The 50,565-nt window shown below is 70.5% G+C and carries 37 protein-coding genes and 1 rRNA gene; 17 read left to right on the top strand and 21 right to left on the bottom strand.

All coding sequences use genetic code 11. The annotated features are described in order from the left end of the window. Window positions 1-84: ribosomal RNA gene (gene rrf, locus ACFVKT_RS39935) — 5S ribosomal RNA — on the top strand; the annotation flags it as partial. 140 nt (window positions 85-224) lie between these two features. Here the strand turns inward: rrf and ACFVKT_RS39930 are convergent. The 5 genes from ACFVKT_RS39930 to ACFVKT_RS39910 are packed head-to-tail and all read right to left on the bottom strand — an operon-like array spanning window position 225 to window position 5,922. Further along, entirely contained in the window at window positions 225-1,535 is a 1,311-nt protein-coding gene (locus ACFVKT_RS39930; RefSeq protein WP_385741849.1) for a DUF58 domain-containing protein, read from the bottom strand. Beyond that, complete coding sequence (locus ACFVKT_RS39925) at window positions 1,535-2,524, bottom strand: AAA family ATPase (protein ID WP_385741861.1); 990 nt, start codon at window positions 2,522-2,524, stop codon at window positions 1,535-1,537. The genes ACFVKT_RS39930 and ACFVKT_RS39925 overlap by 1 nt, the downstream gene beginning before the upstream one ends. Continuing rightward, window positions 2,524-3,744, bottom strand: a complete 1,221-nt coding sequence (locus ACFVKT_RS39920) for a DUF4350 domain-containing protein (RefSeq protein WP_385741846.1) — start codon at window positions 3,742-3,744, stop codon at window positions 2,524-2,526. The genes ACFVKT_RS39925 and ACFVKT_RS39920 overlap by 1 nt, the downstream gene beginning before the upstream one ends. Next, window positions 3,741-4,559, bottom strand: coding sequence for a DUF4129 domain-containing protein (locus tag ACFVKT_RS39915; protein ID WP_385741844.1), 819 nt, complete (start codon window positions 4,557-4,559; stop codon window positions 3,741-3,743). Before ACFVKT_RS39915 ends, ACFVKT_RS39920 begins: the two co-directional genes overlap by 4 nt. A 4-nt stretch (window positions 4,560-4,563) precedes the next feature. Next, entirely contained in the window at window positions 4,564-5,922 is a 1,359-nt protein-coding gene (locus ACFVKT_RS39910; protein ID WP_385741841.1) for a hypothetical protein, read from the bottom strand. Window positions 5,923-6,062: 140 nt separating this feature from the next. On the opposite strand from ACFVKT_RS39910, the gene mtnA reads away from it, so the two are divergent. The 7 genes from mtnA (at window position 6,063) to ACFVKT_RS39875 (ending at window position 15,099) form a co-directional block, all read left to right on the top strand. Then, on the top strand, window positions 6,063-7,208 hold the full coding sequence (gene mtnA, locus ACFVKT_RS39905; protein ID WP_385741838.1) for an S-methyl-5-thioribose-1-phosphate isomerase: 1,146 nt from the start codon (window positions 6,063-6,065) through the stop codon (window positions 7,206-7,208). Between the two features lie 8 nt (window positions 7,209-7,216). Further along, window positions 7,217-7,906: a two-component system response regulator MtrA gene (gene mtrA, locus ACFVKT_RS39900; RefSeq protein ID WP_199820881.1), complete on the top strand. Its 690-nt coding sequence runs from the start codon at window positions 7,217-7,219 to the stop codon at window positions 7,904-7,906. A gap of 1 nt (window position 7,907) precedes the next feature. After that, entirely contained in the window at window positions 7,908-10,001 is a 2,094-nt protein-coding gene (gene mtrB / locus ACFVKT_RS39895) for an MtrAB system histidine kinase MtrB (RefSeq protein ID WP_385741834.1), read from the top strand. Continuing rightward, the gene (locus ACFVKT_RS39890) at window positions 9,991-11,835 is read left to right on the top strand and encodes an LpqB family beta-propeller domain-containing protein (protein WP_385741831.1); all 1,845 of its coding nucleotides are present in this window, start codon (window positions 9,991-9,993) and stop codon (window positions 11,833-11,835) included. The genes mtrB and ACFVKT_RS39890 overlap by 11 nt, the downstream gene beginning before the upstream one ends. Window positions 11,836-12,017: 182 nt before the next feature. After that, the gene (locus ACFVKT_RS39885) at window positions 12,018-13,139 is read left to right on the top strand and encodes a ComF family protein (protein ID WP_385741828.1); all 1,122 of its coding nucleotides are present in this window, start codon (window positions 12,018-12,020) and stop codon (window positions 13,137-13,139) included. A gap of 316 nt (window positions 13,140-13,455) precedes the next feature. Beyond that, a complete protein-coding gene (hpf, locus tag ACFVKT_RS39880) occupies window positions 13,456-14,148 on the top strand; it encodes a ribosome hibernation-promoting factor, HPF/YfiA family (protein WP_385741825.1) in 693 nt (230 codons plus the stop codon). 204 nt (window positions 14,149-14,352) lie between these two features. Then, a complete protein-coding gene (locus ACFVKT_RS39875; RefSeq protein WP_385741822.1) occupies window positions 14,353-15,099 on the top strand; it encodes a response regulator in 747 nt (248 codons plus the stop codon). A gap of 85 nt (window positions 15,100-15,184) precedes the next feature. Here the strand turns inward: ACFVKT_RS39875 and ACFVKT_RS39870 are convergent, their stop codons facing one another. Both ACFVKT_RS39870 and ACFVKT_RS39865 read right to left on the bottom strand, forming a co-directional pair. Then, a complete protein-coding gene (locus ACFVKT_RS39870; protein WP_385741819.1) occupies window positions 15,185-16,429 on the bottom strand; it encodes a winged helix-turn-helix domain-containing protein in 1,245 nt (414 codons plus the stop codon). A gap of 185 nt (window positions 16,430-16,614) precedes the next feature. Next, a complete protein-coding gene (locus ACFVKT_RS39865) occupies window positions 16,615-17,205 on the bottom strand; it encodes a GNAT family N-acetyltransferase (protein WP_385741816.1) in 591 nt (196 codons plus the stop codon). 244 nt (window positions 17,206-17,449) lie between these two features. Here ACFVKT_RS39865 and secA point away from each other — a divergent pair, with 244 nt between their 5' ends. Continuing rightward, on the top strand, window positions 17,450-20,263 hold the full coding sequence (secA, locus tag ACFVKT_RS39860) for a preprotein translocase subunit SecA (RefSeq protein WP_385741813.1): 2,814 nt from the start codon (window positions 17,450-17,452) through the stop codon (window positions 20,261-20,263). 75 nt (window positions 20,264-20,338) lie between these two features. On the opposite strand, the gene ACFVKT_RS39855 is transcribed toward secA, so the two are convergent. After that, window positions 20,339-20,977: an Rv3235 family protein gene (locus tag ACFVKT_RS39855; protein ID WP_385741810.1), complete on the bottom strand. Its 639-nt coding sequence runs from the start codon at window positions 20,975-20,977 to the stop codon at window positions 20,339-20,341. Window positions 20,978-21,299: 322 nt separating this feature from the next. Here ACFVKT_RS39855 and ACFVKT_RS39850 point away from each other — a divergent pair, with 322 nt between their 5' ends. The 4 genes from ACFVKT_RS39850 (at window position 21,300) to ACFVKT_RS39835 (ending at window position 31,158) form a co-directional block, all read left to right on the top strand. Continuing rightward, window positions 21,300-21,815, top strand: coding sequence for a DUF6912 family protein (locus ACFVKT_RS39850; protein ID WP_385741807.1), 516 nt, complete (start codon window positions 21,300-21,302; stop codon window positions 21,813-21,815). 77 nt (window positions 21,816-21,892) lie between these two features. After that, window positions 21,893-22,558 carry an HAD family hydrolase gene (locus ACFVKT_RS39845; protein WP_385741805.1) on the top strand — a complete coding sequence of 222 codons (666 nt, stop codon included), beginning with the start codon at window positions 21,893-21,895 and terminating at the stop codon, window positions 22,556-22,558. 224 nt (window positions 22,559-22,782) lie between these two features. Next, the gene (locus ACFVKT_RS39840; RefSeq protein ID WP_385741858.1) at window positions 22,783-25,089 is read left to right on the top strand and encodes a LuxR C-terminal-related transcriptional regulator; all 2,307 of its coding nucleotides are present in this window, start codon (window positions 22,783-22,785) and stop codon (window positions 25,087-25,089) included. Window positions 25,090-26,220: 1,131 nt separating this feature from the next. Then, window positions 26,221-31,158: an NAD-glutamate dehydrogenase gene (locus tag ACFVKT_RS39835; RefSeq protein ID WP_385741802.1), complete on the top strand. Its 4,938-nt coding sequence runs from the start codon at window positions 26,221-26,223 to the stop codon at window positions 31,156-31,158. Between the two features lie 68 nt (window positions 31,159-31,226). Here the strand turns inward: ACFVKT_RS39835 and ACFVKT_RS39830 are convergent, their stop codons facing one another. Together ACFVKT_RS39830 and ACFVKT_RS39825 are read right to left on the bottom strand one after the other, a co-directional pair. Then, window positions 31,227-32,054, bottom strand: coding sequence for an ABC transporter ATP-binding protein (locus tag ACFVKT_RS39830; protein WP_385741855.1), 828 nt, complete (start codon window positions 32,052-32,054; stop codon window positions 31,227-31,229). A gap of 1 nt (window position 32,055) precedes the next feature. Then, a complete protein-coding gene (locus ACFVKT_RS39825) occupies window positions 32,056-32,997 on the bottom strand; it encodes an ABC transporter permease (RefSeq protein WP_385741800.1) in 942 nt (313 codons plus the stop codon). A gap of 168 nt (window positions 32,998-33,165) precedes the next feature. On the opposite strand from ACFVKT_RS39825, the gene ACFVKT_RS39820 reads away from it, so the two are divergent. Then, window positions 33,166-33,894: a TetR/AcrR family transcriptional regulator gene (locus tag ACFVKT_RS39820; protein ID WP_385741797.1), complete on the top strand. Its 729-nt coding sequence runs from the start codon at window positions 33,166-33,168 to the stop codon at window positions 33,892-33,894. Window positions 33,895-34,053: 159 nt separating this feature from the next. Here ACFVKT_RS39820 and ACFVKT_RS39815 read toward each other — a convergent pair whose 3' ends face one another. The 3 genes from ACFVKT_RS39815 to ACFVKT_RS39805 are packed head-to-tail and all read right to left on the bottom strand — an operon-like array spanning window position 34,054 to window position 36,354. Further along, window positions 34,054-34,752: a class I SAM-dependent methyltransferase gene (locus ACFVKT_RS39815; RefSeq protein ID WP_385741794.1), complete on the bottom strand. Its 699-nt coding sequence runs from the start codon at window positions 34,750-34,752 to the stop codon at window positions 34,054-34,056. A 55-nt stretch (window positions 34,753-34,807) separates the two neighbouring features. Next, window positions 34,808-35,734 carry an ADP-ribosylglycohydrolase family protein gene (locus ACFVKT_RS39810; protein ID WP_385741791.1) on the bottom strand — a complete coding sequence of 309 codons (927 nt, stop codon included), beginning with the start codon at window positions 35,732-35,734 and terminating at the stop codon, window positions 34,808-34,810. Further along, window positions 35,731-36,354, bottom strand: a complete 624-nt coding sequence (locus ACFVKT_RS39805; RefSeq protein WP_385741788.1) for a TetR/AcrR family transcriptional regulator — start codon at window positions 36,352-36,354, stop codon at window positions 35,731-35,733. The genes ACFVKT_RS39810 and ACFVKT_RS39805 overlap by 4 nt, the downstream gene beginning before the upstream one ends. Window positions 36,355-36,472: 118 nt before the next feature. On the opposite strand from ACFVKT_RS39805, the gene ACFVKT_RS39800 reads away from it, so the two are divergent. Beyond that, on the top strand, window positions 36,473-37,399 hold the full coding sequence (locus tag ACFVKT_RS39800; RefSeq protein ID WP_385741785.1) for an oxidoreductase: 927 nt from the start codon (window positions 36,473-36,475) through the stop codon (window positions 37,397-37,399). Here the strand turns inward: ACFVKT_RS39800 and galE are convergent. Together galE and ACFVKT_RS39790 are read right to left on the bottom strand one after the other, a co-directional pair. Beyond that, window positions 37,396-38,376, bottom strand: coding sequence for a UDP-glucose 4-epimerase GalE (gene galE, locus ACFVKT_RS39795; protein WP_385741782.1), 981 nt, complete (start codon window positions 38,374-38,376; stop codon window positions 37,396-37,398). The two genes, ACFVKT_RS39800 and galE, sit on opposite strands and share 4 nt — an antisense overlap. A gap of 80 nt (window positions 38,377-38,456) precedes the next feature. Beyond that, entirely contained in the window at window positions 38,457-39,734 is a 1,278-nt protein-coding gene (locus ACFVKT_RS39790) for a glycosyltransferase 87 family protein (RefSeq protein ID WP_385741852.1), read from the bottom strand. A 93-nt stretch (window positions 39,735-39,827) separates the two neighbouring features. On the opposite strand from ACFVKT_RS39790, the gene ACFVKT_RS39785 reads away from it, so the two are divergent. Further along, entirely contained in the window at window positions 39,828-41,333 is a 1,506-nt protein-coding gene (locus ACFVKT_RS39785) for a hypothetical protein (protein ID WP_385741776.1), read from the top strand. Here ACFVKT_RS39785 and ACFVKT_RS39780 read toward each other — a convergent pair. Beyond that, window positions 41,330-41,851, bottom strand: coding sequence for a MarR family winged helix-turn-helix transcriptional regulator (locus tag ACFVKT_RS39780; RefSeq protein ID WP_385741773.1), 522 nt, complete (start codon window positions 41,849-41,851; stop codon window positions 41,330-41,332). The two genes, ACFVKT_RS39785 and ACFVKT_RS39780, sit on opposite strands and share 4 nt — an antisense overlap. 125 nt (window positions 41,852-41,976) lie before the next feature. On the opposite strand from ACFVKT_RS39780, the gene ACFVKT_RS39775 reads away from it, so the two are divergent. Continuing rightward, window positions 41,977-42,390 (top strand): organic hydroperoxide resistance protein, encoded by a 414-nt coding sequence (locus tag ACFVKT_RS39775; protein ID WP_385741770.1) that lies wholly within the window; start codon window positions 41,977-41,979, stop codon window positions 42,388-42,390. Window positions 42,391-42,429: 39 nt separating this feature from the next. Here ACFVKT_RS39775 and ACFVKT_RS39770 read toward each other — a convergent pair whose 3' ends face one another. The 5 genes from ACFVKT_RS39770 to ACFVKT_RS39750 form a co-directional block, all read right to left on the bottom strand. Next, window positions 42,430-43,989 carry a hypothetical protein gene (locus ACFVKT_RS39770; protein WP_385741767.1) on the bottom strand — a complete coding sequence of 520 codons (1,560 nt, stop codon included), beginning with the start codon at window positions 43,987-43,989 and terminating at the stop codon, window positions 42,430-42,432. Window positions 43,990-44,188: 199 nt separating this feature from the next. Continuing rightward, window positions 44,189-46,474, bottom strand: a complete 2,286-nt coding sequence (locus ACFVKT_RS39765) for a CDP-glycerol glycerophosphotransferase family protein (RefSeq protein ID WP_385741764.1) — start codon at window positions 46,472-46,474, stop codon at window positions 44,189-44,191. A 133-nt stretch (window positions 46,475-46,607) separates the two neighbouring features. After that, window positions 46,608-47,489: a carbohydrate ABC transporter permease gene (locus ACFVKT_RS39760; RefSeq protein ID WP_385741761.1), complete on the bottom strand. Its 882-nt coding sequence runs from the start codon at window positions 47,487-47,489 to the stop codon at window positions 46,608-46,610. Then, complete coding sequence (locus tag ACFVKT_RS39755; RefSeq protein WP_385741759.1) at window positions 47,486-48,844, bottom strand: carbohydrate ABC transporter permease; 1,359 nt, start codon at window positions 48,842-48,844, stop codon at window positions 47,486-47,488. Before ACFVKT_RS39755 ends, ACFVKT_RS39760 begins: the two co-directional genes overlap by 4 nt. Window positions 48,845-48,854: 10 nt before the next feature. After that, window positions 48,855-50,267, bottom strand: coding sequence for an ABC transporter substrate-binding protein (locus ACFVKT_RS39750; protein WP_385741756.1), 1,413 nt, complete (start codon window positions 50,265-50,267; stop codon window positions 48,855-48,857). Between the last annotated feature and the right edge of the window lie 298 nt (window positions 50,268-50,565).

Genomic DNA, 50,565 nt, shown 5'->3' with positions numbered 1-50,565 from the left:
TACATTCCGAACCCGGAAGCTAAGCCTCACAGCGCCGATGGTACTGCAGGGGGGACCCTGTGGGAGAGTAGGACGCCGCCGAACTATCTTTAGAGAGAATGCTCCCGTACCGGGAAAACGGTACGGGGGCATTCTGCGTTCAAGGGGCTACTGCGTTTAAGGGTCTTGTGCGTTTAAGGGGGGTCACCTGGAAAAAGAGACCCCCCTTCTCCTTTTGTGCCTGCTTATAGTCGGCCGGCTGCCTTCAGCGCCAGATACGCATCCGCGAGGGCCGGTGCCAGGTTCTCCGGTGTCGCGTCGACGACGGTGACACCGTGGCGTTGCAGCTTTTCGGCTGTGCGATGGCGTTCTGCCTGGGCCTGGGCCGCGGCTGCCGCCTCGTACACCGCTTCGGTGTTGGCGCGAGACGCCGCCATGCGCGCGATGTGCGGGTCCGCCACTGATGCCAGGAGAACTGTGTGGCGTTGCGTCAGGCTGGAGAGCACCGGGAGCAGGCCTTCCTCGATGGGGGCTGCGTCCAGGCTCGTCAGCAGCACGATCAGGGAGCGACGTGGGGCCGTACGGAGTGCTGTGGCGGTGAGGCCGCGTGCGTCCAGCTCGATGAGTTCCGGTTCCAGGGGTGCCATCGCGTTGACCAGGGACGGGAGGAGTTCGCCTGCTGCCCGGCCCTGGACGAGGGCGCGTACCCGGCGGTCGTACGCGAGGAGGTCCACGCGGTCGCCGGCTCGGGAGGCGAGGGCGGCGAGGAGCAGGGCCGCGTCCATGGAGGCGTCGAGGCGCGGGGCGTTGTCGACGCGGCCTGCTGACGTGCGGCCCGTATCGAGGACGAGAAGGATGTGGCGGTCGCGTTCGGGGCGCCAGGTGCGTACGGCGACTGTGGTGTGGCGGGCTGTGGCGCGCCAGTCGATGGAGCGGGTGTCGTCGCCGGGGACGTACTCGCGGAGACTGTCGAATTCCGTGCCTTCGCCGCGGGTGAGCACGCTGGTGCGGCCGTCGAGTTCGCGGAGCCGGGCCAGCCTGGAGGGGAGGTGCTTGCGGCTGGTGAAGGGTGGCAGGACTCGTACCGTCCAGGAGACCTTGTGGTTGCCCTGACGGGAGAAGAGGCCGAGTGGCCCGTATGAGCGGATGGTGACGCGGTCGGACTGGCGGTCGCCACGCCGGGTGGGGCGTAGGCGGGTGATCAGGCGTCGGCGTTCGCCGGCCGGGATCGTCAGGCGGTGGCGGGAAGCGGCTCCTTCGGTGCCGGGTTCCCAGCTGCTTGGTGGCCAGGCGTCGCGGAGTTGGGCGCGCAGGGGGCGGCCCGAGGGGTTGGTGACGGTCAGGGTGACGTCGGCGGTTTCGCCGAGGCGTACCGAGGTGTCGCCGGAGCGGGTCAGGCCGAGACGGCGTACGGGTGCTGCCAGGGCGGCGTCGCAGGCGCAGGCCAGGGCCAGTGGGCCGTTGACGGCGAGGATGCCTGCCCAGCTCGGCTCCCAGATGCCGATGGGGAGTGCGCCCAGGGCTGCCAGGAGGGCAGCGCGTCCGGTGAGTGGCATCAGCGGGGGACGGGGACGTGGGCGAGGATCGCGGTGATGACGGAGTCGGCGGTGACGCCTTCCATCTCGGCCTCGGGACGGAGTTGGATCCGGTGGCGGAGCGTGGGGAGGGCGAGGGCCTTCACGTCGTCGGGGATGACGTAGTCGCGGCCCGTCAGCCAGGCCCAGGCTCGGGCGGTGGCGAGGAGGGCCGTCGCGCCGCGCGGGGAGACGCCGAGGGCGAGGGACGGTGACTCGCGGGTGGCGCGGCAGATGTCCACTACGTAGCCGGTGATTTCAGGGGAGACCGATGTCTTCGCCACGGCGGCGCGGGCGGCTTCCAGGTCTGCGGGGCCCGCTACGGGGCGTACGCCGGCGGCGCGCAGGTCGCGCGGGTTGAAGCCCTCGGCGTGGCGGGTGAGGACGCTGATCTCGTCCTGGCGGGACGGCAGAGGGATCGTCAGTTTGAGGAGGAAGCGGTCCAGTTGGGCTTCGGGCAGGGGGTACGTGCCCTCGTACTCGACCGGGTTCTGGGTCGCTGCGACCAGGAACGGATCGGGGAGCGGGCGCGCGGTGCCGTCGACGGTGACCTGGCGTTCCTCCATGGCTTCGAGGAGGGAGGACTGGGTCTTGGGCGGGGTGCGGTTGATCTCGTCGGCCAGCAGGAGGTTGGTGAAGACCGGGCCCGGCTGAAAGGAGAACTCTGCGGTGCGGGCGTCATAGACGAGGGAGCCGGTGATGTCGCTCGGCATCAGGTCGGGGGTGAACTGGACGCGTTTGGTGTCGAGTTCCAGTGCGGACGCCAGAGCGCGCACGAGCAGCGTCTTCGCGACTCCGGGGACTCCTTCGAGGAGGACGTGTCCGCGGCAGAGGAGGGCGACGACGAGACCGGTCACGGCGGGGTCCTGGCCGACCACGGCTTTGGCGATCTCGGCGCGCAGGGCCTCCAGGGAGGCGCGGGCGGTGCCCTGGTCCCCGGTGTTCCCGGCGTTGTCAGTGGTCGGGTCCATCATGAATGGCGTACCTCTCTTTCGAGGGCGTCGAGTTGGTCGGCGAGGGAGATGAGGGCCGCGTCGTCGTGGGGTGGCGGCCCGAAGAGGAGGGAGTGCAGGGCCTGTCCGTCGCGTTGGCCGCGGAGTTGGGCGGACAGGGCGGGGAGCAAGGACTCGGGCGTGTGCGCCTGGGTGACGGGGACGCCGATGAGGGGGGCGAGGCGGGTGCGGGTGGTGGAGCGCAGGGCGTTGGCCGCGCGGTCGCGGGCGTTGGCCTTGCGGTAGAGACGGGCGCGGCCCTCGACGGTTTCGGAGGCGCGGATCGCTACGGGGAGGCGTTCGGGTACGAGGGGGCCCAGTCGGCGTGCCCTCCAGAAGGCGGCCAGGCCTGCTGCGATGAAGAGCTGCAGCGTGCCCCAGAGCCAGCCCGAGGGCAGCAGGTCCAAGAAGCTCTGGTCGCCCGCGTCGGTGGCCGAGGGATCGGAGAGCGAGGGGAGATACCAGACCAAGTGGGGGCGGGAACCGAGCAGTTGGAGGGCGAGCGAGGCGTTGCCGTGTTCGTCGAGGCTGGAGTTGAGGAGGATGTCGGGGGCGCCGAGTACGACGGTGTCGCCGTCCCCTTCGAGTGCCGGGATGCGCAGCAGGGTCGGCAGGCCTTCGCTGGGGTAGCAGGCGTCGGCGGTGGGATCGGTGGTGGTGTAGCGGATGCCGCCGGTGTCGGCGCTGCCCGCCCGTTCGGCGGCGGGCAGGTCGCACCTCGGGGAGAGCTCCGAGTCGAAGCTGGTCACCGGGTCGGCGGTGACTCCCGGGGCGAGGGTGCCGAGGGAGGGCGACGTCGGGGAGATCAGGACCGTACGGCCGCCGGAGTTCTCCGTTGCCGTACGGAGGAGGGTCTGCTGTCGGTCGGTCAGCAGGTCCGGGGCGGCGATCAGGAGTGTGGTGTCGGGGCCGGCCGCGGCGCGGGCCTCGGCCAGGGTGCTGACCACGCGTGTGGAGACGCCCTGGTCGGCGAGGAGTTCGGCGACGGCTCGGCTGCCGGAGGGGTCGGCGGAGCGGGGGTCGAGTTGGCCGTGCTGGGCGTTGGAGCGGACGGCGGCGATCGCGATGGCGGCTGTCAGGAGGAGCACGACCGCGAGGACGACTCCGCGGGCGCGCGTCCACCGCTGGCGGACGGTGGGCGAGACCGAGGTGGAGGCCGGGGTCGAGTCCGAGGTCGGCTGGAGGGTGGCCTCGGTCATTGGGCGGCCCCCTGGCGGGTGTTGTGGGCCGGGCTCTGGGGGCTGCTGCTCGCGAGTACGGGTTTGGTGCGCTCCAGGTCGCGGTCGAGCTCGGTGAGGCGCTGGTATGTGCGCGGGTCCGCGGTTCGCCCGCCGTACGTCACGTCGTCGAAGTCCCGTGCCGCGGCGCGCAGTCGGTCCGCGTGGGAGGGCAGGGTGCGGGCAGCCTCGGCGGCTGCCTCGTCCGCGGTGCGGCCGGGGCGCGGATCGAGCAGGGCGCGTTCCTCCAGAGACCGGACCATGGCGCGCATGCGTTCCTGGACGGCCTGGTTCCAGTGGCCCTGGGCGGCGTGTGCTTCGGCCGAGGCGCGGTGTTCTGCGGCGCTGCGGGGGCGGTCGTCGAAGAGCGCCGGGGCCGATGTGGGGGCGCGGTGCGGGGTCCCCAGGCGCCACCACAGAGCGGCAATGACCGCCAGCACGGCCAGCACGATGACGACAAGTCCGAGCGCTCCCCCGGGCGCCGCGGTCGAGGCGGCGCCGAACAGCTTGTCGACCCAGTCCCAGAAGGCGTCCAGGGCGCGCTGGGCCAGGCTGGGGTCGTTCTCGTGGTACATCGGCTTGGACAGCTCGCGTTCGGCCGCCTCCCGCGCGGGGTCGCGTGGGAGGGTCACCGGCGGTTCGTCGCCGGTGAGCGGTCGTGCCAGGACGGCTGTGACGCTGTTGCGCGGTAGTGCCAGTGCGGCTGTGATGCCGGTGTCCGGTAGTGCCCCTACCGCTGAGACGCCGTTGCGCGGTAGTGCCAGTACCGCTGTGAGAACTCCCCCCGCCAGGCTCACCCCATCAGCTCCCCGGGGTGGGGCCGGTGGCGGCGGAGCCGTAGTCCTCGACGCCGGCGGCGCGGGCCAGGTCGAGGTCGAGGGCCTCGCGGCGGATGCGCTGGTCGATGTAGAGGAGCACCGTGACGCCCGCGGTGATGGGGAAGGTGAGCATGGACCCGATCACCGAGCCGATCCCGCTGATGATGAGGAACGTCCAGCCGAGGGAGCCGCTCTCGCTGTCGAGGAAGCCGGTGATGCCGTCGCCGCTCAGAGCAGCGGCGAGGAAGGTGAACGGGATGACGATGATCGAGGCCATGATGTTGGCGATGATCGTGGCGAGCAGCTGGATGCCGAAAACCCGCCACCAGGAACCGCGCACGAGCTTCGCGGAGCGGCTCATCGACTTGAAGACGCCCTGCTTCTCCAGCATCAGGGCGGGCGAGGCGAGCGAGAAGCGGGTCATCAGCCAGACGGCGACGACGCCCGCGCCGAGTCCGCCGATGACGGCGAGTGCGACGCCCGCGTCGCTCGAGGCGGTCACCCCGACGATCACTCCGGGCAGGATGCCGACCGTGACGATCGCGACGGCGATGAGCGGCAGCAGGATCGTCAGACCGAACAGCTTCGGAAGCTGAGGACGGGCGTCCCGCCAGGCCTCGGGGGTGGTCACCGGCTTGCCGAGCACGGCGCGGCTGGTCACGGTCGTGAGCAGAGCCGTCGCGACGATGGTGCCAAGCAGGGTGATGAGCAGGACGGCACCGGAGCCCAGCAGCGTGCTCCCCAGGGCGCTGCTCACCTCACTGACGGTGGCGGTCGAGTCGTTGAGGGTGTCCGTGGTGGAGCTGTCGTCCAGGACGAGGCCCTGGAACAGGATGATCGCGATCTCGGTGACGACCGCGACGGTCAGCGAGATGCCGAGGACGGTGCGCCAGTACGTGCGCATCGTGGAGACCGCGCCGTCGAGGATCTCTCCGATACCGAGCGGACGGAGCGGGATCACGCCGGGCTTGGCCGCGGGCGGCGGGCCGCCCCAGTTGCCTCCCCAGCCGCCGGGACCTGCCGGGCCGCCGTAGCCGGGGCCGCCCCAGCCGCCGCCTCCGTATCCCCCCTGGGCTCCGTGGCCGCCCGGGTACTGGCCGCCCCAGCCCGGGCCGGGCGGAGGTGGTGGCGGGGTCTGGCCGGGGAGGGCGTCCTGCGGACCGGGGGCGGACCACTGACCGGGCGGGGGCTGCTCTTTGGTCCACTGCGAAGGGGCATGCGGCTGGTCCGTGCTGCCCTGGTCCGTGGGCTGCTCCGTAGGCTGCGCGGCGCCGGAGGTGTCCGGCTCCTGCCCGTCGGAGGGGGCAGATCCGGGCGAGGCCCAGCCCGGAGTGTCGTTCATCGTCGCTCCTTCACGGTGCCCGTCCGCGGGCGCGGCGGCAGGTTGGCAGCCATCGTGCCACGGTGTGCGCGGCTGGGGACCTGCGGTCGTATGAGCTGCACACCTTCAATTGTCTGCCGGGTACGGGGCAGACTGGGCGGATGGCTGATCAGTACGTGCAATCCCGCGAGGACAGCGGGCCGACGGAGATACCCGCGATCCGCTGGGACGAGCCCCCCGAAGGCCCGGTACTGGTCCTTCTCGACCAGACGAGACTGCCGGCCGAGGAAGTCGAGCTGGTGTGCACGGACGCGCCCGCGCTGGTGGAGGCGATCCGCACGCTCGCCGTGCGCGGGGCGCCGCTGCTCGGTATCGCCGGGGCGTACGGCGTCGCGCTCGCCGCCGTACGCGGCTTCGACGTGGACGATGCCGCCCGGGCGCTGGCCGGGGCCCGGCCCACCGCCGTGAACCTCGCTGTCGGCGTACGCAGGGCGCAGGCGGCGTACCGGGCCGCGCTCTCCGGCGGTGGTGATCCGGAGCGGGCGGCCGGGGCGGCGCTCGCCGAGGCGCGGGCGCTGCACCGGGAAGACGCCGAGGCCAGCGCGCGGATGGCCGTGCACGGGCTGGCCCTGCTCGACGAGTTGCTGCCGGGCGGCGGGCACCGGATCCTGACGCACTGCAACACCGGGGCGCTGGTGTCCGGTGGGGAGGGCACGGCGTTCGCGGTGGCCCTCGCGGCGCACCGGGCGGGGCAGCTGCGCAGGCTGTGGGTGGACGAAACGCGGCCTTTGCTGCAAGGTGCTCGCCTGACGGCGTACGAGGCGGCGCGCAACGGAATGGCGTACACCTTGCTCACGGACAACGCGGCGGGCTCGCTGTTCTCGGCGGGAGAGGTGGACGCGGTACTGATCGGGGCCGACCGGATCGCGGCCGACGGTTCGGTGGCGAACAAGGTGGGGAGCTATCCGCTCGCGGTGCTGGCCCGTTACCACCACGTGCCGTTCATCGTGGTGGCGCCGCTGACGACGGTGGACCTGGACACCCCTAACGGGGCGTCCATCGAGGTCGAGCAGCGCCCCGGTCATGAAGTGACGGAGATCACAGCACCGCAGGTGCCGGTGGTGGGAGTGGAAGCGGGAGGCGGGATAGCGGTGGCACCCCTGGGGACCCAGGCATACAACCCCGCGTTCGATGTGACGCCGCCCGAGTTGGTGACGGCGATCGTGACCGAAGAGGGCGCCGTGTCGCCCGTGACAGCTGAGGCGCTTGCCGAGCTGTGTGACAGGTCACGCCAGGTAACGATTTAGTTAATGGGATGATGTCGTTTATGAAGGGACGAGTCCTTGTCGTCGATGACGACACCGCACTGGCCGAGATGCTCGGCATTGTGTTGCGTGGTGAAGGTTTTGAGCCGTCTTTCGTAGCCGACGGCGACAAGGCGCTGGCCGCTTTCCGAGAGAGCAAGCCCGACCTGGTGCTCCTGGACCTGATGCTTCCCGGCCGGGACGGCATCGAGGTGTGCCGCCTGATCAGGGCGGAGTCCGGGGTGCCGATCGTGATGCTCACGGCGAAGAGCGACACCGTCGATGTCGTGGTGGGCCTGGAGTCGGGCGCGGACGACTACATCGTGAAGCCGTTCAAGCCAAAGGAGCTGGTCGCGCGGATCAGGGCGCGGCTGCGGCGTTCCGAGGAGCCGGCGCCGGAGCAACTGGCCATAGGTGACCTAGTCATCGACGTGGCCGGTCACTCTGTGAAGCGGGACGGGCTGTCCATCGCGCTGACGCCGCTGGAGTTCGACCTGCTGGTGGCGCTGGCCCGCAAGCCGTGGCAGGTGTTCACGCGCGAGGTGCTCCTCGAGCAGGTGTGGGGCTACCGGCACGCGGCCGACACCCGCCTGGTCAACGTCCATGTCCAGCGGCTGCGCTCCAAGGTCGAGAAGGACCCGGAGCGGCCGGAGATCGTGGTGACCGTCCGTGGCGTCGGTTACAAGGCCGGACCGAGCTGACATGTCCCGGGACAGTGCCGCTTCGGCGCCCGGTGAGCCGGGGGTCCGCTCGGGGCGGCCTGTGGGCCAGAAGGTGACGGGCCCCCTGGGCTCCCGCTGGATGCAGTTCGTCGAGGGCGGGCTGCTTCAGGGCGGGGTCCAGGGCAGCCCGGTCCTTCGGCTGTTCATGCGCTGGGTGCGCCGCCCGCTGCTGCCGGTGATCCGGCTGTGGCGGCGCAACATCCAGCTCAAGATCGTCGTCACCACGCTGCTGATGTCCCTCGGCGTGGTGCTGCTGCTCGGCTTCGTCGTCATCGGGCAGGTACGCAACGGCCTGCTGGACGCCAAGGTCAAGGCGTCGCAGAGCCAGGCCACCGGCGGATTCTCGGTGGCCAAGCAGAACGCGGACTCGGCGGCGACGGCGAACGGCGCCGACACGTCGAGCCCGGACGGCCGCCCCGCCAAGAACGTCAGCCAGTGGATGAGCGACCTCGTGGTGTCCCTCTCCAGCGGCGGCCAGGGCGCCTTCGACGTGGTGACGCTCAGCTCCACCGCGCCCGGTGACGGCGGCGGCGGACTCGGGCCGCGCTCCTCCGGCAACGTCGACCCGACGCTGAGCGTGCCGGAGGACCTGCGCGACCGTATCGAGGGCAGCACCGTGGCGGCCCAGAGCTACACGCAGGTCGTCTACAAGGACGCCAAGGATCCCCAGCCGGCGCTGGTCATCGGTAAGCAGGTCAACGACCCCAACGGCGACTCGTACCAGCTCTACTACCTCTTCCCGCTGACGCAGGAGGAGAAGTCGCTGAGCCTGGTCAAGGGGACGCTCGCGACGGCGGGGCTGTTCGTCGTGGTGCTGCTGGGAGCCATCGCCTGGCTCGTGGTGCGCCAGGTCGTCACGCCCGTACGGATGGCGGCGGGCATCGCCGAGCGGCTGTCCGCCGGGCGCCTCCAGGAACGTATGAAGGTCACCGGCGAGGACGACATCGCGCGGCTCGGCGAGGCCTTCAACAAGATGGCGCAGAACCTGCAGCTCAAGATCCAGCAGCTGGAGGAACTGTCGCGGATGCAGCGGCGGTTCGTCTCCGACGTCTCGCACGAGCTGCGTACGCCGCTGACGACCGTCCGGATGGCGGCCGACGTCATCCATGACGCGCGCGTGGACTTCGATCCGATGACCGCGCGGTCGGCCGAGTTGCTCGCCGACCAGCTGGACCGGTTCGAGACGCTGCTCGCGGACCTGCTGGAGATCAGCCGCTTCGACGCGGGCGCGGCCGCGCTGGAGGCCGAGCCCATAGACCTCCGTGTGGTCGTACGACGGGTGGTCAGCGGGGCCGAGCCGCTCGCCGACCGCAAGGGCACGCGCATACGGGTCCTCGGCGACCAGCAGCCGGTGATCGCCGAGGCGGATGCCCGGCGCGTGGAGCGGGTGCTGCGCAATCTCGTCGTCAACGCCGTGGAGCACGGTGAGGGCAAGGACGTGCTGGTCAAGCTGGCCGCGGCGGGCGGGGCGGTCGCGGTCGCGGTGCGCGACTACGGGGTGGGCCTCAAGCCCGGCGAGGCGACCCGGGTCTTCAGCCGCTTCTGGCGGGCGGATCCGGCACGCGCGCGTACGACGGGCGGAACGGGACTCGGGCTGTCCATCGCCCTGGAGGACGCGCGGCTGCACGGCGGCTGGCTGCAGGCGTGGGGCGAGCCGGGTGGCGGTTCGCAGTTCCGGCTCACGCTGCCCCGGACGGCGGACGAACCGCTGCGGGGGTCACCGATACCGCTGGAGCCCAAGGACTCGCGGCGAAACCGTGGACTCAATGACGCCGGTCTGCCGTCCGGTGGCGGTGGCAAGCTCGCGACGGTGCCGGTGCAGCAGCCGGTCGGCGGGAGTGCGCCGCCTCGGACGACCATGGGACCGCGACTGGCCGGGGTGTCGCCCACGGCCGACCCGACGGCGCTGCCGGGCAACGGCGCGCGCGTGGTGCCGCGGCCCACCGGGGCCGCACGACGGCCGGACGACACACCTGCCGCGGGCGGGGAGCGGGCCGTGCCGGAGCGCGGAGCAGCCGACGGAGAGTCCGAGGGGCTCGGACAAGGGCAAGGGGAGGCATTTCGTGGGCGCTGACCGCGAGGGAAGCGGCGGTCGACGGCGTCCGGTGCGGCTGGCCGCGTATGTCGGCTGCGGCGCGCTGCTGCTGGCGGGTTGCGCCTCGATGCCGGACAGCGGGGACCTGCGTGATGTCGAGTCCACGCCACGGGCGGACTCCCAGGTCCGGGTCTTCGCGATGCCGCCGCGGGAGGACGCCCAGCCCGCGGAGATCGTGCGGGGCTTCCTGGAGGCGCTGACCAGCGACGACCCGGAGTACGCGACGGCACGCCTGTACCTGTCCGCGAGCGCCCGCAAGACGTGGGACCCCTACGAGTCCACGAACGTCCTCGCGGACGGGCCCAACACCGAGTTGGTGCACTCGGGGACCAGAGAGGGCACCGACGACGATTTCCTGTACCAGCTGAGCGGCAACAAGGTCGCCACGGTGGACACACAGCATGCGTACGCGCCGGAGTCCGGCTCGTACACCGAGGCCGTACATCTCACTCAGCAGCCGGACAAGCAGTGGCGCATCGACGGGCTGCCCCAGGGCGTGGTGATGGGCAAGTCCGACTTCGAGCGCAACTACGACTCCGTCAACAAGTACTACTTCGCCTCCAACGGGTCCTCAGGGACGGACGGACAGCTCCTGACCGTCGCCGACCCGGTCTACGTACGCGGGGAGGTGGACCCGATGACGGAGATGGTCCGCACCCTTCTGCAGGGGCCCACCAGCTGGCTGGACCCGGTGGTGACGTCGAGTTTCCCCTCCGGTACGACGCTGAAGAAGGGCGTCAAGTCCCTGTCGCCCGATGACCGCAACAGGGTCACCGTTCCGCTGAACAGCAAGGCCGACCGGGTCGGACAGGCCCAGTGCACCAAGATGGCAACCCAGCTTCTCTTCACGCTGCAGGACCTGACGCCCACCGGGGTGGACGAGGTGGAACTGCAGAAGTCGGACGGTTCGCAGCTGTGTGTGCTGACCGAGGACCGGGCGGAGAGCGTCGCCTCGCACGGCACGGGACAGCCTCCCGAGTACCAGTACTTCATCGACGGCAAGCAGCGTCTCGTACGGATGCCCAGCGGCAACGGGGACAAGCAGCCCGAGCCCGTGCCCGGTGCGCTGGGTGAGGGCGAGACGAAGCTCCGGTCGGCCGCGGTGTCGCGGAACGAGGACGTCGCGGCCGGTGTCTCGACCGACGGGAGTTCGCTGTACGTCGGGTCGCTGGTGTCGGGCAGTTCGCTCGGCGAAGCGGTCCTGCACAGCGAGGGCAAGACCGTGGACGACCGGCTGACGACGCCCAGTTGGGACGGGCGAGGCGACCTCTGGGTGGCCGACCGCGATCCGGAGAACCCCCGGCTGCTGCTGCTGGAGAAGGGCGCGGGCGAACCGCTGGTGGTCTCGGCGCCGGGCCTCGACGGGCGCATCGAGGCGGTGCGGGTCTCCGCCGACGGGGTGCGGATCGCGCTGATCATCGAGAAGGACGGCAAGAGCTCGCTGCAGATCGGCCGTATCGAGCGGGACACCGAGTCCGCCGAGCGACCCGTCGTCTCCGTCCTCGAACTGCGTGCCGCGGCACCGCAGCTGGAGGACGTCACGGCCATGTCGTGGGCCGGGGACAGCCGACTGGTGGTGGTCGGGCGCGAGGAGGGCGGCGTCCAGCAGATGGCGTACGTCCAGGTCGACGGCTCCACTCCGGTGGGTACGGCGCCCTCCGCGCTCACGGGCGTGAAGGAGATCGCCGCGTCCGAGGACGAGCGGCTGCCGCTGGTGGCGCACTCGGAGGAGGACGGGATCGTGCGGCTGTCGTCCGGGGAGCAGTGGCAGACGGTGGTCAAGGACGGGACGGCGCCGGTCTATCCCGGGTAGCGCGCCGGTCCGCGGGTGACGTCGGGCGGGCGGCGAGAGCACCCGTTCGACGGGGCCGGCCGGGCGGCGGGAGCAGCCCGCCCGACCGGGTCGGCCGGGCTGTCCGACGGCTGCGCGGGTTGTCCACAGGGAGTTATCCACAGGGGTGGCCGGTCTGCCCGTGGCTTGGCACAGTGGTGGGCATGCGGGGGTGGTGGCAGGACCTCACCGATCTGGTGCTGCCGGCCGAGTGCGGAGGCTGCGGGAGGCCTCGCACGGTGCTCTGCCCGGAGTGCCGTGCCGCCCTGACAGGGGCCGTACCGAGCCGGGTGCGACCGGTGCCGGAGCCGGCTGGGCTGCCGGTGGTGCACGCGGCGGCTCCCTACGAGGACGAGGTGCGGGCGGCGCTCCTCGCCCACAAGGAAAGGGGTGCGCTGCCGCTCGCGGGACCCCTCGGCGCGGCGCTGGCCGGGGCTGTGCGGGCAGGTCTGGGGTACGCGCGCCTCCCTGTGCCGGACGGGCGGCTCATGGCCGTGGAGGGGTCGCTGAGAGCCGGGAACGGGCAGCTTTGGGCCGAGGGCCGGTCGGGAGTGGGTGGCGGGTTGCCGGGGGCCGCGGTCGGTCGGCCGGGAGTGAGTGGATCGCCAGGGGAGCAGGGGGGTTGGCCAGGGGTTCCGGACGGCGGTCCAGGAGGCGGTGGCGGGCAGCCGTTGTCGGGGCGGGAGCGGGTCGGTCCGGGGGATCCCGGGGGAGCCGGGCGTGGGGCCGTGCTGCTTGTTCCTGTGCCGTCGTCGCGGTGGGCGGTACGGGCGCGTGGTCATGATCCGGCGCGGCGGATCGCGCTCGCCGCGGCGGGTGAGCTGCGGCGCGCGGGCACGCCGGCCCGGGTGCTTGCCGTGCTGCGGCAGCGGCGTGCCGTGGCCGACCAGTCGGGGCTCAACTCCCGGCAGCGGCTGGACAATCTCGCGGGCGCGCTGGAGGTGGCTGCCGGGGGCGAACGGCTGCTGGCGGCCGGCAGTCGCATCGTGCTGGTGGACGACCTGATGACGACGGGCGCCTCGTTGACGGAGGCGGCGCGCGCCGTACGGGCGGGGGTAGCTCGGGCGACGTCGGTGGAGAGGGAGGCCGGGTTGCAGATGGACCGGGGAATCGAGGGTAGGTGCCAGGCCGGAGGTGCGACGGGTATGGGCGGAGCGGGAGACATGACGACGACGGCGGCGATGCCGATGTCGATGCCGATGTCGGGTGCGGGCGGCTCGGGAGCCATGATCTGTGCGGCCGTGGTCGCGGCGCCTCCGGACTCGTTCGAAATAAACCGGAACTGACTGGAAACTTGCATCGTTGCAGGTAATGAGTCAGCCAATTCACCTGAACGGAGGTACGCCGCAGTAGAGGGTGACGTCATCCGTCCGGGCGAGATATGTTCGGTTGTGAGGCAATGGCGCGGGCCGTACCTCGCTTATCCGAATGCCGTGCCGCGGGTTTTCTGCAATCACCCGCCTCGGTTGGGGTGTAGATCTTGCCCATGGGGGAGGAGGAGGTGAAAGTCACCGAGTCCGAGGTTCCGGGACTCACCGGAGCCTGGTGCAAAAGGGAGATGCTCCGCCAGTGGAGCGGGGCTATCCGGGAACGGAGTTCTGCGTGGACATCGTCGTCAAGGGCCGCAAGACCGAGGTGCCCGAGAGGTTCCGCAAGCACGTGGCCGAGAAGCTGAAACTGGAGAAGATCCAGAAGCTCGATGGCAAGGTGATCAGCCTCGACGTCGAGGTGTCCAAGGAGCCCAACCCCCGGCAGGCCGACCGTTGTGACCGAGTGGAGATCACGCTTCGCTCCCGCGGTCCGGTGATCCGGGCGGAGGCGTCGGCGAGCGATCCGTATGCGGCACTCGACCTGGCGGCGGACAAACTCGAAGCCCGGCTGCGCAAGCAGCACGACAAGCGCTACACCCGCCGTGGTACCGGCAGGATCTCGGCCGCGGAGGTCGCCGACCGCGTCCCGGACGCCGCGACGCTGAACGGAGACGGCAGCATCGTCCACGACGAGGAACCCGACAGCGTGCCGACCAAGAAGGTCGGCCCTCTCGAGGTCATGGGCGAAGGCCCCCTCGTCGTCCGCGAGAAGTCCCATGTGGCCGCACCGATGTCGCTCGACCAGGCTCTCTACGAGATGGAACTGGTCGGGCACGACTTCTATCTGTTCGTCGACTCCGAGACCAAGGAACCGAGTGTCGTCTACCGGCGGCACGCGTACGACTACGGCGTCATCCACCTCAACACGGACCCGATGGTCGCCCAAGCCGGGTCGGCCGCGCCCGGCGGAGCGCTCGGCGGCTGACCCACCCCGGTGACAGTTGAGCCGGTGCCCCTGGAGCGCTCATGCGCCCCCAGGGGCACCGGTGTGCGACCTCTCGCGCCCCGCTCTGTCACCGCATTGGCGCCCGGGCATGGAATCATGGCCGGACCGGCCCAACCCGTGGGCCGCTGCCTTGGGTTGGCGATGGCACAGAAACACAGGCCACGGCCTTCAGGGGGAGGAACGATGGCGGACAGCTTCGGACCGATGCGTGACGGGGATGCCGAGGACGGCGTCACCGGCATGGGCCCGGACGCGGGGTCTCCGCGCAAGGAGCCCATCCGGGTCCTGGTGGTGGACGACCACGCCCTCTTCCGCCGCGGTCTGGAGATCGTGCTCGCGGCCGAGGAGGACATCCAGGTCGTCGGTGAGGCGGGTGACGGGGCCGAGGCGGTGGACAAGGCGGCCGACCTGCTGCCCGACATCGTGCTGATGGACGTACGCATGCCTAAACGCGGCGGTATCGAGGCGTGCACCTCCATCAAGGAGGTGGCCCCCAGCGCGAAGATCATCATGCTGACGATCAGCGATGAGGAGGCCGATCTCTACGACGCGATCAAGGCGGGCGCGACCGGTTATCTCCTCAAGGAGATTTCCACGGACGAAGTGGCCACTGCCATTCGCGCGGTCGCCGACGGGCAGTCGCAGATCAGCCCCTCCATGGCGTCGAAACTGCTCACCGAGTTCAAGTCGATGATCCAGCGCACCGACGAGCGGCGACTGGTGCCCGCGCCGCGGCTGACGGAGCGCGAGCTGGAAGTTCTCAAGCTCGTCGCCACGGGGATGAACAACCGGGATATCGCCAAGGAGTTGTTCATCTCCGAGAACACCGTGAAGAACCACGTGCGCAACATCCTGGAGAAGCTGCAACTGCACTCCAGGATGGAGGCCGTGGTGTACGCGATGCGGGAGAAGATCCTCGAGATTCGCTAGCCACTCCGTGAGTTGGGTCCTGGGTGGGCCGGTTGGGCCGGCTCTCAGGGGGCCGGTTGAGTCGGGTCTTGGGTGAGCCGGGTTGTCACGCGAGGGCGTGGGACAGCTCTCGGGTGAGTGGGGCGCGCAGCTCCGGGGTGTCCATCCGTTCCACCCTTACGTCCGTGCAGTCCACCCAGCTCGCGGCCTCCACCAGGGCCTGGGCCACCGCGGGGACCGCCTTGGGGCCGTCCAGGGTGACCTGCTTGGCGACCAGGGTGCGGCCCTCGCGGGCGGGGTCCACGCGGCCGACCAGCCGGCCGCCGGCGAGAACCGGCATCGCGAAGTAGCCGTGCACCCGCTTCGGCTTGGGGGTGTACGCCTCCAGGCGGTGGGTGAAGCCGAAGATCCGCTCCGTGCGGGCCCGCTCCCAGATGAGCGAGTCGAACGGCGACAGCAGGGTCGTACGGTGGCGGCCGCGCGGGGTGGACTCCAGGGCCGCCGGGTCCGCCCACGCGTCTCCCGCCGCCACCCTTCCAGCGAGGCGCTTCGCGCCGCCCCTCCCGTTTGCGAGCTTGCCCCAGCCCTCCACCGTCACCGGGACCAGGCCCGATTCCGCGATCACGGCGTCGACCTGCTCGCCCCTGAGGCGGTGGTAGTCGGCGATGTCCGCGCGCGTGCCGACGCCCAGGGACTGGCCCGCGAGGCGGACGAGGCGGCGCAGGCACTCCCTGTCGTCCAGCTCGTCATGGAGCAGCGTGTCCGGGATGGCTCGCTCGGCGAGGTCGTACACCCGCTTCCAGCCTCGGCGTTGGGTGCACACCACCTCGCCGTACATCAGCGCGCGCTCCACGGCGACCTTGGTGCCCGACCAGTCCCACCACTCGCTGGTCTTCTTCGCGCCGCCCAGATCCGTGGCGGTGAGGGGGCCTTCGGCGCGGAGCTGCTTGATGACCTGGCCGTAGGTGCCGTCCGGCAGGTCGTGGTTCCAGTGCGGGCGGGCGCGGTAGGCGCGGCGGCGGAAGGCGAAGTGGGGCCACTCCTCCACCGGGAGGATGCAGGCCGCGTGGGACCAGTACTCGAAGGCGTGGGGTGCGCCGTCGGAACCCGGCGTCCAGTACGCCGCGTCCACCGTCTTGCGGCCCACCGCGCCGAGGCGGGCGTACGGGATGAGTTCGTGGGAGCGGGCGAGGACGGAGATCGTGTCGAGTTGGACCGCGCCGAGGTGGCGCAGGACTCCGCGTACGCCGGTTCTGCGGTCCGGGGCGCCCAGGAAGCCCTGTGCCCGTAGGGCGATTCGGCGGGCTTCGTCCGCGGAGAGTTCGGTGGTGGGGGGCGGGAGGGTGGTCATGTCCTCACGGTAGGCGGTGCCACTGACAGTGGGGGCCTTGGCCGCTTGCCGGGGTGCGGGCCGGCTTCATGGAGTCCGGTGTGGGGGCTGGGGTTGGGGGTTTTCGCCCCCTCCGCCCCTGCCCGTCCCTTGGTTCTGGGGGCTGCCGCTCCCAGAACCCAGCTTCGGCCTGGACGGCCTCGTCCTCAAACGCCGGACGGGCTGGAGGGTGTCGGTGTCGGCAGGTACGGCGCTGTCGAGGGGAGGCCCAAGTCTGAGGGGAGCAAGGAGGCTACCCAGCAGTCTCGGCGTACGCCCTTGTTGTTGATGGCGGAGCGGAGGGTGCCTTCGAAGGTGAAGCCGGCGTGTTCTGCGACGGCGCGGGAGGCTGTGTTGCCGACCTCGGCGCGCCATTCCACTCGGTCGAGGGAGATGTCGGTGAAGGCCCAGCGGGTGGCGGCGAGTGAGGCCTCGGTGATGTAGCCGTTGCCGCGGTGTTCCTTCTTCGCCCAGAAGCCGATCTCACCGACGCCCAGGAAACGCATCGTGATGGCGAGCATGCCCACCAGCTCCTCGGAGGGGAGAAAGACACCGAAGGTGAACATGGAGCCGTCCGCCCAGCCCTCGGGCACCATCTGGTCCGTGAAGCCCACCGCGTGCTCGTGGAGATAGGGCGACGGGATCGTGGTCCAGCGCTGGATGTCGGGGTCTTGGACGGCGTCGTACACGGCGTCCGTATCGTGCGGGCCGACGGTATGCAGCAGGAGACGGTCCGTGGTCAGTGTGACGGGGTCCATCGGCCGATTCTGCTCGGACGGGCGCGAGGACGCCATTCCTTTGCCGAGAGTGAGTCCGTGATTACTTTTCGCGACGCCGACGCGGCACCTTCCGCAACCCCTGGCCGTTGTCCTAGTGGCTGTCACGAGCAGGCCTCCCGGCGCGGTGGGGTCCTCGCTTACGATGGCCGTTGCTCAAGCTGCTAATTGAAACTGTCATTGCAACCGACCGTCCCAGGCCCGACCGGCAAGGAGACATAGCCCAGTGTCCGTCCTCTCAAAGATCATGCGTGCAGGCGAAGGCAAGATCCTGCGCAAACTGCACCGCATCGCGGACCAGGTCACCTCCATCGAAGAGGACTTCGTCGACCTCTCCGACGCCGAGCTGCGGGCCCTCACCGATGAGTACAAGCAGCGTTACGCCGACGGCGAGAGCCTCGACGACCTGCTGCCCGAGGCCTTCGCGACCGTCCGTGAGGCTGCCAAGCGCGTCCTTGGCCAGCGTCACTACGACGTGCAGATGATGGGTGGCGCCGCGCTCCACCTCGGCTATGTCGCGGAGATGAAGACCGGTGAGGGCAAGACCCTGGTCGGCACGCTGCCCGCGTATCTGAACGCGCTCACCGGAGACGGCGTTCACCTCATCACGGTCAACGACTATCTGGCCGAGCGCGACTCCGAAATGATGGGCCGCGTCCACAAGTTCCTGGGTCTGAGCGTCGGCTGCATCCTCGCCAACATGACGCCGGCCCAGCGCCGCGAGCAGTACGCGTGCGACATCACCTACGGCACGAACAACGAGTTCGGCTTCGACTACCTGCGCGACAACATGGCGTGGTCGCAGGACGAACTGGTGCAGCGCGGCCACAACTTCGCGATCGTCGACGAGGTCGACTCCATCCTCGTCGACGAGGCCCGTACGCCGCTGATCATCTCCGGCCCCGCCGACCAGGCCACCAAGTGGTACGGCGACTTCGCCAAGCTGGTCACGCGGCTGAAGAAGGGCGAGGCGGGCAACACCCTCAAGGGCATCGAGGAGACCGGGGACTACGAGGTCGACGAGAAGAAGCGCACCGTCGCCATTCACGAGTCCGGCGTCGCCAAGGTCGAGGACTGGCTGGGTATCGACAACCTGTACGAGTCGGTGAACACCCCGCTCGTCGGTTACCTGAACAACGCCATCAAGGCCAAGGAGCTCTTCAAGAAGGACAAGGACTACGTCGTCATCGACGGCGAAGTCATGATCGTCGACGAGCACACCGGCCGTATCCTCGCGGGCCGCCGCTACAACGAGGGCATGCACCAGGCGATCGAGGCGAAGGAAGGGGTGGACATCAAGGACGAGAACCAGACCCTCGCCACGATCACCCTGCAGAACTTCTTCCGCCTCTACAGCAAGCTCTCCGGCATGACCGGTACGGCGATGACCGAGGCCGCCGAGTTCCACCAGATCTACAAGCTCGGCGTCGTCCCGATCCCGACCAACAAGCCCATGGTCCGCAAGGACCAGTCGGACCTGATCTACCGCACCGAGGTCGCCAAGTTCGACGCGGTGGTCGACGACATCGCCGAGAAGCACGAGAAGGGCCAGCCGATCCTCGTCGGTACGACGTCGGTCGAGAAGTCCGAGTACCTCTCGCAGCAGCTCTCCAAGCGCGGTATCCAGCACGAAGTGCTGAACGCCAAGCAGCACGACCGTGAGGCGCCGATCATCGCCCAGGCCGGCCGCAAGGGCGCCGTCACCGTGGCCACGAACATGGCCGGCCGTGGTACGGACATCAAGCTCGGCGGCAACCCCGACGACCTCGCGGACGCGGAGCTGCGCCAGCGCGGCCTCGACCCCGAGGAGCACATCGAGGAGTGGGCCGCGGCGCTCCCCGCCGCCCTGGAGAGGGCCGCGAAGGCGGTGGAGGCCGAGTTCGAGGAGGTCAAGGACCTCGGCGGGCTGTATGTGCTGGGCACCGAGCGGCACGAGTCGCGGCGTATCGACAACCAGCTCCGCGGTCGTAGCGGCCGTCAGGGCGACCCGGGCGAGTCCCGCTTCTACCTGTCGCTGGGTGACGACCTGATGCGCCTCTTCAAGGCCCAGATGGTCGAGCGGGTCATGTCGATGGCCAACGTTCCCGACGACGTACCGATCGAGAACAAGATGGTCACGCGCGCGATCGCGTCCGCCCAGTCGCAGGTCGAGCAGCAGAACTTCGAGACCCGTAAGAACGTCCTGAAGTACGACGAGGTCCTCAACCGGCAGCGCGAGGTCATCTACGGCGAGCGCCGCCGCGTCCTGGAGGGCGAGGACCTCCAGGAGCAGATCCAGCACTTCACGGACGACACGATCGACGCGTACATCGAGGCCGAGACCGCCGAGGGCTTCGCCGAGGAGTGGGACCTCGACCGGCTGTGGGGCGCCTTCAAGCAGCTCTACCCGGTGAAGGTCACCGTCGATGAGCTGGAGGAGGCCGCCGGCGACCGTGCCGGTCTGACCGCCGACTTCATCTCCGAGTCCATCAAGGACGACGTCCACGAGCAGTACGCGGCCCGCGAGGAGCAGCTCGGCTCCGAGATCATGCGTGAGCTGGAGCGCCGGGTCGTGCTGTCGGTCCTGGACCGCAAGTGGCGCGAGCACCTCTACGAAATGGACTACCTCCAGGAGGGCATCGGTCTGCGCGCCATGGCGCAGAAGGACCCCCTGGTCGAGTACCAGCGCGAGGGCTTCGACATGTTCACCGCCATGATGGACGGCATCAAGGAGGAGTCCGTCGGCTACCTGTTCAACCTGGAGGTCCAGGTCGAGCAGCAGGTCGAGGAGGTCCCGGTCGCGGACTCCGCGCCTTCGCTGGACAAGAAGTCGGACACCGTCCCCGCGGGTGCGCGTCCCGAGATCCGTGCCAAGGGGCTCGACGCCCCGCAGCGGCCGGACCGGCTGCACTTCTCCGCGCCCACCGTGGACGGCGAGGGCGGCATCGTCGAGGGCGACTTCGCCAGCGACGACGACGAGCCGGTGCGCTCCGAGTCGGACGGCCTCACGCGCGCGGAGCGTCGTAAGCAGCAGAAGGGCGCGCGTCGCCGCAAGAAGTGACCGCTGCTTGAGCGGTTCAGCAGTCGGCCGAGGGCCGGGCACCATCGGGTGTCCGGCCCTCGCGCTGTCCCCGGCTCAGTCGTCGTTGGTGTGCGGCATACGGGGGCCGCCCAGTTCGACCGCGGTGCAGCGCCAGCGCAGGTCGGGGGCCTGTTCCAGGCGGAAGGCCATGGCGCGGAGCTGTTCGCCGGCACCGATGCGGGCGAAGGCCTCGATCGCGCCGGGTCGCGGGACGTAGTAGCCGATGTCGCGGACGACCGGACGGGTTCCGCGGGTGCGCAGGAGGCCGCGTTCGGCGAGCCAGGCCAGTTCGTCGTAGGCGCGGCCCGCGGTGTGGCGCAGCATGCAGTGCACGGGGCGCTGACCGCTCAGGACGGCGAGGAGGAGGTCGGCGAAGAGGTCGGTGGGGCGGGGGCGGGGAGCGGGCCTGTGGGGGGTCTCATGGGGCCGCCTGGTCCTGGTGAGCGTCGTGGCTCCGGCCTGCGCCGTGGACGGGCGGTTTGCGGGCTCTGTGGTTCGAGGCGCGGGTGCCGCCGTGGTTGGGGATGTTCCTCCGCCGGGTGGCGTCGGCGGCCGGCTGCCTCCCGGGGGCGTACGAGGGGTGGTGCCTCCGCCCGGTGTGCGCGGTGAGGTGTTGCCCGGGCGGCGGGGGTCCTGGCGGCCCGGCGGGCGGGTGCCCGGGTGGCGCGTCGTCCTGGTCATCACCTTGTTCATCCGTGGTCCCCGCTCGCTGGGCCCGGCTAGATACCGGGCGGTAACTTTTGCGTTGGGGATCTTGTACGAGGCCGGTGCGGGCCTCCGCAAGGACGTGGCGCCCGCGTCGGGGTGGCCGGAAGGTTCACTCATCAGAGTGGCCGGGAGGTGCGGGAGGCTTGGCGGGGCCGGGGTGTACCGGGTGAATCGCGAGCCGGAGGTGGACGCTCCGGAGGGTCCGGCCGGGGACTCGAAAGGGGACGCCCGCACGTATCCTGAAGGCCCTCCAGGGAGGCGCCGGACCGTCCTTCCCGGAGCTCTCCGACTACGAAAGCGGCCAGCCATGCGCGTCTACGTCCCCCTGACCCTCTCCGGTCTCGCCGAGGCGTACAAGACGGGGGAGCTGGGGTCGGGACCGTTCGTCGCCTACGCCGTCACGCCCGCCTTGCGCGAGTGGTACCTCTCGGACGACATCGAGGAGCTCGAGTACGCGGCTCTGAACCGCGCCGCGCTGGCCTCGCTTCGGCTGCTCGCGGTAGATCCGGAGGCCGTGCGGCGCCGGGTGGTCGTCGCCGTCGATGTGGCCGACCGGGACGCGGTCGCCGACCCCGACCGGGGACTGGAACCTGCGGCGCTCGGTGAGGTACGGGTTTCCCGGGCCGTGTCCCTGGCCAAGGCGGCTGCCGTGCACGTCGACCTGGCGGACGCGGAGGCGGACATCGCCGCCGCGGTGGAGGCGATGGGGGCGGCCGACCACGGGGACGACGACGCCCAGTTCATCGTCGACGGGGCCGAGGACCACGAGCTGCTGTGGTTCGCCACGCAGGAGATCCCCAAGCTGGTGGGCCTGGGGGACTGAGGCTTCGCCGCTCCTGGCGCGGCGGCCGCGGACGGGCTGTCTGGAGCGTTGTCAGTGGCGGCGGGTATTTTCTTGGTATGGGGAAGTACGGAGCAGCGCACATCGTGTGGGACTGGAACGGCACTCTGTTCCACGACAATGCCGCGATCATCGGGGCGACGAACGCCGCGTTCGCCGAGCTGGGTCTTGAGCCGATCACGCTGGAGCGGTACAGGGCGCTGTACTGCGTTCCGGTGCCGAAGTTCTATGAGCGGCTCATGGGGCGACTGCCGACCGACGCGGAGTGGCAGGTCATGGACGAGACCTTCCATCGGTACTACGCCGAGCAGCGGGCGGTGTGCGAGCTCACCGCGGGTGTGCCGACGCTCCTCACGGAGTGGGGGTCGGCGGGACACAGCCAGTCGCTCCTCAGCATGTATGTGCATGACGAACTGGTCCCGCTGGTGCGGGAGTTCGGGATCGAGCCGCACTTCGTGCGGGTCGACGGACGGACCGGGCCCTCCGGCGGCAGCAAGGCCGAGCACATGGTGCGGCACCTGGGCGCGCTCGCCGGTGTGGAGCCGGCCCGCGTGGTGGTGATCGGTGACGCCGCCGACGACGCGATAGCCGCCCGCCATGTGGGAGCGCAGGCGGTCCTCTACACCGGCGGTTCGCACGGCCGCGCCAGCCTGGAGGAGGTGGGCGTGCCCGTGGTGGACAGCCTGGAGGAAGCGGTCGTGGAGGCACAGCGCCTGGCGGCCTGACCAGGGAGGGGCTGCGGTCCCGCAGTCCCACTGGTGACTCCCGGGGCTTGGCGCCGGGGTGAGCCGGGCGTGTTCGGTGGGGTGAGCCCCACGTGTTCGCTGGGGTGTGCTGCGAGGAGGGTGGGGACTTGAGGCGAAGACGTTAACGCTCCGCATCTGGGTGCGTACGCTGTGCGGGGGCCAGGGTCCTGGTGCGATCGGTGGCACGTGCTGTGGGGGGCGCGATGGGATTCGGGTTCGGCTTTGGGCAGCGGCGGGGTGGTCACCTTCCCGTCGAGCTCACCAGTTTCGTCGGGCGGGCCGAGGAACTCGCTCTGGCGCGGGGCGCGTTGGATCGGGCGCGGCTCGTCACACTGGTGGGGCCCGGCGGGGTCGGCAAGAGCCGTACGGCGCTACGGGTGGCGGCCGGCGCCGGCGAGCGGTTCCCCGACGGGGTGTGGCTGGCCGAGCTGTCGGAGCTGCGCGACCCGGAGCTGTTACCGGCGACGCTCGCCGCGGTGCTCGAACTGCCCGAGCAGTCCGGCATGAAGCCGCTCGATGCGGTGGTCGCCCATCTCCAGGGGCGCCGCCTGCTGATCGTCCTCGACACCTGTGAGCACCTGATCGACGGCTGCGCGACGCTCTCCGACATCCTGCTGCGGGAGGCCGAGGGCGTCAGCATCCTCGCGACCAGCAGACAGCCCCTGGACGTACCGGGCGAGCACTGCCTGCAGATCGCACCGCTCGCCCGCGACGACGCGCTGGAACTGTTCGTGCAGCGTGCGCGGGCGGCGGTGCCGGGGTTCGCCGTGGTGGACGGTGACCAGGGGCAGTTGCCGGCGCTCGTCGACCGGCTCGACGGCATTCCGCTGGCACTGGAGCTGGCCGCGGTGCGGTTGCGCGCGGTGCCGCTGGCTGAGCTGGTGGCCCGGCTCGACCGCCGGTTCGAGGTGCTCACCGGCGGGCGGCGCACCGCGCTGACACGGCACCAGACGTTGCGTACGGCCATCGGCTGGTCGTATGAGCTGTGCACCTCCGAGGAGCGGTCGCTGTGGGCGCGGCTGTCCGTCTTCGCGGGTTCCTTCGAGCTGGCGGCGGCGGAGCGGGTGTGCGCGGGCGGCGAGTTGCAGGCGGGCGGGGTTCTTGAGCCGCTGATCGGGCTCGTCGACAAGTCGGTGGTGCAGCGGGTCGGGCAGGACGGCGGGCACTATCGGCTCCTGGACACCATCCGGGAGTACGGCGCCGACCGGCTGGAGGAGTCGGGTGGCGGGGCGGCCGTATGGGAGCGGCACTTCGCCTACCTGCGAGACCTGGGAGTCCGCTTCGAGGATGGCTTCTTCACGCCAGGCCAGACGGAGTTGCACCACGAGGTGCGCGCCCAGATCGCCGATCTGCGGGCCGCGCTGGAGTACGCGTACGACAGCGGGGTGCCCGGCAGGGCGGAGGAGGGGCTGCGGCTCGCGGCCAGGCTGTGGCCGCACTGGAGGGCCCGCGGAGCTCTGTCCGAAGGCCGTTACTGGATCGAGAAGGGGCTGGAGCGGGTCTCGCAGGACTGCCCGGCGCGGGCCTGGGGGCTGCTGGTGACCGGCATGTTCGGGGTGTGGAACGCCGATCTGGTGCTCGCGCTTGAGCGGACGCGCCAGGCCGACGATGTCGCCGCGCGCGTCGGCGGGGAGACGGAGACGGTGGGGCAGATCGCGCGCGGTTACATCGGCGGGCTGCGGGCCCTGTGCGGGGAGGTGAGCTATGAGGAGGGGCTGGCCGTGATCGAGGCGGAGCGGCGGGTGCTGCTCGCGCGCGACAATCTGCTGGGCATCGCGCTGCACCACTACGAAGGGGCGCTCGTACGGGCCGTACTCGGCGATGTTCCCGGCGCGCTGGAGCTGTGCGAGGTGGGGCTCGCCCGGCTGGAGGAGACCGGCGAGCGGCAGATGCACGCCTCCACCCTCGGGGCGTACGGGCTGATCTCGTGGCTCGCCGGGGACCGGACGGAGAGTCCCGCCCGGCTGAGGCAGGCCCTCGAAGAGGTGGCCGGGGTGGGTGAGGTGCTGGTGGCGGGGCTGTGCTGCGTCGGGCTCTCCTGGTCGGCGGCGTACGAGAAGCGGTATGTCAGGGCTGCCTGGTTGCTCGGGTACGCGGAGAACGCGCAGCGCTTGCACAGTGCGCCGATCGGGCTGCTGCCCTCGGTGCTGCGGGAGCAGGAGTCGGTGGGCAAGGAGATCAGGGTCGCGCTGGGGGGTCCGCAGTTCGAGCGGTGGCGGGTGGTGGGGGCGCGGTTGAGCGGGCCGGAGGTGTTGGAGGCGGTGCGGGGGGATGCCGATACGCCGGGAGCGGTGCCGGGGCCTCGGGGCGGGGTTCGGCGGGGTGGGGCGGATGCGTTGACGCGGCGCGAGCGGGAGGTCGCTGCGCTGGTGGCGCAGGGGCTCTCCAATCGGGAGATTGCCGAGCGGCTTGTCATCTCCAAGCGGACCGCTGATGCGCATGTCGAGCACATTCTGGCGAAGTTGGGGGTGGGGTCCCGGGGGGAGATTCCTGCGGGGCCGGACGCCTAGCGGCGGGCTGGGGGTGTTGCTGGGCCCTGGCTGCCTGGGTGCTGAGGGTGCGCTTACCGGCGTTGGCCGGGGGCCCGGGGTGGGGGTGCGGTCTGCTTGCCGGCGTTGACCAGGTGCCCGGCGTGGGGGCTGGGGTCGGTGCGCTTGCCGGTTGCCCGGCGTGGGGGCTGGGGTCGGGGTGGGTCGCGGAGCCCGGCGCTGTACGGGGTGCCGCTGTGCCCACCCGTGCCGCCCCTGGCGGCACGCATGCCCACAGCTAGGCGACTGATTGGGCACGCGTGCCCGCAGCCACCGCTGCCGCTGTAGGTACCCCTAGCCCTTGGCCTGATTCCTCTATACGTATACGGATCTTCATGGTTACCGATCGCGGGGGCCCGAGCAGTGCGGGAGGCTCTGGTGGAGCTGTCCGGGGGGAAGGTTCCGAAGGGCGGTTGGGCGTCGGCAGTGTTGGTTCCCGTCCCCACGGGCCTTGGCTGTCATGGCAGGCGCCCGGCCGTTTCGCCCCGGGCGGTGTTACGGCGGCTGCCCTCGTCGGCGGGGCAGCCGCTTCCCGCTGTCACGGGAAGGGGGTGACGGGCACCCGCCGCCCCGCTTCGCGGAGGCGCCGCCAACGCGCCCCGGCGGCACGGGAGTCGCCCGCACTGCATGCCCGCGTCCCTTTCATCCCTGTGCAGAGTGTCAAAGTTCGACCCCTGCTTTTGTACACATACGGCTCATGACGACCCCCGGGTGGGGAGCGATAGCCTGGGGGCGTGATCAGCGCGATATCTCGCGGGGGCCTTGACGCTCCTGCTGCGCGCCCGGACAGCACGGACGACATCCGTGACCGGGCGGCGGTCGTTGATCTTCGCGGGCGGGTCGGGGAGTCAGGGACAGCACGGACACCCGGAGCGACATCCAGAGCGCCGAGGGAATCCGAGGCAGTGCCTGGGGTACCCGAGGCGAAGACGGTGCCGAGAGCAGCGTCACAGTCGCCGCGGGTGCCGAGAATGGCCGATAACCCCCCGCTCATCTCTCCGTGCGGCATAGCGTCGGACCAGACCGGACACCCCGCGTCACGGCGTTACGTCGGAGAAGAGACCGTACTTCCTTCTACGTCACGCAATGGCGCGCGACAGGAGCCAGAGGACAATGCAGACCAAGCTGGACGAAGCCAAGGCCGAGCTGCTCGAACGGGCCGCCCGGGTAGCTGAGAACAGCCCGGTCGGGGCGCACCTACCGACTGGGACGACGGACGAGGGCACTCCTGACCGGGAGACCGTGCTCGCGTTCCTCCAGCGCTACTACCTGCACACCGCAGCGGAGGACCTGACCGACCGCGACCCGGTCGACGTCTTCGGCGCCGCCTTCTCGCACTACCGACTGGCCGAGAACCGCCCCCAGGGCACGGCGAGCGTCCGGGTCCACACCCCGACCGTCGAGGAGAACGGCTGGACCTCCAGCCACTCCGTCGTCGAGGTCGTGACCGACGACATGCCCTTCCTCGTCGACTCGGTCACCAACGAGCTCTCGCGCCAGGGGCGCGGCATCCACCTCGTGATCCACCCGCAGGTCGTCGTACGGCGTGACCTCACCGGCAAGCTCATCGAGGTGCTGCCGACCCGGCCCACCGGCGACCTCCCGCACGACGCCGCCGTCGAGTCCTGGATCCACGTCGAGGTGGACCGCGAGACCGACCGCGCGGATCTGAAGCAGATGACCGCCGATCTGCTGCGCGTGCTCTCCGACGTCCGCGAGACCGTCGAGGACTGGGAGAAGATGCGCGACGCCGCGCTGCGTATCGCGGAGGAGCTGCCCAAGGAGCCGACCGCGGACGACCTGCGCGACCAGGAGGTGGAGGAGGCCCGGGAGCTGCTGCGCTGGCTCGCGGACGACCACTTCACCTTCCTGGGATACCGGGAGTACGAGCTGCGGGACGACGACTCGCTCGCCGCCGTGGCCGGTACCGGTCTCGGCATCCTGCGCTCCGACCCGCACCACACCGGCGAGGACAGCCACCCGGTCAGCCCGTCCTTCGAGCGGCTGCCCGCGGACGCCCGCGCCAAGGCCCGCGAGCACAGGCTGCTGGTGCTGACCAAGGCCAACAGCCGGTCCACGGTGCACCGGCCGTCGTACCTCGACTACGTCGGTGTGAAGAAGTTCGACGCCGACGGCAATGTGATCGGCGAGCGGCGCTTCCTCGGGCTGTTCTCCTCGGCCGCGTACACCGAGTCCGTACGGCGGGTTCCCGTGGTGCGCCGCAAGGTCGAGGAAGTCCTGCGCGGCGCCGGGTTCTCGCCCAACAGCCACGACGGACGCGACCTGCTCCAGATCCTGGAGACGTACCCGCGCGACGAGCTGTTCCAGACCCCGCCGGACGAGCTGCGGTCCATCGTCACCTCCGTCCTGTACCTCCAGGAGCGGCGCCGGCTGCGGCTGTACCTGCGCCAGGACGAGTACGGGCGTTACTACTCCGCGCTCGTCTACCTCCCGCGCGACCGCTACACCACCGGCGTACGCCTGCGGATCATCGACATCCTCAAGGAGGAGCTGAACGGCACCAGCGTCGACTTCACGGCCTGGAACACCGAGTCGATCCTGTCCCGGCTGCACTTCGTGGTCCGGGTCGAGCCGGGCACCGAGCTGCCGCAGCTCTCCGACGCCGACAAGGAGCGCATCGAGGCGCGGCTCGTCGAGGCCGCCCGCTCGTGGGCCGACGGCTTCCAGGAGGCGCTGACCGCCGAGCTGGGCGAGGAGCGCGCCGCCGAGCTGGTACGCCGGTACGGGGGCGCGTTCCCCGAGGGATACAAGGCGGACCACAACCCGCGCGCCGCCGTCGCCGACCTGGTCCACCTCGAAGCGCTGGCCAAGGACGACAACAAGGACTTCGCGCTCAGCCTGTACGAGCCGGTCGGCGCAGGACCCGGTGAGCGTCGCTTCAAGATCTACCGCACCGGCGAGCAGGTCTCGCTCTCCGCGGTCCTGCCCGCGATCAACCGCATGGGCGTCGAGGTCACCGACGAACGTCCGTACGAGCTGCGCTGCTCGGACCGTACGACCGCCTGGATCTACGACTTCGGACTGCGCCTGCCCAAGTCCCTGAACGGCAACGGCGATTCCCTCGGCGACGACGGACGCGAGCGGTTCCAGCAGGCCTTCGCCGCCACCTGGACCGGCGCCGCCGAGAACGACGGCTTCAACGCGCTCGTGCTCAGCGCCGGGCTCAACTGGCGCCAGGCGATGGTGCTGCGCGCGTACGCCAAGTACCTGCGCCAGGCCGGTTCGACCTTCAGCCAGGACTACATGGAGGACACCCTCCGCAACAACGTCCACACCACCCGGCTGCTCGTCTCGCTCTTCGAGGCGCGGATGTCGCCGGACCGCCAGCGCGCCGGTGTCGAGCTGACCGACGCGCTGATGGAGGAGCTGGACGCCGCGCTCGACCAGGTGGCCAGCCTGGACGAGGACCGGATCCTGCGCTCCTTCCTCACCGTCATCAAGGCGACCCTGCGCACGAACTTCTTCCAGGAGGCGCTGGGCGCGAAGCCCCACGAGTACGTCTCCATGAAGTTCGACCCGCAGGCCATCCCGGATCTTCCGGCGCCGCGTCCGGCGTACGAGATCTGGGTGTACTCGCCGCGCGTCGAGGGCGTTCACCTGCGGTTCGGCAAGGTGGCACGTGGTGGTCTGCGCTGGTCCGACCGGAAGGAAGACTTCCGGACAGAGATCCTCGGGCTCGTGAAGGCGCAGATGGTGAAGAACACCGTCATCGTGCCGGTCGGCGCCAAGGGCGGATTCGTCGCCAAGCAGCTTCCCGACCCGTCCGTGGACCGCGACGCGTGGCTCGCCGAAGGGATCGCGAGCTACAAGACCTTCATCTCCGCGCTGCTCGACATCACCGACAACATGGTGGCCGGTGAGGTCGTCCCGCCCGCGGACGTCGTACGGCACGACGAGGACGACACCTACCTCGTCGTCGCCGCCGACAAGGGCACCGCGACCTTCTCGGACATCGCCAACGGGGTCGCGGAGAGCTACAACTTCTGGCTCGGCGACGCCTTCGCTTCCGGCGGCTCGGCCGGTTACGACCACAAGAAGATGGGCATCACCGCGCGCGGTGCCTGGGAGTCCGTGAAGCGGCACTTCCGGGAGCTGGGCGTGAACACCCAGACGCAGGACTTCACCGTGGTCGGTGTCGGTGACATGTCGGGTGACGTGTTCGGCAACGGCATGCTGCTCAGCGAGCACATCCGGCTGGTCGCGGCCTTCGACCACCGGCACATCTTCATCGACCCGACGCCGGACGCCGAGACTTCGTACGCGGAGAGGCGCAGGCTGTTCGAGCTGCCGCGCTCGTCGTGGGCCGACTACGACAGCACGCTGATCTCGCCCGGCGGCGGCATCTTCCCGCGTACCGCCAAGGCCATCCCGGTCAACGCGCACATCCGCGAGGCCCTCGGCATCGAGTCCGGCGTCGCCAAGATGACGCCGGCCGACCTGATGAAGGCGATCCTCAAGTCGCGGGTCGACCTGCTGTGGAACGGCGGCATCGGTACGTATGTGAAGGCGTCCACCGAGACGCACGCGGACGTCGGCGACAAGGCCAACGACGCCATCCGCGTCGACGGCGCCGACCTGCGGGTCAAGGTCGTCGGCGAGGGCGGCAACCTGGGGCTCACCCAGCTCGGCCGGATCGAGTTCGCGCAGCACGGCGGCAAGATCAACACCGATGCCATCGACAACAGCGCGGGCGTGGACACCTCCGACCACGAGGTGAACATCAAGATCCTGCTCAACGCGACGGTGACGAACGGCGATCTGACCGTCAAGCAGCGCAACAAGCAGCTCGCGGAGATGACCGAAGAGGTCGGCGCCCTGGTCCTGCGCAACAACTACGCGCAGAACGTGGCGATCGCCAACGCGCTCGCCCAGTCGCCGGACATGCTCCACGCCCAGCAGCGCTTCCTGCGCACCCTGGTCAGGGAGGGTCACCTCGACCGCGCCCTGGAGTTCCTGCCCACCGACCGGCAGATCCGCGAACGGCTGGCCGCCGGGCAGGGGCTGACCGGTCCGGAGACGGCCGTCCTCCTCGCGTACACGAAGATCACGGTCTCCGACGCGCTGCTCGCCACCTCGCTGCCCGACGACCCCTACCTCCAGCGCCTGTTGCACGCGTACTTCCCGACCGCGTTGCGCGAGAAGTTCCGCGAGCAGATCGACGGGCACGCGCTGCGCCGCGAGATCGTGACGACCGTCCTGGTCAACGACACGGTCAACACGGGCGGTACGAGCTTCCTGCACCGTCTGCGCGAGGAGACCGGCGCCTCCCTGGAGGAGATCGTCCGGGCGCAGACCGCGGCCCGCGCGATCTTCGAGTCGAGCCAGGTGTGGGACGCGGTGGAGGCGCTCGACAATGTCGTCGCCGCCGACGTCCAGACCCGGATCCGCCTGCACTCCCGCCGTCTCGTCGAGCGCGGTACGCGCTGGCTGCTCAACAACCGGCCGCAGCCGCTCCAGCTCGCCGAGACGATCAGCTTCTTCAGCGACGGGGTCGAGCAGGTCTGGTCCCAGCTGCCCAAGCTGCTGCGCGGCGCGGACTCGGAGTGGTACCAGCGGATCCACGACGAGCTGACGGGCGCCGGTGTCCCGGACGAACTCGCCACCCGCGTGGCCGGGTTCTCCTCCGCCTTCCCGACGCTGGACATCGTCGCGGTGGCCGACCGCACCGGCAAGGACCCGATGGCCGTGGCCGAGGTGTACTACGACCTCGGCGACCGCCTCGGCATCACCCAGCTCATGGACCGGATCATCGAGCTCCCGCGCGCCGACCGCTGGCAGTCCATGGCCCGCGCCTCCATCCGCGAGGACCTGTACGCGGCCCACGCGGCGCTCGTCGCCGACGTCCTGTCCGCCGGCAACGGCAACTCCACCCCCGAGCAGCGCTTCAAGGCCTGGGAGGAGAAGAACGCGGCGATCCTCGGCCGCGCCCGCACCACCCTGGAGGAGATCCGCAGCTCGGACGCGTTCGACCTGGCGAATCTGTCGGTGGCCATGCGGACGATGCGGACGCTGCTGCGGACGCATTCGTAGCCGTACGCCAATGAGGGCGCCCCCAGCCGTGATGGCCGGGGGCGCTCCCGTTCTGTCGGTGTCGGGCGCTACTTGCCCGTGAACTTCTCGTACTCCTTGAGGACTTCGTCGGTCGGGCCGTCCAGACGCAGTTCGCCCCGCTCCAGCCACAGCACCCGGTCGCACGTATCCCGGATCGACTTGTTGTTGTGGCTCACGAGGAAGACGGTGCCCGCGGTCTTCCGCAGCTCCCGGATGCGGGCCTCGGAGCGCTTCTGGAAGGAGCGGTCCCCCGTCGCGAGGGCCTCGTCGATCATCAGGACGTCGTGGTCCTTGGCGGCGGCGATGGAGAACCGCAGACGGGCCGACATGCCGGAGGAGTACGTCCGCATCGGCAGCGTGATGAAGTCGCCCTTCTCGTTGATGCCGGAGAAGTCGACGATCTCCTGGTAGCGCGCGCGCACCTGCTCCTTGGACATGCCCATCGCGAGGCCGCCGAGGAATACGTTCCGCTCGCCGGTCAGGTCACCCATCAGCGCCGCGTTGACGCCGAGGAGCGAGGGCTGGCCGTCGGTGTAGATCCTGCCGTTCTCCACGGGAAGAAGACCCGCGCACGCCTTGAGCAGCGTGGACTTGCCCGAGCCGTTCGTGCCGATCAGGCCGATGGCCTCGCCGCGGTACGCCGTGAAGGACACGTTCTTCACGGCGTGCACCTTGCGGACGCCGGAGGCCTTCTCGGTCTTGCCGCGGTGCAGGATGCGGTTGAGGGCGGCGGTGGCGGAACCGCGGCCGGCGCCGGTGCCGTTGACGCGGTAGACGATGTCGACCTGGTCGACGATGACCGTGGGGATCAGCTCGCCGGTGGCGTCGACGGTGCTGTCGACGGGGGAGGTCTGGGGGGTGCTCTTCGTGATGATGTCAGCCACGGCCGTACGTCTCCTCAGCTTTCCAGAAGTACAGGAACCCGCCCACGCCGGCGAGCAGCGCCCAGCCCGCCGCGACCGCCCACACGTGCGGCGGGAGCTGGCCGGCGTGGAAGCTGTCGATCAGCGCGAACCGCATCAGGTCGATGTAGACGGCGGCGGGGTTGGACTGCAGCGCGATCAGGACCCAGCCGGGCAGGTCCTTGTTCTTCAGGACATGCTCGATGCTCCACATGACGCCCGACATGTACATCCAGGTGCGCAGCAGGAACGGCATGAGCTGCGAGATGTCGGGGAACTTCGCGCCCATCCGGGCCATGATCATCGCCACGCCCGCGTTGAAGACGAACTGGAGCGTGAGCGCCGGGATGACGAGCAGCCAGGACATGCTGACCGGCACTCCGAAGGCGAGCAGGATCACGACCAGCGCGCACATCGAGAACAGCAACTGCTGGAGCTGCTGGAGGCAGTACGACACCGGCAGCGCGGCCCGCGGGAAGTGCAGCGCCCGTACGAGCCCGATGCTGCCGGAGATGGCCCGCGTCCCCGCCATGATCGAACTCTGGGTGAAGGTCCACACGAAGACGCCGGTGACCAGGAACGGGATGTAGTCGGGGATCCCCTTACTGGTGCCCATCAGGATGCCGAAGATGAAGTAGTAGACCGCCGCGTTCAGCAGCGGGGTCGCCACCTGCCAGATCTGGCCGAGCTTCGCCTGGCTGTACTGGGCGGTGAGCCGGGCGGTGGCGAAGGCGGTGATGAAGTGGCGCCGCGCCCAGAGCTGGCGGATGTACTCGGCCAGGGAGGGGCGTGCGCCGCTGACAGTCAGGCCGTACCGGGCGGCGAGCGCCTCGGCGCTCTCTGCGGCGGGCCGGCCGGCTGTCTTGTCGGCGGGGGAGGCCGACACGGGGGGCGGTGTGTCGAGAACCTGGCTCACATCCGCTGCTTTCGCTCGGGGGGTGGGGGGCGAAGCGGTCCGGTTCGTCCTTGACCTGGCTCTTACGTCGTCTTTGCCGTCTTCTTACGTCGGGACGGGACCGTATCGTCGCAACGCGAGCCTAGGCCTTTTCCACGTCGGAACGCAACCGTTTCGTCGTCACGCCCTATGCTGGAAGGCATGACGACGAACGCCGATGCCACCGGGACCGTGACCGGCACCGTGACCCGGGCCAGGGCCGGGTCCGGGGCGGCGACCGGCTCAGGGCCCGGTTCTGGGACCGGGCCTGTCCCGGCGAAGGCCCCGCGCCGCCGGGCCCCCGCGGGCGCGGCCGTCCTCCGGGAGGATGTGACCGAGGCCATCCGCGCCGCCGTCTTCGAGGAACTCGCGGCCGTCGGCTACGCCCGGATGTCCATCGAGGGCATCGCCCGTCGCGCGGGTGTCGGCAAGACGGCGGTGTACCGGCGCTGGCGCTCGAAACTCCACCTCGTCCTCGACCTGGTCTCCGCCGTCGCCGTCCAGGGCCTGCCCGCGCCGGACACGGGCTCCCTGGAGGGCGACCTGCGGCTGTTGTACGAGGTCACCTCACGTGCCCTGCGCCACCCGGTGGCCGGCCAGATCATCCCCGACCTCCAGGCCGAGGCGGCCCGCAACCCCGAGATCGCCGACGCCATGCAGAAGGCCCTGCGCGAGGGTCAGCAGGGCGTGGCGAACGGGATCGTCGCGGCGGCCGCCGCCCGGGGAGAGGTCCGCGAGGGAATCAGCCTCGACCTCGCGCTCGACCTGATGTCCGGGCCGCTGTACTGGCGGGCGGTGGTGGTGCGCGGTCCCAAGCTGCCCAAGGGGTACCTGGCGAGTCTGGCCCGGGCCACGGCGGCGGCGCTCAAGGCGTTGTGAGGGGCGGTGCCGGAGTTGGCGCCGGTGCGGGGCTTGGCGTCCGTGCCGGGCTTGGTGTTGGGCACCGCACTTGGCGTTGGAGCCCTGCCCCGGCCCTATGCCGGGCTCGGCGTCGGTGCCGGGCCTGGTGTTGAGGTCTCGCCCTGCCCTGTCGTCGCCCTACGCCTTCACGGCCAGGAACCCGAACAGATCAGGGATCCCGCCGGGACCGGCCTCGGCGGTGCGCACCAGCCGTAGCCCGGCCTCCGTGGTGGCGTTGAGCAGCTCCGCGAGCGGGAGGTGCCAGGCGCCGACCCGGGCGCGGACCCCCGCGGGGTTCCACGCGTCATAGGTGCGGGAGCGGTCCTCGTACCGTTCGTCGACGACGACCCTCGGCCGGTCGCTCCAGTCGGCGAACGCGCCGATGTAGCAGGGGTGTACGCCCAAGTGCACGAACCGGCCGCCGGGTCGCAGGACGCGCGCGGCCTCGCGCAGCACGGCCGCGTAGTCGGGTACGTCCGTGTGTGCCAGGACGCAGGCCGCGGCGGGCAGCGAGCTGTCCGCGAACGGCAGCGCCGTCGCGTCCGCCCTCGCCACCGGCAACCGCCCCACCGCGTGCCGGAGTTGACCGCCCGACAGATCCACCCCCACGGGCGTCCACCCCAGCCCCGCCAGCGCAGGCGCATGGGCCCCCGTCCCGCAGCAGACGTCCAGGCACGTCCCCGCGCCGGGACCCAACAGATCCGCAAGCGCGCCGTGCACCCGCCGGATGTACTCACCGGGCCCGGTGGCCGACATGAACTCGTTGTACCAGTCGGCGTGTTCGTCGTAGGTGGCCCTCGCGGTCCCACCTGTCGCGTCTGCCGTCTCGGCTCCCATGCCGTCGATGCTAGGGACGACGGACGGCGGCGCGGTGAGCTGTTCGCTCAGGGCTTCAGCTCGCCAACTTGCTTGCCAGGTTGGCGAGTTCCGCAGTCAGCAGTATTCGTCCGTCGAAGCCCGGCAGAGGCACGTGCAGGGGCTCGGTCCAGCGGGCCGGAATGGCATCGGCTCCGTACACGGCTCCCGCCAGGGCGCCCGTCACCGCCGCGACGGTGTCCGTGTCACCGCCGAGGTCGATCGCGGCGCGCACGGCCTCCTCGTACGACCGGGTCGTCCGCAGCGCCCACACGGCGGAGCCGAGGCAGGGCCACACCGCGCCGTTGAACTCGGTGGCTTCGTCGGGATGCCAGTCGGGGGCGAGGACGGCGGCGTAGCGGGCCCGGTGGCCCGGGTGGGTGGCGGTGAGGGCCTCCGGGATCGCGGTGAGCGGGTCGTGGCCCTCCAGCGCGACGCGGATCAACTCGTGGAGGATCGCGGTGCCTTCCCAGGCCGCCCGGTCGCCGTGGGTGAGGGCGGCGATACGACGGGCGGCGGCCATGGTGGCCGTACGGCCGTGTGGGGCGAAGTACACGGCGGAGGTGGCCGCCCGCATCAAGGAGCCGTTTCCCGCGGCTCGTTGGCTGTGCTGGAAGTGGATCGCGGCGGCCAGGTCCCAGGGGTCTCCGCTCGTCAGGACCGCCTCCGTCTGCAGGCCGATGTCCTTGGGGTCGGCTGCCGCCCATCGCCGGAACCTGCTGAAGATGTCCGGGAGTTCGAGGCCTGCGCGGTCGATGAGCGACTCGCCGACCAGGACCGCCATCTGCGTGTCGTCGGTGGCCTCGCCCGGGCCCCAGCCACCGCCGCCGCACATCTCCCCGCCGTGACCGGGAGCGGGGAAGCGTTCTGTGAACGCGCCCGCGGGGCCGAACTCGAAGGGCGCGCCGAGGGCGTCGCCCACGGCGGAGCCGAGGATCGCGCCGGTGGCGCGGGCGGTGGTCATCGGGGGAGTGTGTGCGGGGTGTCCGGGGCGCAGCCTCTGAGGATGTAGGCGATGACGTTCTCCAGGTCCGAGTCCGCGGACTCGGTGGAGAGGGTGCCGCTCACGGCGAGGCTGGCGAAGCCGTGCAGGGTGGTGAAGAGCGGGACGGCGACGGCCTCGATGGGGCCTTCGCGGACCTCGCCGCGGCGCTGGCCCTCCTCGATGAGACGGATGGCCAGTACGGACATGTTCTGCGAGGCCTCGACGAGGGTCTCGGAGGCCTCCGGGTCGTGCTTGATCGAGAACATCAGGTCGAGGAGTTCCGCGTTGGCGGTGGCGAAGCCGACGTAGGCGCGGGCCAGGGCTGCGATGCGGTCGGCGAAGGTCTCGTCCGCCGCTGCCTGCGACGCGGCCAGTGCCTCGCCCATGCGCTCGAAACCGACCTGCGCCAGCGCATCAAGGAGTGCCTGTTTGTCCTTGAAGTGACGGCTCGGCGCGGCGTGGCTGACGCCCAGGTCACGGGCCAGTTCACGCAGCGACAGGGCGCCCGGGCCCTTTTCCCGGAGTGTCTCCTCGGCGCGGGTCAGCAGCGCGGCGCGCAGGTCTCCGTGGTGGTAGCGGCGGGTCGGGCGAGTCTGCATGGCCCTCAGTGTAATGGCCATGTGACTGCTGGCTACATTGTTGTCGACGTCAACTTTGTTGTCATCGACACTATTGTTGGCATTGACAGCATTGTTGGCGACGCCTACATTCATCGGCATGGCAACCAAGCAGAAGTGGAACGCAAGCGACCTCGTCGACCAGAGCGGCCGTACCGCCGTCGTGACCGGTGCCAACAGCGGGCTCGGTATCGCCACCGTCGACGCCCTGGCCCGGGCGGGCGCGCACGTCGTGCTCGCGGTACGGGACCCGAAACGCGGCGAGGCAGCCGCCCGAACCGTCCAGGGCGCCAAGGGCACCGTCGAGGTGCGCCGCCTCGACCTCGCGGACCTCGCCTCCGTACGGGAGTTCGCCGAGTCGTGGCACGGGGACCTGGACCTGCTGATCAACAACGCGGGCGTGATGAACATCCCCGAGGCCAGTACGAAGGACGGCTTCGAGATGCAGTTCGGGACGAACCATCTGGGGCACTTCGCCCTCACGAACCTGCTGCTGCCGTATGTCACCGACCGCGTGGTCACCGTGGCGTCCGGCGCCCACAAGATCCCCAGCAGCAACCACATGCGCTTCGACAACCTGAATCTGACCGGCGAGTACTCACCCATGGCCGCCTACAGCCAGTCCAAGCTCGCCAACCTGCTGTTCACCCTGGAGCTGCAGAGCAGGCTGGCCGCCGAGGGCTCGTCCGCGCGGGCCCTCGCCGCGCACCCCGGCTGGGCGGCCACCAACCTCCAGGGGCATGACGCGAGCGTCGCGCGGCGCGCGTTCATGGCGGTGGGCAACCGGTTCATCGCCCAGGACAACGCGGCCGGCGCCCTGCCCACGCTGTACGCCGCCACCCGGGATCTGCCCGGCGCCAGTTACGTCGGACCGGACGGGTTCGCCGAGATGCGCGGCGGTCCGACCCTCGTCGGCCGGTCGGCCGCGGCCAGCGACCCCGAGTCCGCCGTCCGCCTGTGGCTGGCCTCCGAGCAGCTGACCGGCGTCACCTTCCCCCAACTCGCGGGCCGGGCACTGAGCGTCTAGCCCCGCGCCGCCCCCGGATGCAGCCGCACCCACCCCGCCCACGCCGACGTGATCATGTCCTCGACGTCGTACTTCGCCTTCCAGCCCAGTTCCACGGAGATACGGTCGGCCGAGGCCACCACGCGGGCCGGGTCGCCGGGACGGCGGGGAGTGGTCACCGGAGGACGCTCGTAGCCGGTGACCGCGTTGACGAGGTCGATCATCTCGCGGACCGAAACGCCTTCCCCACGGCCGATGTTGAGGGTCAGGTCCTTCCCCGGGGATGCTTCCAGGGCGCGGGCCGTGGCCACATGCGCCTCGGCCAGGTCCACGACGTGGATGTAGTCGCGGACGCAGGTCCCGTCGGGGGTGGGGTAGTCGTCGCCGAAGATACGGGGCGGCGCGTCCTCGGTGAGCTTCTCGAAGATCATGGGAACCAGGTTGAAGACACCGACGTCCGCGAGCTCGGGCGTCGCCGCGCCCGCCACGTTGAAGTAGCGGAGGGACGCGGTGGACAGACCGGTGGCGCGGCCCGTCGCACGGACCAGCCACTCACCCGCCAGTTTCGTCTCGCCGTACGGGCTCATCGGCGCGCACGGCGTCTCCTCCGTCACCAGGTCCACATCCGGCATGCCGTACACCGCCGCCGAGGACGAGAAGACGAAGGAGCCGACGGACGCGGCGGTCGCCGCCTCCAGCAGCACCCGCAGACCCTCGACGTTCTCCCGGTAGTAGTGCAGGGGGAGGTCCACCGACTCGCCGACCTGCTTCTTCGCCGCCAGGTGTACGACGCCGGTGACGGAGTGCTCCTCGATCGTGCGGGCCAGCAGTCCGGCGTCCAGCGTCGAGCCGACCACCAGGGGGACACCGGAGGGCACCCGCTCCTCGATGCCCGTGGACAGGTCGTCGTAGACCACGGCCTGTTCGCCCGCGTCGAGCATCGCGCGGACGACATGCGCCCCGATGTAACCGGCGCCGCCGGTGATCAGCCAGGTCATGTGCGGCCGTCCCCTCGTGAGTGAGCCCGCCGGGCCCGTGAACGCGGTCCTGTGGTCGCGTACCAGTGAATCAGGCGCCCTCACCGCCTGGCTCGGGAGACGGCGGGAACGGGCAGCGGATTCCGGTAGGAAACCTCCGCGGGGGTCCCGAGGGGCACGGTCGAGCCCGCCCGCCACAGCCGGATGAAGGACAGCAGCGCGGCTGCCGTCAGCAGACCGTTGCGTACGAGCATCAGCAGGCAGCCCGTCCAGGTGCTGTGGATGACCTCCCCGTACATGGCGGGGTAGATGACGGAGCTGACCGCCGTCGCCGCCACGACCAGTGCCGCCACCGGGCGCTGGGTGGTGTGCCGTGAGGTCAGGCACACGGCGGACAGGCCGAGCAGCCACACCATGTACTGGGGGCTGATCACCCGGCTCGTCACGGTGAAGAGCAGTACGGCGCAGAGGGCGGCGTCGTACGGAGTCGCGGCCGTCCAGTGCCGCGCGCGCACCCGCCACAGCAGCAGGAGCCCGAAGGAGGCGACGGTGAGGGCGAGGGAGAGGGTCGCGACGGAGGAGACGTAGGGGCCCACGAACTCCATCGCGCCGTACTGGTAGCGCGCGGTGCCCGGCCACCCTGCGCGGCGCGCGAAGCCGAGGACGGTGCCGCCGAGCGACTCGATCTGGACGCCCCGGCCGCCCTGCTGGCGCAGGAAGTCGAAGGGGTTGCTGAACGCGGCGACCAGCAGCAGGAGCATGGCGGCCGCCGTGACCACCGCCGATGTCCAGGCCTGCCGTGTCGTACGGCCTTTCGGCGTGCCGATGAGCGCCAGCGCCGGCCAGACCTTCACCAGCGCCCCCAGCGCGGCGAACGCACCGCACACGCGCGTGGACCGCGACAACGTCAACAGGGAGATGACGGCGAAGGCCGTGACCTGGACGTCGTAGCGAACCAGCGGGAGGTGCAGGAGGAGGGGGAGTGCCATCGCCCACAGGGCCGCCCCGGCCAGGGATCGGCCGGGAAGGGTGCCCGCGCGCGTGAGGGCGATCATGATCACGGCGTCCGCGGCGAGGGTGAGCGCCACGAAGGCCGTGAAGTAGGTGAGGGCCGGGAGCAGCGCCGGCGCGAGCAGTACGGGGCCGGCGCCCGGCGGGTACTGCCACAGCCGGTCGTCCGCCGGAAAGGTGCCGTGCGACAGCACGCCGTACCAGCGGAAGTAGAGGCTGCTGACCTCGCGTGAGACCCCGCCCCGGCCGAGCAGGCGGAGGTGGTCGTGGGCGAGCAGCTCCAGCATCAGGGCGCGGGTGGCGAGCCACGCGGCGGCGAGGAGAAGCGGGCCGCGGTGTTTCGTCATGGTGATCGTCAAGGTGCTCATCACGGCCGGATGGTAAGCCGCATGGATGGGGCAAAAGGGTTGATACGCCGTCAATACGCCTCAAAGGTTGTTTAATCGCACAAGATCTTGCTCATGGTGAGCTCGTGGGCGAGGCGGTCGGGGATCGGACGTACGGAGGTCGTGGCCGTGCTGGTGCCCGTGACCGTCATGTTCGCGATCGGGCTCTGGGGACTGGACCGCGGCGGCATGTGGCGCGACGAGGCCGTAACCTTCCAGGTCGCGCGCCGCTCGGTCCCGCAGATCTGGCAGCTGCTGCACAGCGTGGACGCCGTGCACGGCCTGTACTACCTCCTCATGCACGTCGTCCTGGCCCTGCACCCCGGCGAGGTCGCCCTCCGGCTCCCCTCGGTCTGCGGGGCCGCGGCGACCGCGGGCCTGGTCGCCGCCCTCGGCGTCCGCCTGGGCAGCCCGAGGGTCGGCCTGTGGGCGGGTCTGCTGTACGCCGTCACGCCCATGACCGGGCACTTCGCGCAGGAGGGACGGTCCTACGCGCTGGTCGCCGCCGGTGCCGCGGGGGCGACGCTGCTGCTGGTGAGGGCGGTGCGGACGGGCGCCTGGTGGGCGTACGGCGGGACGGTCGCCGTCACCTGCCTGCTGCACGAGTTCGCGGTGCTGGTGCTGCCCGCGCACGCGGTGACCCTGGCGCTCGCGCGGGTGCCCCGGCAGCTGTGGCGGGGGTGGGGGCAGGCGGCCGGCGCCGCGGTGCTGGTGCTGCTGCCGCTCGCCCTCGTCTCCAAGGGGCAGTCCGCGCAGGTCGCGTGGCTGTCGGCGCCCGGCCTCGACAGCGTCGACCATCTGCTGCGGGCGTTCGCGGGGCCGAAGCGCCTGGTTCTCGTGCCGTACCTGGCCCTCATCGCGCTGGCCCTGTCTGTCCCGCCTGCGCGGCGCGGTGAGCTGACGCTCCGCGCGGTCGCCCTGCCCCTGATGGTCGTCCCGCCCGCGGTACTGATGACCGTGTCCCGCTTCTGGCCTTTGTACGACGAGCGCTATGTGCTGTACGCCCTCGCCGGGGCGCCGCTCCTTGCCGCGGCCGGCGCCGAACGCCTGGTGCAGATGGTGCCGAGGCCGGCCGTCAGCTCCCTCACCGGCGTCCTCGCCATCGCCCTTGTCTTCGTCTGGCAGCTCCCCCTCCTCCGCCAGGACCGCACCCCCGACCGCCGCCCCGACAACCTCGCCGCCGTCTCCGCCCTCGCCGGGCGGGAACTGCGGCCGGGGGACCCGGTGCTGTTCCTGCCGTCGATCGTGCGGCGCTCGGCGCTGGCGTATCCGAAGGGCTTCCGCGGGGTACGGGACATCGCGCTCAGGGAGCCCGCGCCGGTGTCCGGGACCCTGTACGGGCAGGAGACGGACGCGGGCGAACTGCGGCGACGCCTCGACCGCCTCGACCGGGTGTGGGTGGTCGCGGAGCCGTTCGCGCTGCGGCCGTCCTGGTATCCGGGGAGCGCCACCGAGCGGGTCAAACTCACCGTGGTCGGGGAGCAGTTCGTGCCGCGTCAGGAGGTCGCACGCAAAGGCGTGACCCTGCGGCTGTACGTGCGCCGGCCGGCGAATCCGTTCATGGACTGGGCGGCCGGCTAAAGCGCGCTGCCCGCGGTCTCCTCCAGCGCCGCCGCGTCCAGGGCCGCCGTCAGATGGTCGAGGCGGGTCCGGAGCTCCTGGATCTCCTCCAGGCTCGCGCCCGTCGCGGCGGCGATCCTGCGCGGCACGACCAGCGCGCGCTCGCGCAGGGCGATGCCCTCGTCGGTGAGGTGGACGTGCACGGAACGCTCGTCGCGGGCGCTGCGCTCACGTCGTACGAGACCGGCCGCCTCCAGCCGCTTCAGCAGCGGCGACAGCGTCCCGGAGTCGAGCCGCAGGTGCTCGCCGAGCTTCTTCACGGGCATTTCGCCGTGCTCCCAGAGCACCAGCATCACCAGGTACTGGGGATAGGTGAGGCCGAGGTCCTTGAGGAGCACGCGGTAGACGGCGCCGAAGGCGCGTGACGCGGCGTTCAGGGAGAAGCAGATCTGGTTGTCGAGGCGCAGGAACTCCGCGCCGGCCGGGCCCTGGGGTCTCGGGGCCGGTGGACTCGGGGTCGGCGTCGGGGTGGCGGTCATGGGTCCAGGATAGCAAGCTGTCCGTCATTAAGTTGTGCGCAATTGAATTGCGTGCTCTAATTGGTGCTGCGAGGCGGCCGGACCGGCCGCCCGGGCAAGACATTGACTTGAGAGGGATGGTCCTCATGGACGCGCTCTACACCGCTGTTGCCACCGCCACCCACGGCCGCGACGGCCGTGCCGTCAGCTCCGACGGCAAGCTCGACCTCCAGCTCGGCATCCCGGCGGAGATGGGCGGCAACGGCCAGGGCACCAACCCCGAGCAGCTCTTCGCCGCCGGTTACGCCGCCTGTTTCGCCAGCGCCCTCGCCGTCGTCGGCCGCCTCGCGAAGGTCGACGTCTCCGAGGCCGCCGTGACCGGCGAGGTCGGCATCGGCAAGCAGGGCGAGGGCTTCGCGCTGAAGGTCACGCTCCGCATCGAGCTGCCCGACACCGTGGACGAGGCCACCGGCCGCAAGCTGGTCGAGCAGGCCCACCAGGTCTGCCCCTACTCCAACGCGACCCGCGGCAACATCCCGGTCGACCTCGTCATCGAGTAGTTCCCGGACGCGTCGGCGATCGAGCAGTCCCCAGCCGCCTCAGCGCCCGGCCCGCGCCAGTACCTCGCCCGTCTCCCGGCTCCACGCCACCACCACCGCCTCCTCGGGCACCCGCTGCCCGGGCGTCAGCAGCAGCCACCGCACGTGATAGCGGTGGGCCACGGCGGTGCGTGCGGCGCGGGTCGACGACGGGGCGAGGTAGGCGCGGACCGCCGCGAGCCGCCGTTGGCGTTCCGCCTCGTCGAGGGCGGGGTCGGGCAGGGCGGGCGCGGCGAGGTCCACGCCGTGGCCCGGGATCAGCCGGACCGCGTAGTACCCGTCGGCGATGACCGCCTCGCCGGGCCGGATGAACCGCGCCGCCCAGGCGTACGTCGGCCGGCGCGGTGGCTGTTCGAAGCCGACAGGGTCCAGCGAGCGCGGTACGACGGCCCCGGCCTGTGCGGTCAGAAAGCCGACGCACGCCCCGGTCGCCGCCACCGCCCCGAGCCCGCGCCGCCAGACCGGCCACGGCCGGGGCGCCGCCAGCTCCACCGCGAGCGCGAACTGCGGCGCCACCAGCGTCAGCCCGAGGATCCCGCCACAGGCGTAGCGCCCGCCGGCCCAGCCGTACGCCACCGCGGCGCAGTCCAGCGCGAACATCAGCACCAGCGGATCCCGTGCCGACCTCCGTGCCCGCAGCCACAGCGCGGGCACCCCGGTCAGCGCCAGCCAGAAGTGGCCCGGCATCCCCTCGTACAACCTGTCCGAAGCGTTGTGCCCGCTCGGCGCGAAGGCATCGAAGTACGGCCAGCAGTACGCCACCAGCAGTGCCGTCATCCCTGCCAGCGCCCAGCGGCCCACGACGGCGGTCCGCCACCTGCGCTGCCATCCCGCGACGAGTGCCACCGCGCCGAGCACCGCCGCGAGGGCCGTGACCTGGTGGACGAGCAGGATCAGCCCGTACAGGGCGCCGACTCCCGCGTACCCGGAGAAGCTCCGCAGCCCGCTCGGACCGACGTACCGGACCCGGCCACCGCTCCCGCTGCCCCCTCGCGCGCGCGTACCCGTCAACGCCCAGGCCCAGAAGGTCAGTCCGATGGCGAACGCCGACGGATCACCGAGGTTCCCCGTCATCGGCAGCAGCCCGAGAAAGCCGCTCCACCAAGCGCTCTCGGTGCCCCACAGGAGGGTCATCGAGAGGAGCGCGAGCACGGGTGCCCAGGGCCGGCCCGGTGCCAGGACGCGGACGAAGCGGGCGATGCCGGTCAGCAGGACCAGCAGGTTCAGTGGTCCGGACAGCCGTACGACCCCCCAGCCGCCCAGGCCCGTCAGCCGGGCGAAGAGTCCCTGAGCGAGGGCGTACGGCGAGTAGTACGGGCTGCCCGCGCCGGGCAGGTCCGCCGTCGGGAGGCGTGGGTGCAGGAGGCTCGCCCTGAGCCGTTCGACGACCGCCGCGTGCTGGCCGGCGTCGCAGCACAGCGGGACGCGCCAGTACGCGAGCGCCATCACCAGCCAGAACAGGCCACCGAAGACCTGGTACGGGCTCGGGCGCCAGGAGGCACCCCCGCGCAGGGCGGTGGCGCCGCGCACGGCCCGCCGCACGAGGACGTCGGCGCTCACCGGGCGGCGGGGCGGGGCTGGGCGACGGCTTGGGGCATTTGTCATACTTCCCCGCCGTCGTCAGCCACCTAGTCGTACGTCACCTCATCGAGTGATGGTGGCTGCCCCGGTCGGTGTGCACACGGCCGGGACGTCCGGCCGGTCGCCAGGTGACGGGGCGACTGGGCGTGGGCCTGCTGGAAGACATGGGCGGTCCGGTTCAGAGATTCTCGGAGACGGAGACGGAGACGGAGACGGGGACGGACACCGGACCACCGGGCCGTGGCACGGTGGCCAGCGGCGCGAGCGGACGGGCCGCGGCGGCCGACGGTACGGGATGGCGTTCGGGCAGGGGGATGACGGGCGTCGCGCTCTCGCCCAGCAGGACCCGGCGTACGACTCGCTCGGCGGCGCGTCCGTCGTCGTACGGGCAGAAACGCTCACGGAACGCGGCCCGCAGCTGGGTGGAGCGCGAGCCGCGCCAGTGCCCCGTCGCGAAGATGTCGATCAGTTCGTCCTCGCTGCGGGCCACCGCGCCCGGCGGGAAGGCGCGCAGGTCGAAGTAGGTGCCGCGGGCAGCTTCGTACGCCTCCCAGTCGTCGGCGTGGACGACGATCGGGCGGTCGAGGCCCGCGTAGTCGAACATCAGGGACGAGTAGTCGGTCACCAGCGCGTCCGAGGCGAGACACAGCGACTCGATGCTCGGGTGGTCGGAGACGTCGATGAGGCGGCCGCCGGAAGCCTGGGTGAGCGGGGCGCCGTAGGAGTGGTGGGCGCGGGTCAACACCACGAAGCGCGGGCCGAGTTGGCGCAGGACGCGCTCCAGGTCGAGGGTGTGGCGCTGGGTGCGGCGGTAGTCGCGGAACGTCGGCGCGTACAGGACGGCGACCGTGCCCTCCGGGATGCCGAGAGACTCCCGCAACCGGGTCACGTCCGCCGAAGTCGCCTGCTGGAACACGTCGTTGCGCGGAAGGCCGTACTCAAGGGTCGTGTACGCGGCCGGGAACACGCGCTCCCAGATGAGGGTGGAGTGGCGGTTGGCGGAGAGGCAGTAGTCCCACTTGTCGGCGCCCCGCAGCAGCTCGGCGAAGTCGGTGTCGCGGGCTGCCGCCGGACGGTCCTGGAGGTCCAGGCCCATGTACTTGAGCGGGGTGCCGTGCTGTGTCTGGATCAGGATCTGGCCGGGGCGCTTGACCAGCAGGTCGTCGAAGTCGACGTTGTTCACGAGGTACTTGGAGCGCGCGAGCGCCGTCCAGTACGCGGCCGAACCTGGGCGGATCCTGCGCGTCGCGGCCGGGATCGTGTGGTGGTGCTCGGGGCGCGCGATCCACGCGGTGCGGATGTGCGGTGCCAGGGCACGGAACGCGGACTCCAGGGCGCCCGGGTTGCAGCCGTGACCACGGCCCCGGTAACTGGCGAAGACGGCACGGTCGGCGCGCAGCGGGAGGCGGCGCTGGACCCGGTAGTGGAGTCGGAGGGCGCTGCTGTGTGCCGTGCGGAGTGCCTTCGAACTGAGCTTGAGGAAGCGCCTGTTGAGGCTCGCTGCCAGGGAGAGCAGCCGGTACGTGCGGTGGGTGCCGAGGCGGACCAGGAGGTGCCGCGCCCGGGTGCCTACGCGGACCTGGGCGCCCGGAGTGCGGTAACGGCGGTAGTGGGCGCGGGACTTGCGCAGGAACTCGGCGCGGGAGCCGCGCGGCAGCAGGCCGCGTTCGACGAACACCGCGGAGAGGTGGTCGGCCATTCGCCGGAACAGCACCGGGCGCCAGTGGGCCAGCTCCGGGCGCGAGTCGAGATACGCGAAGACACGGTCGTACTGCTCGAAGAGGTCGAAGTGTCCGACGGTGGCGGTGGTGAGGGCGCCGGCCTCTCGGCGGCTGCGGTGGTGGACGCAGACCCGGTCCAGGGTGGCGACCGTCTCCGCGGACATCAGCACCGGATACGTCCAGGGTGTGTCCGTGTGGTGGCCGGGCGGGAAGGTGAGGCCCACGCGCTCGACGAACTCCCGGCGGTACGCCTTGTTCCAGGCCACCGGCAGGACCGTGAGCAGCCCCGGACGGTCGTCCAGCCGGAAGGGGGCCGGGCCCTCCTCCGTGAGCTGCTGGGCGAGTTGGCTGCGGACGGCCTCGCCCGACCAGTCCGTGCGCGCGAAGTCGTAGAGCAGGACGTCCGGTTCGGAGGTCTCCTTCAGACGGTCGGCGATGGTGCGCAACGCGTCCGGAGTGAGGGTGTCGTCGCCGTCCACGAAGATCAGGTAGTCGCCGCTCGCGTGCTTCAGGCCCGCGTTGCGGGCGCGGCCACGGCCCACGCTCTCCGGCAGGTGGACGGGGCGTACGCGGGTGTCGCGGGCCGCGAACTCGTCGATGAGCGCGCCGCAGGCGTCGGGTGAGCAGTCGTCCACCGCGATCAGTTCGAGGTCCGGGCAGGACTGCCCGAGGACGGATTCCAGGCATTCGCTCAAATACGCCTGAACCTTGTACGCGGGGACGATGACACTGAACCTGGGCAAGGCACATCCATGGGTCGGCGCGACATTACGCCCGGGAACGGCCGAAGAGGTGACCTGGTTACGCGAGTTGCGGCATCCGGGGGAATTCCGGGTGCCGCAACTCGGAGTATCAGCCGACTCGGAGAATCCGCCGCTACTTCACCGCGCCCGCCATCACCCCCGACACGAACTGCCGCTGGAACGCGAAGAACACGGCCAGCGGGATCACCATCGAGATGAACGCGCCCGGCGCCAGGACCTCGATGTTGCTGCCGAACTGCCGTACCTGCTGCTGCAGGGCGACCGTCAGTGGCTGCGAGTTCGAGTCCGAGAACACCAGGGCGACCAGCATGTCGTTCCACACCCACAGGAACTGGAAGATCCCCAGGGACGCGATCGCGGGCGCGCCCAGCGGAAGGACGACGGTGGCGAAGAGCCGGGCCTCTCCCGCGCCGTCCAGGCGTGCCGCCTCCAGGAGTTCACGCGGGATCTCCGCGAAGAAGTTGCGCAGCAGGAAGATCGCGAAGGGGAGTCCGAAGCCCACGTGGAAGAGGACGACACCGATGATGTCGCCGAAGATCCCGATCTTTCCGAAGAGGTTGGAGAGCGGGATCAGCGCCACCTGGACGGGGACGACGAGCAGTGCCACCACCGCCATGAACCACCAGTCGCGCCCCTTGAAGTCCATCCACGCGAAGGCGTATCCGGCCATCGCGCCGATGATGACGACCAGCAGGGTCGCCGGGACCGTGATCCAGATGGTGTTGAAGAGGGCGCTGGTGATGTCGCCGTTCTCCAGGAGCGACTGGTAGCTCTTGGTGGTGAGCTGGGCGGGGGCCGAGAAGACCTTCCACCAGCCCGACGCGGCGATGTCGGTCGGGTCGCGGAACGACGAGACCAGCAGGCCGAAGGCGGGCACCAGCCAGAACAGCGCGACCAGGAGCAGGAAGACGCGCAGTGCTCCGCCGGCCGCGCCGCTCGCCACCCGGGCGGCGAGGGAGCGCTTGGCGCGTACGGACGTGTCGAGTGCGGTCACCGCTGGCGCTCCTTCCTGAGACGGCGGAGATTGACGTACATCATCGGCAGCACGAGCAGCAGCAGGATGATGCCGATCGCGCTGCCCACGCCGTAGTTGCCGCCCCCGCCGAAGGAGGACTGGAACAGCTGCAGGGCGAGCACGTTGGCGTCGTCCTGGCTGGGCTGCGGCGCGATGATGTAGATCAGGTCGAAGATCTTCATCACGTTGATCATCAGCGTGACCAGGACGACGATCAGGACCGGTGCGAGGAGGGGAACGGTGACCCTTCTGAACACCTGCCACTCGTTCGCGCCGTCGACTCTCGCCGCTTCGAGGAGATTGCGGTCGACGCCCGCGAGACCCGCGGCGATCAGCACCATCGCGAAGCCCGCCCACATCCAGACGTACGACAGGATGATGGACGGTGTCACGAGCGTCGGGCCGAGCCAGTCGATGCCGTTGTAGGGGGCGGCGAAGTTCGAGCCCGGGAGCCGGAGTCGGGCTCCGTCCGCCTCCTGGGGGAGGGTGAAGGTGCCGTCGGCACCGCTGGTGGCGGAGGCGACGGTCTTGCCGTCCTTCACGGCCTCGACCTTCACGCCCTTCAGGGCCTTCTCGCCCGGGTCGATCTTGCCCTTCTCGCCGCCGCCGCCGAGCTTGAAGTCCAGCCAGACCGTGCCGGTGATTCCTTCGCCGGATGTCGGTGCTTTGGCGTCCTCGGGGGTGCCGGGGAGCTTGTTCGGGGCGATGCCGACGAGCGGGAGCAGGGCCGGAGAGCCCGCCTGGACGGTGCCCGTACTGGTGAAGGAGCCGCCGCCGGACGCCTTCAGGTCGCTCACCTGGGCGTTCGGCCTCGCCTTCGGATAGACCGAGGAGTCGACGAAGGCGTCGTGAACGGACGTGACGATCGCGTTGGCGACACCCTGGTCCGGGTCCTGCTCGTACACCAGCCGGAAGATGATGCCCGCGGCGAGCATCGAGATCGCCATCGGCATGAAGACGATGAGCTTGAACGCCGTACCCCAGCGCACCCGTTCGGTAAGTACGGCGAAGATCAGGCCGAGGACCGTGACCACCGCGGGGGCCACAGCGACCCAGATCGCGGTGTTCCGCACCGCGGTGAGTGTCGAGTCGGTGGTGAAGATGTCGATGTAGTTGTCCAGGCCGACGAAGCCCGAACCGCCGGCGTCGTAGAGACTCCGCCAGACCGAGTACCCGATCGGGTAGACCACGAGCGCGCCGAGCAGGAGCAGCGCGGGCAGCAGAAACAGCACTGCCACCCACAGCCTGGTCCCGGTCACGCTCTTGCGCGTTTTCCCGGCGGCGGGCACCGGCAGTTCGCCGGCACCGCCCGCCTTCAGCGTCGAAGACGACATCCCGGTGCCGTCAGCTGCTCTGGTACGCCTTGGCGGCGTCGGCCTCTAGCTGTTTCTGCGCGCCCGCGACGTCGGAGGGGTCCTTCAGGAAGTCCTGGAGGTCCTTCCACTCGCCGACCCCCTGGGTGCCGCCGAAGGCCGCCGGGGCCTGGTCCGACATGTCGAAGCGGAAGTCGTCACCCGCGGCGAGCAGCGCCTTCGCGATGTCCCGGGTCACGTCGTCCTTGTAAGTGCCCTGGTCCATCGCCTTGTTGGGGGAGAGGAAGCCGCCCTGGGCCGCCCAGATCTCCGCCGCGTCCGTCGAGGCGAGGAAGGTCAGCAGCGCCTGGGCGCCCGCGCCGCCCTTCAGCGCCACGGCGACGTCGCCGCCGCTGACCACCGGTGCCTTGTCGCCGACCGCCGGGAACGGGAAGACCTTGGCGTCCGTGCCGACCTTCGCCTTGGTGTCCGCGTTGATGTTCGCCGTTACGAAGTCGCCCTCGAAGACCATCCCCGCCGGGGTGTCACCGGAGAACGTCTGCGTCACCGACTTCGGGAACTCCGTCTGCAGCGCGCCCGAGCGGCCGCCGGCGATCAGGTCGTCCTTGCCCCACAGCTCGGCGAGCGTGGTGAGCGCGTCCTTGACGGACGGGTCCGTCCACTTGATCTCGTGCGTCGCCAGCTGGTCGTACTTCTCCGGGCCCGCCTGGGAGAGGTACACGTTCTCGAACCAGTCCGTGAGCGTCCAGCCGTCGGCTCCGCCGATGGAGACGGCGGGGGAGCCGGCGTCGGAGAGCGTCTGCGCGGTGGAGATGAAGTCCGCCCAGGTGGTGGGCGTATCGGTGATGCCCGCGGCCTCGAACGCCGCGGTGTTGTACCAGACCAGGGACTTGTTGGCGGCCTTCACGTAGATGCCGTACTGCTTGCCCTCGTACGCGCCCAGCTTCTTCCAGCCCGCTGAGAAGTTCTTGTCCAGCTGGGCCTGGGCGTCCGTGCCGATGTCCTTCAGCCAGCCCTTCTCGGCGAACTGGTGCAGGACGCCGACCTGGGGGAGAAACGCCACGTCCGGCGGCTTGCCGCCCTCGATCTTGGTACCGAGGAAGGTGGAGGTGTTGTTGCCGGTCGGCACGAAGTTGACTGTGGCGCCGGTGCGCTTCTCGAACTCGTCGAGGACCTTGGTGAAGTTGGCCTGCTCCGGGCCGGTCCAGACGGCTGCGACTTCGAGGGTCTGCCCGTTCAGTTTGGGGAGTTGGACGGAGGCGGCGTTGTCCGTGCCGTTGCTTTCCGTGCCGCCTGTGTCGTTGCTGTCGTCACCGCCGCATGCAGTGAGGGCGAGGGCGAGTACTCCTGCGGTTACTGCGGCTGCGGCGGCTTGTGCGGCTCGGGGTGACCTGCGGTGTGCCGAGCTCTCGGGCGACCTGCGTGTACGAATCGTGCTGCGCATCTTTGCCCCGTTCATCGTTCCTCGTCGAACGTCCGGCGCTGTCCCGTGCGATCTGGTCTACGCCCGTGTCTGCGAGGGCGGCAAGAGCGCCGACGCTGTCAAGTGAGCGATCGTGACCGCGTCGTGATGTGTTCTGGCGGGGGGGCCTGTTCTGGCGGGGCGCCTTGTGCGGGGGGCGTGTTCTGGCGGGGCGCCTTGTACGGGGGCGTGTGCGGGTGGGTGGGGCGTCCGGGTGGGTGGGTCGGGGGGGGGGGGGGGGGGGGCCCCCCGCCCCCCCCCCCCCCCCCCGCGGCCCCCC

It is taken from the genome of Streptomyces sp. NPDC127595, assembly GCF_042671685.1.
Classification (GTDB): domain Bacteria; phylum Actinomycetota; class Actinomycetes; order Streptomycetales; family Streptomycetaceae; genus Streptomyces.
Note: the sequence above shows the minus strand (reverse complement) of the source record. Positions and strands in the feature narration are given on the sequence as shown.

Excerpts from the sequence above, each read along its gene's own strand:
- ACFVKT_RS39930 (WP_385741849.1), bottom strand. The coding sequence starts at position 1,535 with ATGCCACTCACCGGACGCGCTGCCCTCCTGGCAGCCCTGGGCGCACTC.
- ACFVKT_RS39925 (WP_385741861.1), bottom strand. The coding sequence starts at position 2,524 with ATGGACCCGACCACTGACAACGCCGGGAACACCGGGGACCAGGGCACC.
- ACFVKT_RS39920 (WP_385741846.1), bottom strand. The coding sequence starts at position 3,744 with ATGACCGAGGCCACCCTCCAGCCGACCTCGGACTCGACCCCGGCCTCC.
- ACFVKT_RS39910 (WP_385741841.1), bottom strand. The coding sequence starts at position 5,922 with ATGAACGACACTCCGGGCTGGGCCTCGCCCGGATCTGCCCCCTCCGAC.
- mtnA (WP_385741838.1), top strand. The coding sequence starts at position 6,063 with ATGGCTGATCAGTACGTGCAATCCCGCGAGGACAGCGGGCCGACGGAG.
- mtrA (WP_199820881.1), top strand. The coding sequence starts at position 7,217 with ATGATGTCGTTTATGAAGGGACGAGTCCTTGTCGTCGATGACGACACC.
- mtrB (WP_385741834.1), top strand. The coding sequence starts at position 7,908 with ATGTCCCGGGACAGTGCCGCTTCGGCGCCCGGTGAGCCGGGGGTCCGC.
- ACFVKT_RS39885 (WP_385741828.1), top strand. The coding sequence starts at position 12,018 with ATGCGGGGGTGGTGGCAGGACCTCACCGATCTGGTGCTGCCGGCCGAG.
- ACFVKT_RS39875 (WP_385741822.1), top strand. The coding sequence starts at position 14,353 with ATGGCGGACAGCTTCGGACCGATGCGTGACGGGGATGCCGAGGACGGC.
- ACFVKT_RS39870 (WP_385741819.1), bottom strand. The coding sequence starts at position 16,429 with ATGACCACCCTCCCGCCCCCCACCACCGAACTCTCCGCGGACGAAGCC.
- ACFVKT_RS39865 (WP_385741816.1), bottom strand. The coding sequence starts at position 17,205 with ATGGACCCCGTCACACTGACCACGGACCGTCTCCTGCTGCATACCGTC.
- ACFVKT_RS39855 (WP_385741810.1), bottom strand. The coding sequence starts at position 20,977 with ATGAACAAGGTGATGACCAGGACGACGCGCCACCCGGGCACCCGCCCG.
- ACFVKT_RS39850 (WP_385741807.1), top strand. The coding sequence starts at position 21,300 with ATGCGCGTCTACGTCCCCCTGACCCTCTCCGGTCTCGCCGAGGCGTAC.
- ACFVKT_RS39845 (WP_385741805.1), top strand. The coding sequence starts at position 21,893 with ATGGGGAAGTACGGAGCAGCGCACATCGTGTGGGACTGGAACGGCACT.
- ACFVKT_RS39840 (WP_385741858.1), top strand. The coding sequence starts at position 22,783 with ATGGGATTCGGGTTCGGCTTTGGGCAGCGGCGGGGTGGTCACCTTCCC.
- ACFVKT_RS39835 (WP_385741802.1), top strand. The coding sequence starts at position 26,221 with ATGCAGACCAAGCTGGACGAAGCCAAGGCCGAGCTGCTCGAACGGGCC.
- ACFVKT_RS39820 (WP_385741797.1), top strand. The coding sequence starts at position 33,166 with ATGCTGGAAGGCATGACGACGAACGCCGATGCCACCGGGACCGTGACC.
- ACFVKT_RS39815 (WP_385741794.1), bottom strand. The coding sequence starts at position 34,752 with ATGGGAGCCGAGACGGCAGACGCGACAGGTGGGACCGCGAGGGCCACC.
- ACFVKT_RS39810 (WP_385741791.1), bottom strand. The coding sequence starts at position 35,734 with ATGACCACCGCCCGCGCCACCGGCGCGATCCTCGGCTCCGCCGTGGGC.
- ACFVKT_RS39805 (WP_385741788.1), bottom strand. The coding sequence starts at position 36,354 with ATGCAGACTCGCCCGACCCGCCGCTACCACCACGGAGACCTGCGCGCC.
- ACFVKT_RS39800 (WP_385741785.1), top strand. The coding sequence starts at position 36,473 with ATGGCAACCAAGCAGAAGTGGAACGCAAGCGACCTCGTCGACCAGAGC.
- galE (WP_385741782.1), bottom strand. The coding sequence starts at position 38,376 with ATGACCTGGCTGATCACCGGCGGCGCCGGTTACATCGGGGCGCATGTC.
- ACFVKT_RS39790 (WP_385741852.1), bottom strand. The coding sequence starts at position 39,734 with ATGAGCACCTTGACGATCACCATGACGAAACACCGCGGCCCGCTTCTC.
- ACFVKT_RS39785 (WP_385741776.1), top strand. The coding sequence starts at position 39,828 with ATGGTGAGCTCGTGGGCGAGGCGGTCGGGGATCGGACGTACGGAGGTC.
- ACFVKT_RS39780 (WP_385741773.1), bottom strand. The coding sequence starts at position 41,851 with ATGACCGCCACCCCGACGCCGACCCCGAGTCCACCGGCCCCGAGACCC.
- ACFVKT_RS39775 (WP_385741770.1), top strand. The coding sequence starts at position 41,977 with ATGGACGCGCTCTACACCGCTGTTGCCACCGCCACCCACGGCCGCGAC.
- ACFVKT_RS39755 (WP_385741759.1), bottom strand. The coding sequence starts at position 48,844 with ATGTCGTCTTCGACGCTGAAGGCGGGCGGTGCCGGCGAACTGCCGGTG.
- ACFVKT_RS39750 (WP_385741756.1), bottom strand. The coding sequence starts at position 50,267 with ATGCGCAGCACGATTCGTACACGCAGGTCGCCCGAGAGCTCGGCACAC.